Here is a 55,826-nt window from a genome sequence, read left to right on the forward strand (position 1 = left end):
GACAAGGTCTGGGGCAAGCGCCAGGGCGCGCGGGACTACCTGACCAAACCGGTGGATGAAGAAACCCTGATGAAAACCCTGAACGCGGTACTGGCCGGCTGATTGCCGGTTTGTCATGGCTGAGTCGCAAACTGCTTTCCAGTTGCTGTTCGATATCGACCAGCGCTGCCGTTCGCTTGCCGCCGATTTGCCTTCCCAGGAAGCCCGGCAGCAGGAGTGGAGCGGCATCGGCTTTCGCATGGGCGGCCGCTGCTACGTAGCGCCCATGGGCGAAATCAGTGAAATCCTGCATGAGCCACGCTACGCGGCATTGCCCGGTGTAAAGCCGTGGGTGCGTGGCATCGCCAACCTGCGCGGACGGCTGCTGCCGATCATGGACCTGTGCAGTTTCTTCGGTCACGAGTTGTCGCAAGTGCGCCGGCAGCGCCGGGTATTGGTGGTGGAACATCAGGACGTGTTCGCCGGTTTGATCGTCGACGAGGTGCTTGGCCTGCAGCATTTCAGCCAGCTGAGCCTGATGCCGCCGCAGTCGGGTGAGCTCGATAGCGTCATCGCGCCGTACATTCGCGGTCAGTTCCTGCGCGAGCAAGCCTGGCTGGTTTTCAGCCCCTGGGCGCTGGCGCAGTCTCCAGGTTTCATGGACGTGGCTTCATAGGCATCCCGGCAGGCCGGTAATCCTGGCGTCTTGTTGTGCGGATGAACAATCGCAGTTGGTCCAGGCGGGGGCCTGATTAATGAGTAAGACAGGCAGATCCTTACAAGGCGCGCGTAGTCGTTCGCAGATCATAGTGTTGTTCGTCGCGCTGATCATTTGCATCATGTTGCTGTTCGTCAATTTCGCCTACCTCAACACTCAGTCGAATTACGATAAGCAGTACATCGGGCATGCTGGCGAATTGCGCGTGCTGTCCCAGCGCATCGCCAAGAACGCCACTGAAGCCGCCGCCGGTAAAGCGGCCGCGTTCAAATTGCTCACCGACGCGCGCAACGATTTCGACATGCGCTGGGGGTTTCTGCGAAAAGGCGACAAAGCCACTGGCCTGCCGCCCGCGCCTCATGAAGTGCGCGACGAGCTGCAAGCGGTGCAAAACGACTGGGAAACCCTGCGCAAGAGCACGGATGTGATCCTTGCCAGCGAACAGACCGTGCTCTCGTTGCACCAGGTCGCCGCGACTCTGGCCGAAACCATCCCGCAATTGCAGGTCGAGTACGACAAAGTCGTCGAAATCCTCCTGCAAAGCCGCGCGCCGGCCAGCCAGATTGCGCTGGCCCAGCGCCAATCGCTGCTGGCTGAGCGGATTCTGGGCTCGGTCAACAAGGTGCTGTCCGGCGATGACACGGCAGTGCAGGCCGCCGACTCGTTTGGGCGCGATGCCAGCCAGTTTGGTCGGGTGCTGAGCGGCATGCTCGACGGCAATGTGACCTTGAAGATCACCCAGGTCGAAGACCGCGACGCCCGGACGCGACTTGCGGAAATTTCCGAGCTGTTTGAATTCGTCTCAGGCTCGGTGGATGAGATTCTCGAAACGTCGCCGGAGTTGTTTCAGGTTCGCGAGTCTTCCGGCAAGATTTTCAGCACCTCGCAAACCCTGCTGGATGAAACCTCGGTACTGGCCAACAGCCTTGAACACTTGGCCAACATGCGTTCGGCCAACACCATCGGTGGTTATGTGCTCGGCTTGCTGGCCTTGACGTCGATCATCCTGATCGGCCTGGTGATGGTCCGCGAGACCAACCGTCAGTTGCGGGAAACCGCCGAGAAGAACGAGCGCAACCAGGCCGCGATCATGCGTCTGCTCGATGAGATCGAGAATCTGGCCGATGGCGATCTGACGGTTGCCGCCACGGTGACCGAAGACTTCACCGGAGCCATCGCCGACTCCATCAATTACTCCGTCGATCAGCTGCGCGAACTGGTCGCGACCATCAACCTGACCGCCGAGCAGGTGTTCGGCGCGGTCAAGGACACCCAGACCACCGCGACCCAGCTGGCCGCCGCTTCCGAGCATCAGGCGTTGCAGATCGCGGCGGCGTCCAACGCGATCAACGACATGGCGGTTTCCATCGATCAGGTTTCTGCCAACGCGCTGGAGTCGTCATCGGTGGCCGAGCGTTCAGTGACCATCGCCAACAAAGGCAACGAAGTGGTGCACAACACCATTTACGGCATGGACACCATTCGCGAGCAGATTCAGGACACCTCCAAACGCATCAAGCGCCTGGGCGAGTCCTCCCAGGAGATCGGCGATATTGTCAGCCTGATCGATGACATTGCTGATCAAACCAATATTCTCGCCTTGAACGCCGCCATCCAGGCTTCCATGGCCGGTGACGCGGGTCGTGGTTTTGCCGTGGTTGCCGACGAAGTACAGCGCCTGGCCGAACGTTCGTCGTCGGCGACCAAGCAGATTGAAACCCTGGTGCGGGCCATTCAGAACGACACCAACGAAGCGGTCATCTCCATGGAGCAGACCACCACCGAAGTGGTGCGTGGCGCGCGTCTGGCGCAGGATGCCGGGGTTGCTCTGGAAGAAATCGAAGGCGTGTCGAAAATTCTCGCCGCATTGATCGAAAGCATCACCAAGGCTGCGCAGCAACAGGCCGTGCTGGGGCAACAGCTGTCCCAGACCATGACAGTGATCCAGCAAACCACGTCGCAAACCACTTCGGGTACAGCGGCCACGGCACGCAGCATGGGCAATCTGGCGAAAATGGCCAGCGAGATGCGTCGCTCGGTTTCCGGTTTCACCTTGCCGTCCTCGAAAGACCGCGGCTAACTAAACGAACGACTTTGCGATGAGCAATGGTTGAGGGGATTGGAGTCGTCATGGCTGATCGGCACGACTATGTGGCGCTGGAGTGGGTAAAGGGCGAAATCGCCGAAACACTCAAGCAGGCCCGCCAGGCCCTGGAACTGTTTGTCGCCGACCCGGCGCAAACAGAGGCGATGGACGCTTGTCTGGATGGCGTGCATCAGGTCCACGGCAGCCTGCAGATGATCGAGTTCTACGGCGCGGCCCTGCTCGCCGAAGAAATCGAGCAGCTGGCGCTGGCCTTGCAGCAGGATCGCGTCGGCCAGCGGGCCGAAGCCGTGCAACTGCTGACCCAGGCGTTGACTCAATTGCCGGTGTATCTGGACCGCATTCATTCGGCGCGCCGCGATCTGCCGTTGGTGGTTCTGCCACTGCTCAACGATCTGCGCAGCGCCCGTGGCGAAAGCCTGCTGTCGGAAACCAGCCTGTTCGCCCCGCAACTGGTCAGCGTGCCGCCACTGGGCGCGCAAGCCCTGGCGCAACGTGATACGCCCGAGCTGCCCGGTCTGCTGCGCAAATTGCGCCAGACCTTGCAAACCGCGTTGGTCGGCCTGTTGCGTGAGCAGGATGTACAGGTGCAGCTGGGCTACATGGGCAAGGTCTTCGCCCGCCTGGAACTGCTGTGCAACGAAGCGCCGCTGGGACCGCTGTGGCAGATTGCTTCGGCGTTGGTGGAAACCATGGTCAACGGCAACTTCACCAACAGCCCGGCCTTGCGCAGCTTGCTCAAGGATGCCGACAAGGAACTCAAGCGTCTGCTTGATCACGGCATCGAAGCCATCAATCAGCCGGCGCCGGACGAACTGCTGAAAAGCCTGCTGTTTTATATCGCCAAGTCCGACAGCCAGGCACCCCGCATGCTCGACCTGAAAGACCAATACGGCCTGGATCAGGCCTTGCCCGACACGTCGCTGGCCGATCAGCAGAGCGCCCACATCGGCGGCCCGGATCGGGATGCGATGCGCTCGGTGATCGTGGCGCTGTGCGAAGAGCTGGTGCGGGTCAAGGAGCGGCTGGACGTCTTCGTGCGTGGCGACCGCCTGCATGTCAGCGAACTCAACGGGCTGCTGCCGCCGTTGCGGCAGGTGGCCGATACCTTGGCGGTATTGGGTTTCGGACAGCCGCGCAAAGTCATCATCGATCAGCTGAGCGTCGTTCAGGGCCTGGCTCAGGGCCAGCGCGAGCCCAGTGACGCGGCGCTGATGGACGTGGCGGGCGCGCTGCTGTACGTCGAGGCCACGCTGGCCGGCATGATCGGCACCGTGGAGCAGGCCCGTCGTGAAGACAGCCGCTTGCCCACCACCGACCTGACGCAGATTCATCAACTGGTGATTCGCGAAGCCCGGGTCGGTTTGCAGCAGGCCAAGGATGTGATCATCGATTACATCGACGGCGAATGGGACCGGCAGCGACTCGAACCCTTGTCCGCGCTGCTGGTGCAAGTGCGTGGCGCGCTGGCGATGATCCCGCTGGCGCGCGCTGCCAGTCTGTTGGCGGCGTGCAACGACTACATCCTCGAACACTTGCTGGTCGACGAAAATCGCCCCGCGTGGACCCAGCTCGACAGCCTCGCCGATACCCTGACCGGCATCGAGTATTACCTGGAGCGCATGGGCGAAGACCCCGAAGCGCCGGGCGAGCAGGTGCTCGACATGGCCCAGGAAAGCCTCGCGCTGCTGGGCTATTCACCCACGCCCGATGCCATGGAAGTGCCGCTGCTGGATGAAGTCATCAGCCAGGACGAAATCCTTGAGTTGCAAGCGCGGCAGGCACTGGTCAGCCCGACGCAGACCATCGCCGACGTGCTGGGCAGTCCGGTTTCCGCCGTCAATCCACCCGCCCGCAACATGCCCGCCAGCCTGTTGCCGCCGCCCGCCGACGAAGAGGGTGTTGACGACGAGCTGCTGGAAGTTTTCCTCGAAGAAACCGAAGAAGTGCTGGCGGCGCTGCAGGAATACCTGCCGCGCTGGTTCGCCTCGCTCGATAACGGCAACGCCAATGGCGACCCCGGCAATGCGAGCGCGCTGACCGAAATACGCCGCGCGTTCCACACCCTCAAGGGCAGCGGACGCATGGTGCGGGCGCTGATTCTCGGCGAGTTGGCGTGGTCGGTGGAAAACCTGCTTAACCGGGTTCTGGAAAGCAACGTCAAACCCGATCAGCACGTGCAGCAACTGCTGACTGAGGTTCTGGCGCTACTGCCGCAAGTGATTCGCGACTTCGCCGACAATGCCCAACGCCAGCGTGACGATGTCGACCTGCTGGCTGCTCGCGCCCACGCCCTGGCCCGGGGCAAAGGGCCGCTGAGCTTCGAAGCGGACGTTGCTGAAACGGACGATGAAGCGCTGGATCCGCAACTGCTGGAGATTTTCCGTCAGGAAGCCCGCAGCCATCTGGATAACCTGCAACGCTTTCTCGATAACGCCGCCGAGGATTCGTCACCGTCTATCACCGATGAATTGCTGCGCGCCTTGCATACCCTCAAAGGCAGCGCCTCCATGGCCGGCGTGGTGCCGATTGCCGAGCTGGCCAGCCCGCTTGACCAGCTGGCCCGGGAGTTCAAGGCCAACCTCATCGCGCTGGGCCAGGCGGAGCTCGATCTGCTGCGCAGCGCCGAGCCGCTGTTTCACCAGGGTCTGGAGCAACTGGACAGCGAGCCGCTCAAGCCGATTCCGGGTGCGGACAGCCTGATCGAAGCGGCCCATGCGCTGCTCAATGAGCGCCTGGCCGCCGCACTCAGCGCGTCCAGCAACGGTTTGCGGATCAAACACAATCCGCAGTTGATCGCCACCTTTCTTGCCGAAGGCATGGACATCCTGCTCGACGCTGAAAGCCTGTTGCAGCGCTGGCGCCAGCACCCCGGCGAGCGTCAGGAACTCAGCGCCTTGCTGGAAGAGTTGACCACGCTGGGTCACGGCGCGCACCTGGCGGACCTGCCGCAAGTCGATGAACTGTGCGAAGCCTTGCTCGACCTGTACGGCGCCGTGGAAGAAAGCAGCCTAGCGGTCAGCGCGTTGTTTTTTGATGAGGCCGAACACGCGCACGAAGCGTTGATCAACATGCTCGATCAAGTCGCCGCCGGGCAGGAAGTCGAAGCGCGTCCCGAGCGTGTGCTGGCTTTGCGCGACCTGCTGGATCAGGCGCTGGACCCCGGCGCCATGGGCCTGATCAAAAGTCATGATGGCGGCGCGTCGAGCATCACCGATCTGCACGCTGCAACCGAGCAACTGAGCACCGCGCTGGCGGTTGAAGAGGGCAGCGACGCGCGCTACGACTTTTCCGGCCTGGACGAGGAAATCGTCGAGATCTTCCTCGAAGAAGCCGTGGATATTCTCGACAGCGCCGGCCAGGCCCTACAACGCTGGCTCGACGATCCCGAAAACGCCCAGCCGCTGTCTTCCCTGCAACGGGATCTGCACACCCTCAAGGGCGGCGCGCGGATGGCGGAAATCACCACCATCGGCGACCTGGCCCACGAGCTGGAAGCCTTGTATGAAGGGCTGATCGACCGCCGCTACAGTTATTCCCCGGAAATGGCCGAGTTGCTGGTCAGCAGTCACGACCAGCTGGCGTTGATGCTGGAACAACTGCAAAAGCAGCAACCTTTGGCTGATCCGGCGGCCTTGATCGAAGCCATCAGTGTCCTGCGCCTGGGCAATGTTCCGGCCCCGCCGCCAATCCCTGAGGCTCCGTCAGTGGCGGCCGCCGAAGAGCGCGATCCCGAGTTGCTGGAGATTTTCCTCGAGGAAGGTTTCGACCTCAGCGAAAGCTCTGCCGCGTCGCTGGCGCGCTGGCAGGCCGATCCCGACAACATGCTGGAAGTGGAAAACCTGCTGCGCGATCTGCACACCCTCAAAGGTGGCGCACGCATGGTGGAAATCGCCCCCATTGGCGATCTGGCCCATGAAATGGAATCGCTGTACGAGGGGCTTTCGGCAGGGCAACTGCGCCCTGACCCGTTGATCATGAGCCTGCTGCAAAGCGGTCATGATCTGCTGGCCGACATGCTCGATGCCGTGCGCGCCGATAAACCTTTGCCCAGCGCAGCGCTGCTGATCGACAGCATTCGCAAGCACGCCAACCCCGGCACCGCGCCTGAACCACTGCCTGCTCTGGTCCAGCCCGAAGCCGAATTGGTGGTCACGGCGCGAGCAGTTTCCAGTGTCGAAAGTGACACCGAGCGTTCAGCGCCGGAGATGGTCAAGGTCGCCGCTGAGGAGCTGGAAAACCTGGTGAATCTGGCCGGAGAAACTTCGATCTTTCGCGGGCGTATCGAACAGCAGGTCACCGACGCTCAAGCGGCACTGGCGGAAATGGCAACGACCATCGAACGGATGCGCGACCAGCTGCGCCGCCTGGACGTCGAAACCCAGGGCAGCCTGCTCAGCCGCGAACAGGTGCAAGCCGAGCGCCTGGGTTACGAAGATTTCGACCCGCTGGAAATGGATCGCCATTCGCAACTGCAACAACTGTCCCGGGCGCTGTTCGAGTCCGCGTCGGACTTGATGGACCTCAAGGAAACCCTCGACGCCCGTGGCACCGACGCACAAACGCTGTTGCTGCAACAGGCGCGGGTCAATACCGATTTGCAGGAAGGGCTGATGCGTACGCGCATGGTGCCTTTCGAGCGACTGATGCCACGGCTCAAACGCATCGTTCGCCAGGTCTCCGGCGAGCTGCACAAGAAAGTCCGCTTCGACGTGGGCGATGCCGAAGGCGAAATGGACCGCAGCGTGCTCGAACGCATGGTCGCGCCCCTGGAACACATGCTGCGCAATGCCATCGACCATGGCCTGGAAACCACCGAAAAGCGCCTGGCCGATGGCAAGCCGGAATACGGCACCATCAGCCTGAGCCTGAATCATGAAGGCGGCGATATCGTCATCCAGATGCATGACGATGGCGCCGGTATTGACCTCGACGCTGTGCGGCGCAAGGCCCGCAAACGCGGCCTGATCGCTGCCGACGCACAGCCCGGCGACTACGAAACCCTGCAGTTCATCCTCCAGCCGGGGTTTTCCACGGCCGAGACCATCACCCAGATTTCCGGACGCGGCGTCGGCATGGATGTGGTTCACGCCGAGGTCAGGCAACTGGGCGGCACCATGTCGATTCAGTCGACGTCCGGGCAAGGCACCCAGTTCAGCATCCGCCTGCCATTCTCGGTGTCGGTCAACCGCGCGCTGATGGTGCAATGCGGCGAAGAGCTATACGCGGTACCGCTCAATACCGTCGAAGGCATCGTGCGCGTCATGCCCGGCGAGCTGGAAGCGTGTTACCAGTCGATCCCGCCGCGTTACCAATACGGCGAGCGCGTCTACGAGTTGCGTTATCTCGGCGAACTGCTCAATAACGGCCAGCCGCCCAAACTCGTTGGCCAGACCCAACCGCTGCCGGTGCTGCTGGTGCATGTGCATGACCAATGGGTTGCGGTGCAAGTCGATGCACTGGCCGGCTCGCGGGAAATCGTCGTGAAAAGCCTCGGCGCGCAATTCGCCGGCGTACAGGGCATTTCCGGCGCGACCATTCTTGGCGATGGCAGCGTAGTGCTGATTCTCGACCTGCTGGCGCATATTCGCGCCTTGCATGGCCGTTTGCAGTCCCGGCTCAACTCCGGCCTGAGCACCCCGGCCTACAGCGAAATCGAGCCCGCGCGACGTTTGCTGGTGATGGTGGTGGATGACTCGGTTACCGTGCGCAAGGTCACCAGCCGGCTGCTGGAGCGCAACGGCATGACCGTGCTGACCGCCAAGGACGGGGTCGACGCCATGGCGCTGCTCAAGGAACACACGCCGGACATCATGCTGCTGGATATCGAAATGCCGCGCATGGATGGCTTCGAAGTGGCGATCAATATCCGCAACGACGAGCGCCTCAAGGACCTGCCGATCATCATGATCACCTCACGCTCCGGCCAGAAACACCGGGACCGCGCCATGGCCAGCGGCGTCAACGACTACCTGAGCAAGCCTTATCAGGAATCGGTGCTGCTCGACAGCATCGCCCACTGGAGTCAGATCAATGCCTAGCGCCGCCGCCAACTCCAGCCATCTGGCAACCCTGACCGGCTTGATCCTGCCTCTGAGCGACCGCAACCTGGTCCTGCCCAACGTCGCCGTGGCCGAGTTGATCGATTATCAGGACAGCTCCGCCGACCTCGATGCACCCGAATGGTATCTGGGGCCGATCAGTTGGCGTCAGCGCACGTTGCCGTTGCTCAGCTTCGAAGCCGCCTGTGGAGGCCGCACCCGCGTCGGCGGCCGCGCGCGCATCGTCGTGCTCAACGCCCTGGGCAATCACGACGACCTCAAATTCATTGCCCTGCTGATCCAGGGCATTCCCCGCTCCTGCAAACTCGACAGCCAACTCAGCTACGTCGACGTACCGCTGGCCGAACTTGAACTGGCCGCCGTGCAAGTCGGCGAAACCCTGGCACGGATTCCCGATCTGGTGGGGCTGGAGCAGTGGGTGGTGGAGGCGGGGTTGGTTTAATCCGCTCCTACTTCCGGTCGCCGTGCCCGTTTTCTGCCAGCCGGAATGCGGCTGCCATCTCGCTCTGTTCCTGCTGCCCCAACCCAATCGCTCCCGCCACATTGCGCCATTGCGAAACGACATCTCGACAGTCATCAATGATTTCGTTTGCCTGGGCCAGTGACAGTCGGAAATACCTACAGACCGAACGGGCAAGATCCAGATCCAGTGCGTTGTCATGCTCGCTGACATTGAGTTTTAGCCCCGTGCCGTAACTCATCGGGTTCATGTCATAAGCGTCGGACAGCTTCCAGCCTTTGCCCGGCACCAGGAGAAAACCATGGTTGCGCAGGTGATCGTCTGTATTGGAAATCAGCATATTGAAAACGATGCGAGTCCAGAGCTCTTTCACGTCAGCATTTGGCTGAGCACCTTGACTCATCAGGGTCTCGGCGATCTCGAGATAGCTGACGCCGGTTGAGGCATCATCCCCGTCGGTGTGTCCGGTCAGCGTCATGGCCGACGCAAAGTGAATACGTTTGCCTGCGGGTGTCCGGTCGAAACGTTTGATGAGGAACGTATGCTCACGACTGGCATAGCGCCCGTGCTGTGCCTCGGGAACGCGAATGCCGCAGGCTTGAGCCAAGGCATGGACCACTGACTCCCATGCGCCAACGTCATAGCCATCCCTGGCGCTGGGGAATTTTGCGATCCAGAACTGGCCGTCTGGATCAACCACTGTGGCCTTGGGCCGGGCACCGCCCAATGAACCTCCTGGTGCGAGTAGCATGCGAAGCCAGTCATCCACCAGCGGCGCCGTATTGCTCTCATCCGTTTCCAGCGCCCGGCTGGCCTGCTCAAGGGCTCTCAACATCACCAGCGGTGGCGCGGCTTGCCCATGGTTGTCATCAAGAAACGCCCCCGTGTCATCTACTCTCAGTCGCAATGCGCCTACCCGAAACAAATCGTGTACCCCGAGTAGAAAATCGGACTCGTACAATCGGTCATTCGAGTCAGCCAGTCCGCTACGTTTTTCTCGATCCAGTCTTCGCTTCATAAGCAATCGACCCCAGTGATCCGGACTCGAATCAGCAAATAGCCCGAAAGCGTCCTGCCCCTGCTGAGGGTATTGCGGTCCTGAATATGGGCTCAGCGCCGGATCCAACTGGATATTTCGCATCCAGGGTGCTGTCAGTGCCGATGGGTCATATTCGAACTCGAATATTTCTCGCTGGTTGCTGCGGCGCACATGCAGAATGCCGAGTTTTGCCGGAAACTCCAGTCCTTCCCAGTCTGCATATGCCGCGATTGTCTGGTTCATCGATCCGTCTCGTCATCAGGTTTCTTGCTGCGTTTAACGATAAATCTCTGCAGCTCGTTTGCATGGGTGGTCGGGCTGGATACATCGCTTTTATCCGAAAACGGCTCAGCTTGCCGCAGGTCTGGAGTGGTCCCCATGTTTGGGGAAACACTTGAATCTTTCACTGCAACCGCCCTGCGTGAATTTGCTTTGGGCAACAAGTCGGCGTCCTGGAGCTGACGACCGAGAACATCGTCCGCTGCAACAAGGTCAAGATCCTTTTCAAGACCGAGGACCCGCATCACCGATAGATAGGCGCCAATGGTGACACCCGCGCCGCCTTCCTCAACATTACGCAGGGTCATTGCCGACATGCCTGCACGCTCTGCGACCTGTTTGGCGGTCAATTTTCGACGCAGTCGTGCCGTCTTCAAACGCCCACCCAGCTGGTGAAGACGCGATTCGGAAACGGGGAGGAGGGGGGCGGTTTTTCTGGCCATAGTGAAAGAATTCCATATGTTTAAAGATTTAAATACTAGAATTCTTACACTTTATCAAGGGTGGCGCAGGCCAGATTAATACGTTTGGCTGGCCGGGTTGATATAAATATTTATTCGTTGGTGCGCCGTGTGGAACGCCGCAGACGCGGTTTGTTGGAGATTCTATGGCCGTAGTACCTGGCCGCGTGGTGGCGAGCCTTGATGGAAAATAGCCTAATGCTGGACTGTGCTTCTGATTCATTGCCAGGAACGACGCATTCGCGGGCAAGCCTTGCTCCAACGAATCTGATTCGTGGTGCTGGCGCGAGCCGAATAATAGCCATATTCGGCTCACCAAATGAGCCGAATACGACTATTATTCGGCTCATCCCCACAGGAACTGTCGATGAGCGAATTACCTTACTGGATCTGGCAGCAACCGGACTGGCCGAATTTTCACTGGCAGGGAGATCGCCTGGCCGGGTTGTTACGCGCGTGTTCGCAAGCGCAAGGCCAGCTGCTGGGCATGCTGGGCGCAGTGGGTGCTGACGCCAGCGCGCAGACAGAACTCGATGCGCTGCTGCAAAACATCATCACCTCGTCGGCAATCGAAGGTGAGCAGCTCAACGTAGGCTCGGTGCGCTCATCGCTCGCCAAACGCCTCGGTCTTGAAGACGGTCAGAAGGTCAGCCCGCGCAGTGAGGGCCTGGCAGAACTGATGCTGGACGCTACGCAGCACCACCAGACAAAGCTCACGCTTGAACGGGTATTGCATTGGCATACGTTGCTGTTTCCGGCGCAGGAAACCTTTCAATCCCAGCACATTCAGGTAGGCGCCTTGCGTGGTGCTGAGCCGATGCAAGTGGTCTCCGGCCGTATTGATCGGCCGACAGTGCATTTCGAAGCGCCGCCGCGCGAGGGACTGGAAGCCCGGCTGGACGCGTTCTTCGACTGGTTCAATCGCAGCCAAGCGGATGCCAGCCTCGACCCACTCTTGCGTGCCGGCCTTGCGCACTTCTGGTTCGTGACCCTGCACCCATTCGACGACGGGAACGGTCGGCTGACCCGTGTCATCACTGACCTGACGTTGGCTCAGGCAGAAAACCAGGCCATTCGTTTTTACGCCATGTCCGCCAGCATCCTGGCCGCTCGCCCGGACTATTACCGGATTCTGGAAGTCAGCCAAAAGGATGGCCTGGACGTCACGCCTTGGCTTGAGTGGTTTCTTCAGACGTTGCTGGACTCGCTGCAACTGGCGATCCAACGGATCGATCGGGTCCTGGCCAAAGCGCGTTTCTGGCAGCAACATCGGGCCAAAGCGCTATCGCCCGAACAGGTCAAAGTGCTCAATCGTCTGTTGGACGGCAGTCTGCCGGGTGATAAACCGGGCTCCGAAGGCGGGATCAGTGCCGCGCAGTATCAAGCAGTCGCCAAAGTCAGCAAGGCCACGGCAACCCGGCATCTTGCCGACTTGCTTGATAAGGGCTGCCTGCAGAAACTGCCGGGCGGAGGCAGAAGCACCCGCTATCAAGTCTCACTGTAATCGACGGCCACGCTGCCGCTATTTCGGACAGGTTTAAATACACAACTGCGTCATCGCAACCGGGCCTTCCACTTAGCTTTCACGATTTCCAGGTCAGTAAGGCGTCCCGCTTCTACATCGGCGATTCCTTCGTCGATTTCACGCAGGTAGCGCAGCTTCGCTTCGAGATAGCGCTCTAACACAAGCAGCAGGCGGTATCGGCTGGCTTGCAAGGAAGTTTCGGCGCTTGATTGCGGCATGGGTTCGGGTCTTTGAGAAAACTGACGGTATCGAAATCTATCAACGCTCACGTGCGTTGGGACGTATCTATTTACCACCTGGACGAGGTTACAGCGCCCCGCTAGCAAGACACTTCCCTTCCCCTTGAGTGAAATTTCCGAATTTTCTCCGACTGCTTGTGCCCCGAGTTTTGGATCACTACCCTCCCGCCGTCGCTGCAAAATCAGCGATCAGGTTTGGTAGACCTGAGGTAAACAAGCGCAACGCGCCATCTCTTGATGCGCGTTTGCGGCCTGCTTTTATGGTGGCCGTGCGCATGGCGTCTTCGGACGAGCCGGTTTGCCTGTTTACCGGTTCTACCAACTTGCGTACGGCCGCCACCAATATTGGTAGAGATGGATCGCGGCTCCTTTAAGCAAACAGGAGTACCTAATGATCAATGTCACCCCCGAAATTTCCTCAATTCCCTTCATCGCCAACCAGGCCCTGTCTCAGGAACAAGCCCTGATCCACGCCTCCGATCTTCTGCGCTGTGCCATGGCCGCCGCCTATGAATGTGGCGACAGTCTTTCCGGCGCCAAGCGTGATCTTGCGTTCTCCGTCGTGCATCTGGTTGAAATGGCCAATGTGATGGTCGAGCGCTCGTTGCGCTAAAGCCGCTGCCAGGCGTGGTTTACCGTAGGGGCGAACGTGTTCGCGAGGCGGTGTCTCAACTTGCCGTGACCTTGCCCGGCACCAACGTTTCGCCAGCGGGTTCACTCCTGCTATTCCCAATCATTAGCCTCACCGTAACGATTCCACCTTCTGCTTGATTGATGCCCGACACCCTTCGCTTCTAAGGTGACCCACGACAGCGAATTCGTGGAGTGACCATGACAACAATAACGAACCCCGACGCGCGCTGGTCGCGTCGTCGCAGTGAAAAACAGCGGCGGCTCGAACAGGTGCGGCATCTTGCCGATGGTGTGGTGTTGCCGACCGATCAGATCGTCGCGGCGCTGGAAGCCTTGATGATGCCCGGCGACCGCGTGGTGCTGGAGGGCAACAATCAGAAGCAGGCGGATTTCCTTTCCCGTTCGCTGGCCAAGGTTGACCCGGCCAGGCTGCACGACTTGCACATGATCATGCCCAGCGTCGGCCGTTCCGAGCATCTGGATCTGTTCGAACGGGGCATTGCCCGCAAGCTCGATTTCTCTTTCGCCGGCACGCAAAGCCTGCGCATCAGCCAGTTGCTGGAAGACGGCCTGCTGGAAATCGGCGCGATTCATACCTACATCGAGCTGTATTCGCGGCTGGTGGTCGACCTCATTCCCAATGTCGTGTTGTCTGCCGGTTTCATGGCCGACCGCGCGGGCAATATCTACACCGGGCCGAGCACCGAAGACACGCCTGCGCTGATTGAACCCGCCGCGTTCAGCGACGGCATCGTCATTGTGCAGGTCAATCAGTTGGTGGATGACGTCAGCGAGCTGCCTCGGGTTGATATTCCCGGCTCCTGGGTCGACTTTGTGGTGGTGGCCGACAAGCCGTTCTACATCGAGCCTTTATTCACCCGCGACCCGCGCCATATCAAGCCGGTGCATGTGCTGATGGCGATGATGGCGATTCGCGGCATCTACGAGAAACACAACGTACAGTCGCTGAACCACGGCATTGGTTTCAACACCGCCGCCATCGAGCTGATTCTGCCGACCTACGGCGAATCCCTCGGCCTGAAGGGCAAGATCTGCCGCAACTGGACCCTCAATCCGCACCCGACGCTGATCCCCGCCATCGAAAGCGGCTGGGTGGAAAGCGTGCATTGTTTCGGCACTGAGCTGGGCATGGAAAATTACATTGCCGCGCGACCGGATGTGTTCTTCACCGGCCGCGACGGCTCGCTGCGTTCCAACCGCATGATGTGTCAGCTGGCCGGGCAGTACGCAGTGGATCTGTTCATTGGCGCGACGTTGCAGGTCGATGGCGACGGGCATTCTTCCACTGTGACGCGGGGACGTCTCGCCGGCTTCGGGGGTGCGCCAAACATGGGCCACGATCCCCACGGTCGCCGCCATCCGACGCCCGCCTGGCTGGACATGCGCCAGCAGAGCGGCGACGGCCCCGAAGCGTATCTTGAACGCGGCAAAAAGCTCGTCGTGCAGATGGTCGAAACCTTCCAGGAGGGCGGCAAACCCACCTTCGTCGAAACCCTCGATGCCGTGGAAGTGGCGAAGAAAAGCGGCATGCCGCTGGCGCCGATCATGATCTACGGCGATGACGTCACCCACCTGCTCACCGAAGAAGGCATCGCCTATCTGTACAAGGCGCGCAGCCTGGAAGAGCGCCAGGCGATGATCGCTGCCGTCGCGGGCGTCACCGTCATCGGCCTGCGCCACAACCCCAAAGACACCGCCCGCATGCGCCGCGAAGGCTTGATTGCCTTGCCCGAAGACCTGGGCATTCGCCGCACCGACGCCAGCCGCGAACTGCTCGCGGCCAAAAGCATCGGCGATCTGGTCCAGTGGTCAGGCGGTTTGTACAACCCGCCCGCCAAATTCAGGAGCTGGTAATGAGCGCCCTCGCACGCAATACCGAATCTGAAACTCTCTCGCTCGCCGATCATCTGGCGGATCTCGCCGTGGAAGCGTTGATCGATGAGGCGGACCTGTCACCCAAACCCGCGCTGGTGGATCGACGCGGCAGCGGCGCTCACAGCGACTTGCATCTGGGTCTGATGCACGCCTCGGCGTTGTCGCTGTGGCCCGCGTTCAAGGAAATGGCTGAAGCCGCCATGACCTTTGGTGTCATTGGCCAACCCCTGCGCGAAGCCTTGGGGCGCATTGGCCGCGAAGGCGAAGCCGCCATGTTGCACACCACCGAAGGCGTGAACGCGCATCGCGGTGCAATCTGGGCCTTGGGTTTGTTGGTGACCGCAGCGGCACTCGATCCGCAGGATTGCAGCGCCGCGAGCCTCAGCCTGCGCGCCGCCAAGCTGGCGCTGATCGATGATCGCCATGTCATTGCCCAAGCCAGCCACGGCCAACAAGTGGCCCGTCGTTACGGCGCCATGGGCGCGAAAGAGCAGGCGCAACTGGGCTTTCCGGCGGTCATGCAATTCGGTTTGCCGCAACTGCAACGCAGCCGCGCCACCGGTCATGGCGAGCAGAACGCACGTCTCGATGCCTTGCTGGCGATCATGACCACCTTGAGCGATACCTGCGTGCTGTATCGAGCGGGCACCGCCGGGCTGAACGCCATGCAGCATGGCGCGCAACGGGTGCTGGACGCCGGTGGCAGTGCGAGCCTCAGCGGTCGGCGCTGCCTGCACGAACTGGATCAGCAATTGTTGCAGCTCAATGCATCGCCGGGCGGCGCCGCCGATTTGCTCGCCGCCTGCCTGTTCATCGATAGCCTGGAGCCCGCGCTCGGCCGTCCATCGAGGAGTGTTTGAACATGGAAACCTTGTCTTTTGAATTCCCCGCCGGCCAGCCGCCCATGAGCCGCGCGCTGGTGGGTTGTGTTGGTTCGGGTGATCTGGAAGTGCTGCTGGAACCCGGTGTGCCGGGCAAGTTGTCGATCAATGTGGTGACCTCGGTGAATGGTGCTTCGGCCCGCTGGCAGCATCTTTTTCAGCGCATGTTCGACGGCCAGACGCCGCCGGCGATGACCATCGATATTCACGATTTCGGCGCTACGCCGGGTGTGGTGCGCCTGCGTCTGGAGCAGGGTTTCGAGGAGGTCGGTCATGACTGATGTCGCGCGTTTGTTGAGTCAACACAGCTTCATCGAACTCGGCGCTCGGCAGCGGGCGCAGGCCTTGCTCGATCCGGGCAGCTTCCGCGAACTGGTCGGCCCGTTCGAGCGCCTGATGTCGCCCTGGCTGATCAAGCAAGGCATCGTTGCCCAGGCCGATGATGGCGTGATCGTCGCCAAAGGCACCGTCGCCGGTTTGCCAGTGGTGATTGCCGCCATTGAAGGCGCGTTTCAGGGCGGCAGCATGGGCGAAGTCGGCGGCGCGAAAATGGCTGGCGCTTTGGAACTGGCCGCTGAAGACAACCGCAACGGCATCCCGACCGCAGCGATCTTGCTGCTGGAAACCGGTGGTGTGCGTTTGCAGGAAGCCAATCTCGGGCTGGCCGCGATTGCCGAGATTCACGCGGCGATTGTCGACCTGCGCCAGTACCAACCGGTGGTTGGCGTGGTGGCCGGCAGTGTGGGCTGTTTTGGCGGCATGTCCATCGCCGCAGGTCTGTGCAGCTATCTGCTGGTCACTCAGGAAGCACGACTGGGCCTGAACGGCCCGCAAGTAATCGAGCAAGAAGCCGGGATCGAAGAATACGACTCTCGCGACCGGCCATTTATCTGGAGCCTGACCGGTGGCGAGCAGCGTTTTGCCAGTCATCTGGTAGACGGGTTCGCCGCCGATGACGTGCAGGACATTCGTGGCCAAGTGACGGCCTGGATCAAGCATGGCGTGCCAACTGAAAACCGCAGCGGCCAGCACGAGCTGTTTTTGCAGCGACTGGCGCGGCTCGACACTCAAGCGCAGATCGACCCGTTGACGGTGCGCGATCTGTATCAAGGAGCCCAATCATGAGCGCTTCCTCACGTGGTTTGAACTGGTTCAAGGCGCTCAGCGCCAACGCCGCCGAAGTGGTGGGCTTGCCGCATTCGGTCAAGGCCGCCGATGGTGTGTTGGGTGATCAATCGGTGCGTTTTCTGGCGGTGGTGGCCGACGTTGATAACCGTTTCCCTCGGGCGCGCAACGGCGAAGTCGGTCTGCTGGAAGGTTGGGGCCTGGCCAAAGCCGTGGATTCCGCTATCGAGCTGGACCGTGACAATGAACACAAACGCGCGCTGATCGCCATCGTCGATGTGCCGAGCCAGGCTTATGGTCGGCGCGAAGAAGCGCTGGGCATTCATCAGGCGTTGGCGGGCGCAGTCGACAGTTATGCCCGCGCGCGTCTGGCCGGGCATCCGGTGATCGCCCTGTTGGTGGGTAAAGCGATGTCGGGTGCGTTTCTGGCCCATGGCTATCAGGCCAACCGGCTGATTGCCCTGCGCGATCCTGGCGTCATGGTGCATGCCATGGGCAAGGAATCCGCTGCGCGCGTCACTTTGCGCAGCGTCGAAGAGCTGGAAAAACTTGCCGCCAGCATTCCGCCCATGGCCTACGACATCGAGAACTTCGCCAGCCTCGGTCTGCTCTGGGAAACCTTGTCTGTAAGCCAGATCGAACAGCCCACCGCGCAGGATCTGACCCAGGTTCAGGACGTGCTGAGCAGCGCCATCAAAGACGTGCAAGCCGCCGGCAGCGACTTGCGCAGCCGCCTCGGTGCGAGCAATCGCCAGGCGTCGAGCCAGGTCCGCGAACTGCTGCGGGCGCAGTGGTAAATGAACGCTGAACGGACGGTGCTGGCCCATGATTTGTTGTGGGGCATGCCCGTGTCTGCACTGCCGGACGACGCGCCGGATTGGGTGATCGACGCTGTGCGCCTTGATCATCCCGTTGTGGTGCGCCGGGCATTGGCGCCGGTCGGGCAAGTTGCCGTCGGCGTGCGCGGGCCGCGTCGCGAGCAGCGTTATGCAACGTTCATGGCGCTGGCCGATGTGCAGCGCTGCGTGTGTCCCGAGCAATTGACGCAGGTCGTCGGCGAAAACGATTGGCCCGCGTTGCAAGCCTTGGCGCAAATCCGGCAAGTGATGAATGCATCGGGCTTGATCTGGGGCGTCAGCGGCAGTGCAGGATTTGAACTGGCCAGCGGCATTGCTGCGCTGCATCAGCACAGCGATCTGGACTTGATCCTGCGCACCCCGGATTTCGTCAGCCGTGGTTGGGCTGCGCAGTTGCTGCAGCGGCTGGATGGCGCGGCATGCCACATCGACGTGCAGTTGCAAACGCCATGCGGGGCAATCGCCTTGTGCGAATGGGCGGGCGCCTCGCGTCAGGTGTTGCGCAAAAGCGCGAGCGGCGCCGAATTGGTGACTCAGCCTTGGCCGCTGCAAGAGGTGTGCGCATGAGCAGCCTTTGGGTGTTCCCCGGTCAGGGCGCGCAACAAACCGGCATGTTGCAGCAATTGCCCGACGAGCAATCCGTACAGCGTTGTTTGAGCGAAGCCAGCGCCGCACTGGATGAAGACGTTCTGCTGTTCGACTCGGAACTGGCGTTGCAATCGACCCGCGCCGTTCAGCTGTGCCTGTTGATCGCTGGCGTGGCCTACGCCCGGTTGTTGCAGGCGCAGGGCTGCGAGCCCGATTACCTGGCCGGTTTGTCCATCGGTGCTTATCCTGCAGCGGTGATAGCGGGCTCGTTGGCGTTCGATGATGCCGTGCGGCTGGTCGCCTTGCGCGGGCAGTTGATGCAGGACGCGTATCCCGAAGGCTACGGCATGACTGCGATCATCGGCCTGGATCAAGCCACTGTCGAAGCATTGCTCGCCGAGATCCACAGCGCTGCGACGCCGGTTTATCTGGCCAATCTCAATGCCGACAATCAGTTTGTGATTGCCGGCAGCGTCGAGGCCATGACCTCGGTGGCGCAGCGGGCCAAGGCCGGCGGCGCGGCAGCGGCCAAGCGCCTGGCGGTGAGCGTGCCGTCCCACTGCGCGCTGCTCGAACAACCGGCACAAACCCTGGCGGCAGCGTTGGCTGACGTTACGGTCGACGCGCCGCGCATTCGTTATCTCAGCGGTACGACTGCGCGGCCGATCCTGAGCGCCGACAAGCTACGTGATGATCTGGCCTTCAACATGTGCCGGGTCATCGACTGGCGCAGCACCGTACAGACCGCCTACGAGCGCAGCGTACGCCTGCACATCGAATTACCGCCGGGCACCGTGTTGACGGGGCTGGCGCGCAAAGTGTTCGAACAAGGCACGGCAATCGCCTTTCAAGGCGCTCGCCTGGACAGTCTGGTCGCGCTGTCGCGTGAGGAGGGTCGCCGCAACCCATAGACCGCAGTGCTGCTTCGAAGGACAAAAACAACAACTTCGTCAGGCAAACATAGAGGAATAACAATAATGATTATCTACGGTGTGGCATTGCTGGCTATCTGCACGCTCGCAGGGGTGATTTTCGGTGACCTGCTCGGCGTGCTGCTGGGCGTCAAATCCAACGTGGGCGGCGTCGGGATCGCCATGATCCTGCTGATCTTCGCGCGTCTGTATATGCAAAAACGTGGCGGCATGACCAAGGAATGCGAACTCGGCGTCGGCTTCTGGGGCGCGATGTACATTCCGGTGGTGGTGGCGATGGCGGCGCAACAGAACGTCGTCACGGCGCTGAAAGGTGGCCCGGTTGCGGTATTGGCCGCCGTGGCGTCGGTGGTGATCTGCGGTTGCACGATTGCCGTGATCAGCCGCACCAACAAGGGCGAGCCGCTGCCCGCTGAAGAGCCACCGATTATTCCGGGCATTACCCCAACTCCAACTCCAGTCGGGGGTCGTTGATATGTGGGAAATCATTGATAAAGGTTTGATCAATAACGGGCTGGTCACGGCGTTCGCGTTCGTCGGCGCGGTGATGTGGATTTCCGTGGTGATCTCCAAGCGCCTGACCTTCGGCCGTATCCACGGCTCGGCCATCGCCATCGTCATCGGGCTGATTCTCGCCTGGGTCGGCGGCACCATGACTGGCGGCCAGAAAGGCCTGGCGGACATCACGCTGTTCTCCGGTATCGGCCTGATGGGCGGGGCGATGCTGCGAGATTTCGCCATCGTCGCCACGGCATTCGAAGTGCAGGCCACCGAAGCGCGCAAGGCCGGCATGATCGGGGTGATTGCCTTGTTGCTGGGCACGATCCTGCCGTTCATTGTTGGCGCGAGCATCGCCTGGGCGTTCGGCTATCGCGACGCCATCAGCATGACCACGATTGGCGCGGGCGCAGTGACGTACATCGTCGGCCCGGTCACGGGTGCGGCGCTGGGCGCAACCTCGGATGTCGTCGCGCTGTCCATCGCGACCGGCTTGATCAAGGCCATTCTGGTGATGGTCGGCACACCAATGGCCGCGCGCTGGATGGGCCTGGATAACCCGCGTTCGGCGATGGTCTTCGGCGGCCTGGCTGGCACGGTCAGCGGCGTAACCGCCGGCCTGGCGGCAACCGATCGACGCCTGGTGCCTTACGGCGCACTGACCGCGACCTTTCACACCGGGTTGGGCTGCCTGCTCGGGCCTTCGTTGTTGTACTTCATCGTGAGGGCGATTGTGGGGTAGCTATCGCGCACACAGCGGCTCCGTAGGACCGGCTTCAGCCGGGAGGGCGAGAGGTTTGACGACGCAGATGCTTTGGATGTGCAGGCTTGCTCCCGGCTGAAGCCGGTCCTACGATTCGTTGCGTACCTACACGGTCTTGAGCCGATTGCTGTACATCCGGCATTCCGCGAGCAACGCCAGCAGGTTCGGGTCGCGCTCGCGGGATTTGAGGAACACCAGGCCGATGTGCTGCTGCATGTGATAGCGCGACTGCAGCGGGATCAGGCGTACGCGGTTTTCGTAGACGGCCGCGATACGCCCCGGCAGCAAGGCATAGCCCACGCCTGAGCTGACCATGCTCAGCAGGGTGAAGATGTCGTTCACCTGCATCGCCACTTTTGGTTCGAACCCCGCCCGCTGGAACACCCGTGCCCCGTCGCGGTGGGTGGCGAAGCCTTGGGTGAGGGTAATGAAGGTCGCTTCGCGCAGGTCGCTGAGGTCGACTTCGCTGTGCTGCGAAAATGGCGAGTCGGCAGGCGCAGCCAGGAAAATATCATCGGAAAACAGCGGCAGGTGCTCGCAATCCGGGTCGTTGACGCTTTCGTCCAGCGACACCAGGATAGCGTCGACTTCCATGTTTTTGAGTTTGTAGAACAGGTCGATATTCGAGCCCAGAATCAAGTCAATATTCAGCTCGCTGCGGCGGATTTTCAGACCCATGATCAATTGCGGCACGGTCTTGACCGTCAACGAATACAGCGCTCCCAGCTTGAAACGCGCCGCCGAGAAACCGGCCGCCTGCCGGGTCAGTTCGACAGTGGCGAGCACGTCCTGGATCAGCTTCTGCGCGCGCTCTTCCAGCACATAGGCGCTTTCCAGCGGCGTCAGGTTGCGCCCTTCGTGTTTGAACAGCGGGCAGCGCAAGGCACTTTCCAGAGAATGAATCGCCCGGTGCACGCTGACGTTGCTGGTCTGCAACTCGGCGGCCGCTCGGGCGAGGTTGCCCGTGCGCATGAAGGCCAGGAATATTTCCAGCTTCTTGAGGGTCAACTCATCGTCGATTTGCATGGCTTAGGTTTCTTGTTCGAATGCTAGCGATTGTGCCCAAGTCCTGAGCCACTGGCTGCACTAAATTCCTGGTCGGCTCAGGCACGGGTTGCACTGCGAGTGTTTAACCTAGAGCCTTGCGCAGCGATTCTGGTCAGCGAGGTAGTGTGCGGATGTATTACGGAGAAAAATTCAACGCCTGGTCGCATCTGGTCGGCGCCGTGCTGGCGTTGGTCGGCGCGGTCTGGCTGCTGGTGTATGCGAGCTTGTACGGCGATGTGTGGAAAGTCGTCAGCATGGCGATTTATGGCGTGACGCTGGTGACTTTGTACAGCGCATCCACCGTGTACCACAGCGTTCGCGGGCGGGCGAAACAGATCATGCAAAAGGTTGATCACTTTTCGATCTATCTGCTGATTGCCGGCAGCTACACGCCATTTTGCCTGGTCACCCTGCGCGGCGCGTGGGGCTGGACGCTGTTCGGCATTGTCTGGGGCCTGGCGATCATCGGCATCCTGCAGGAAATCAAGCCGCGCTCCGAAGCGCGAATCATGTCCATCGTTATCTACGCGGTGATGGGCTGGATCGTGCTGGTGGCGGTCAAACCGTTGCTGGCAGCATTGGGCACAGCGGGTTTTACCTTCCTCGCAGCCGGCGGCGCGCTGTACACCATCGGCATCATCTTCTTTGCCTACGACACCCGCTTCCGGCACTGGCACGGCATCTGGCATCTGTTCGTCATCGCCGGAAGCCTGCTGCACTTTGTGGCGATTTGTTTTTATGTGCTTTGAATAACGTAACCGTGGGAGCGGCTTCAGCCGGGAGAATGCCCTCCCGGCTGAAGCCAGTCCTACGGTTGGCTGCCGGACGATATTTTAAAAATCCCCCCACAACTGCTGCGCCACGCTCAGTGCTACGACTGGCGCGGTTTCGGTGCGCAGCACGCGTGGGCCGAGGCGGGCGGCGTGGAAGCCGGCGTCCTGGGCTTGAGCAACTTCAGCGTCATTAAGGCCGCCTTCCGGGCCGATCAGGAACGCCAGGGAGTTCGGCTTGCTATGGCTGGTCAGCGGTTCGGCGACCGGATGCAGTACCAGTTTCAAGTCGGCTTCGGTACGTTTGAGCCAGTCGGCCAGCGCCATCGGCGGGTGAATCACTGGCACCACCGAACGGCCGCATTGCTCGCAGGCGCTGATTGCAATTTGTTGCCAATGCAGCTGACGCTTTTCCGCGCGGTCGTCCTTGAGGCGTACTTCACAGCGTTCGCTGACAATCGGCGTGATCTGCGTGACGCCCAGTTCGGTGGCTTTCTGAATCGCCCAGTCCATGCGTTCGCCACGCGACAAACCCTGGCCCAGATGAATCAGCAGCGGGGATTCGGTCTGGCCGGCGAAGGTTTCGTTGAGCTGCACGCGCACGCGTTTCTTGCCGACTTCCAGCAGCGTGCCGCGAAACTCCTGGCCCGAGCCGTCGAACAGCTGCAGCGCATCGCCCTCAGCCATGCGCAACACGCGCCCGATGTAATGCGCCTGCGCTTCAGGCAATTCGTGTTCGCCGAGGCTCAGGGGGGCTTCGATGAAAAAGCGTGACAGTCTCATGGGGGATCTCTGAAGTTCTGGAATGCTGCGTGGTTCTTTGCGGTGGAATTTATCGTAGGGGCGAATTCATTCGCGCAGCAAGCCGTGAAGATTGCGCTGACTGTACCGGCCCTTTCGGGGATAAATCCCCTCCTACAACGCATTCCATCCGCAGATCTGAATTCGGCCTAACCCGGATCACGAAAATCCGGATGAAAGTTCTCACGCACCGCAACGCTGATGCTGCTGCGCGTCGCGATGTCGATGCCTTCGGTGGCCACTTCGGCGAGGAAGTCGATCTGTTCCGGGGTGATCACATACGGCGGCAGGAAATACACCACGCTGCCCAGCGGCCGCAACAGCGCACCGCGCTCCAGGGCGTGCTGGAAAACCTTCAAGCCGCGGCGCTCTTGCCACGGATACGCGGTTTTGGTGGCCTTGTCCTGCACCATTTCGATGGCCACGGCCATGCCGGTCTGGCGCACTTCGGCCACGTTCGGGTGGTCCGCCAGATGCGCCGTGGCGGTTTTCATGCGCTGGGCCAGGGCTTTGTTGTTCTCGATGACGTTGTCCTGCTCGAAGATATCCAGCGTAGCCAACGCCGCCGCACACGCCAGTGGATTGCCGGTGTAGCTGTGGGAATGCAGAAAGGCCCGCAAGGTTGGATAGTCGTCGTAGAACGCGTCGTACACGTCATCGGTGGTGATGCAGGCTGCCAACGGCAGGTAACCGCCGGTCAACGCCTTGGACAGGCACAGAAAATCCGGACGGATGCCGGCCTGTTCACAGGCAAACATGGTGCCGGTACGGCCAAAACCCACGGCGATTTCATCGTGAATCAGGTGCACGCCATAACGGTCGCAGGCATCGCGCAGCAATTTGAGGTAGATCGGGTCGTACATGCGCATGCCGCCCGCGCCTTGAATCAACGGCTCGACGATGACCGCTGCAACCGTGTCGTGGTGCTCGGCAAGGGTTTGTTCCATGGCCGCGAACATGTTGCGCGAGTGTTCTTCCCAGCTCATGCCGTCGGGACGGTGATAACAGTCGGGGCTCGGCACCTTGATGGTGTCCAGCAGCAGCGCCTTGTAGGTTTCGGTGAACAGCGGCACGTCGCCCACCGACATCGCGGCCATGGTTTCGCCGTGATAGCTGTTGGTCAGGGTGACGAATCGCTTCTTGTCCGGTTTGCCGCGATTGAGCCAGTAATGAAAGCTCATCTTCAAGGCGACTTCGATGCAGGACGAACCGTTATCGGCGTAGAAGCAGCGAGTCAGGCCCTCCGGCGTCATCTTGATCAGGCGCTCGGACAGCTCGATCACCGGCTGGTGGCTGAAACCCGCCAGAATCACGTGCTCCAGCTGGTCGACCTGATCCTTGATGCGCTGATTGATGCGCGGGTTGGCGTGGCCGAATACGTTGACCCACCAGGAACTCACGGCGTCCAGGTAACGCTTGCCTTCAAAGTCCTCCAGCCAGACGCCTTCGCCGCGCTTGATCGGGATCAGCGGCAGGTTTTCGTGATCTTTCATCTGGGTGCAGGGGTGCCACAGGACCGCGAGGTCGCGTTGCATCCACTGATTATTCAAGCCCATTGGTTATCTCCGAGTGACGGCTCGCATGGCGCGAGGACGAACAATCGCGCAAGCCTATGCAATGCCCGGCTGCGGGACAACCTCTTGTGCGTAATGGCATCGTGCTTAGAGCGCTGGCAGGCCCGCAATGGCTGGCGTATCCTTCGCGGCTCTTCGACGTCTCGGGCTTGGTTTTCCGAAACTTCCTACGTTTTATTTCGGAGTTCGCTGAATGCTTTCTGGTTGGCTGCGCGCCTGTGCGCTAGTGGTAGTTGGGCTGGTCAGCGTTTCGGCGCTCGCTATTGAAAAACAACATACAGCGATCGTCGTCGGTGGCGGACTGGCGGGCCTGACGGCGGCCTACGAGCTGCAAGGCAAAGGCTGGCAAGTCACGCTGCTGGAAGCCAAACCCAACCTGGGCGGCCGCTCCGGCCTGGCAACCAGCGAGTGGATCGGCAACAGCAAGGCTCAGCCGGTGCTGAACCAGTACCTGAATCAATTCAAACTCAGCAGCGTGCCCGCGCCTGAATTTGTGCGCACGCCAAGTTATCTGATCGACGGCGTTTATTTCACCAAGGCCGAACTGGCCCTCAAGCAACCGGCCACCGCCGAAGCGATGAAGCGTTACGAGGAAACCCTCGATAACCTCGCGCGCTCGATCAGCGATCCGGAAAATCCAGCCGCCAACAGCACGTTGTTTGCCCTGGACCAGATCAACGTGGCGAACTGGCTGGATCGTCTTTCCCTGCCCGCCACTGCGCGTCAGCTGATCAATCAGCAGATTCGTACCCGTTATGACGAACCTTCGCGCCTGTCGCTGCTGTATTTCGCACAACAGTCTCGGGTTAATCGCGACATTGAAGACCGCGATTTCCGCGCCGCTCGCCTGCCTGGTGGCAGCGCGGTGCTGGTCGAGTCGTTCGTAAAGCAGATCAAGGCGATCAAAACCAATTCGCCCGTTTCCGCGATCATCCAGGAAAAGGATGGCGTGACGGTCAAGGTTGGCGCAGTCGGCTACAGCGCTGATTACGTGGTGGTTGCCGTGCCGTTGCGCGCGCTGAACAAAATTCAGATGACCCCGGCGCTGGACGCTCAGCACATGGGCGCGATCAAGAGCACCAACTACGGCTGGCGCGACCAGATCATGCTCAAGTTCAAGACGCCGGTCTGGGACAGCAAGGCGCGCTTGTCGGGCGAGATCTACAGCAACACCGGCCTGGGCATGCTCTGGATCGAGCCTGCACTTAAAGGTGGCGCCAACGTGGTGATCAACCTGTCCGGCGACAACGCCCGGATCATGCAGTCGTTTGGCGACAAACAACTGGTGGACCAGGTGCTGATTCGTCTGCATGCGTTCTATCCGCAGGCGCGTGGCGCCTACACCGGTTACGAAATCCGTCGCTACAGCGTCGATCCTTCGACTGGCGGCGCTTACCTGGCATTTGGTCCGGGGCAGATCAGCAAGTACTGGCGTCTGTGGGAAAAGCCTGTTCAGCGTGTAGCTTTCGCTGGCGAACACACCGACACCATGTTCCCGGGTACGCTGGAAGGTGCCTTGCGCACGGGTCAGCGTGCCGCCAGCCAGGTGCAGGATCTGGCGGCTGGCAAGTCGTTCGAACCGGTCAAGGTGGTTCCGGCGGCAGCTCCGGCACCGAAAGCGTCCGGCGGCAACTTCTTCAGCAACCTGTTTGGCGGTTCGTCCGACAAGGCTGAAGCGAAGAAACCAGAACCGGCCAAACCTGCCGACGCCGCCAAGCCGCAAGAGAAGAAGGGCTTCTTCTCCCGTCTGTTCGGTTCCGACGAGCCGGCCGCCCAGCCTGTGGAGAAAGCGCCAGAGCCGGCACCTGCTCCAGTACCGGTAGCGCCAGTGGTTGCTCCGGTAGTTGAACCGGCCAAGCCTGAGCCAGCGAAGGTGGAACCGGCGAAGAAAGCGCCAGTGAAGAAGACGCCGGCCAAAGAGCCTGCGAAAAAAACACCGGCCAAGCCTGTGACACACAAGGCTCCGGCCAAGGCAGAGCCAGCCAAAAAAGCTCCGGTCAAAGCCAAGACCGAAGCAGCACCGGCGCCAGCGGCGGCTCCGAGCAACTGATCCTGCTGGTTTATAGACCGCGCCCTTTTTTTTTGTGTTTTTTGCGTGGAACTGGCGTTAGCCGGAAGACGGCCAGTACATCTGCCCTATTTGCTTCGTCCGCAACGAAGCCCTCCCGGCTAAAGCCGCTCCTACGGCTTGAATTGCACCATCATTTGGTTCCGGTGGTGACGAAGCTTTTATGCCCTTCGGTACGCCGCGCTTCTTTCAACATCCACTGCGGCTCGGCTCGGCATTTGTATTTCACGCCCTTGCGACGCGCCATGGCGCTGACTGTTTCCATACATTCTTGTTTCGACGCATAAGCCTCGCCAGGCCTACGTTCATCCACACAACCTTCCATTCCACTGCACATTGTCATAACGACAAAATAAACAGTCATCATCGCGGTGTTGCTCCATTGATCGCTGCGATCTAAACGTCCTGCGCCGGTCCTCGTTAACTGTCTGAGGCACTGATAGCAGTGATTGATTTGGCACGTGAAGGGCGGTTACAGGCACTTCCCTTTGCAGGCCTGGAGGAATGCTGAGCCTTATCCAGTGGCCGGACAATGGCCTAAGGCTTCCATCCGTCGGAATAACGTCACTATTATTGCTTTTGCTGGACAGCGTCATTTTGGCGTTACAGTTTTCCGCCATAAAATTGGCTTTCTGCCTGTTTGTTACAGGTGCAGCCTGTTTGGCGGGCTTGGTGTGGCGTGCGAGCGCCGGGGTAAATCAGGCGCGCGCTGCCGCTCATCTGGGCCGATTGGCCGATGGTCATGGCGCGGTTTTGTTGAATCAGATTTATCAGGATGCTGTCGGTGCTTTGTAACAACATTGAACGGATCAAGCGGTTTGCAGACAAGGAAGACTGGAGAGCAAGCTCGGAAACGAAAGTGCGAATCACGTAACAATCGTATTTCTCGATATTTCAGAGCGAAATTTTGCGCTTTCATTCGATAGATAAAAAGTTAGTCTGGTATCACTTCCTACAAGGTAATGGCAATGCAGCTACGCAACTCTTCCTCTCGCTACGGTCTGGTCAGCATGGCGCTCCACTGGGGTGTGGCTGTCGCGGTGTTTGGTTTGTTTGCGCTGGGGCTGTGGATGGTCGGGCTCGATTATTACGACAGTTGGCGCAAGGCGGGTCCTGATCTGCACAAGAGCATTGGCATCACGTTGTTCGCTGTCATGTTGAGCCGCATCGTGTGGCGCTTGCTCAGCCCACCACCGCCGCCGCTGGCCAGTTATGGCAAGTGGACACGGATCGGCGCGACATTCGGTCATTTGTTTCTGTACGTCGGTCTGTTTGCCGTGATGTTCGCCGGTTACCTCATTTCCACCGCCGACGGCGTGGGGATTCCGGTGTTTGGCTTGTTCGAGGTCCCTGCTTTGATCAGCAGCCTGCCCGATCAGGCGGACAACGCGGGCACGGTTCATTTGTATCTGGCCTGGGTGCTCGTGATTTTCGCGGGGCTTCATGGTCTTGCTGCGCTGAAACACCACTTTATCGATCGCGATGTGACCCTCAAACGTATGTTGGGCCGCACCTGATTTTTCAACCAAAAAGGGAATACAGCATGTTGAAGAAGACTCTCGCCGCTCTGGCTCTGGGTACCGCACTCTTGTCCGCCGGGCAGGCGATGGCCGCTGATTACACTATCGACAAAGAGCAGCAACACGCTTTCGTCGATTTCAAGATCAGCCACTTGGGCTATAGCTTCATCCACGGTACGTTCAAGGACTGGAGCGGTACATTCAGCTTCGACGCCGCCAAGCCTGAAGCCAGCAAAATCAATGTTGATCTGAAGACCGCCAGCTTGTTCACCAACCACGCTGAGCGCGACAAGCACATCAGCAGCAAGGACTTCCTCGACGTTGCCAAATACCCGGACGCGAAGTTCGTTTCCACCGCGGTTAAATCCACCGGCGAGAAAACAGCTGACGTGACTGGCGACCTGACACTGCACGGCGTTACCAAGCCGATCGTGATCAAGGCGACGTTCAACGGCGAAGGCAAAGACCCATGGGGCGGCTACCGTGCCGGCTTCAACGGCACTTCCACGCTTAACCTGAACGATTTCGGCATCAAAGGCCCAGGTCCAACTTCGCAGACCCTGGATCTGGACATCAGCTTCGAAGGCGTCCAGGCCAAGTAATTACTGGCTGCTAGAAAAAACGCCGACCCTTGGGTCGGCGTTTTTTTTGATGCGCGTTGGGCAGTATCAACGAGGTACTCATCCAGGATTCGCCAAGCCGCTGTAGGAGCCAACTTGTTGGCGAAGCATTGCACCTGCGTACTCGGAAATATCGCTTCGCGAACAAGTTCGCTCCTACAACCTTGAATCGACACGATCCTGTAGGACCGGATTTATCCGGGAGGACGTCGGTTTTGCCGAGGAGGATCTTCAGGATTTCCTCGGCTTCTTCGGGGATAAATCCCCTTCCACAATCCTGCTGCTCGCTCGCTAGATCACCGCCACCGCTTGAAGATCAACGAGGTGTTCACCCCGCCAAACGCGAAGTTGTTGTTCATCACGTATTCATGGCTCATGACCCGGGGTTCGCCGCGCAGGTAGTCGAGTTCGCCGCATTGGGGGTCGATCTGGTCGAGGTTCATGGTGTGGATGTAGCGATCACGGTTGAGCATTTCGATGCAGAACCAGGATTCCAGCGCGCCGCAGGCGCCGAGGGTGTGACCGAGGAAGCTTTTCTGCGAGCTGATCGGCATGCGTGGGCCGAACAGGCTGCTGGTGGCCAGGGTTTCGGCGATGTCGCCTTGTTCGGTCGCGGTGCCGTGGCCGTTGACGTAGCCGATGGCTTCGGGCGGCAGGTTGGCGTCTTCCAGGGCCAGCTCCATGGCGCGGCGCATGGTGAGTTGCTCTGGCCGGGTGCTGTGGGCGCCGTCGGCGTTGCTGCCGAAGCCGACCAGTTCGGCGTGGATATGCGCCCCGCGCGCCAACGCATGTTCCAGTTCCTCGAGGACCAGCATGCCGGCGCCTTCGCCGATCACCAGGCCGTCACGGCTGGCGTCGTAAGGGCGCGGGCTGGTCTGCGGCGCGTCGTTTTTCAGGCTGGTGGCGTACAGCGCGTCGAAGACCATGGCCTCGGTCGGACACAGCTCTTCAGCACCGCCCGCCAGCATCAACGGCAAACGGCCGAACTTGATCGATTCATAGGCGTAACCGATGCCCTGGCTGCCGCTGGTGCAGGCGCTCGACGTCGGGATCAAACGCCCGGTCAGGCCGAAGAAGATGCTGATATTCGCCGCCGTGGTGTGCGGCATCATGCGCACGTAGGAATTGGCGTTCAAACCTTCGGCGACCGAGTTGAGCAGCATATTGCCGAACGCCTTGATCTCGTCGGTGCTGCCGGTGGACGAACCGCACGCGGTGCCCATGCGCCCGTCACGAATGATCGGGTCGTTCAACAGCCCGGCGCCGATCAATGCCTGTTCCGACGCGCCCACGGCAAGCCGTGAAACCCGGCCCATGCTGCGCAGTTGCTTGCGGGTCCAGTGCGTCGGCACCACGAAGTCATCGATGGGCCCGGCAAGGCGAGTGTTGAGTTCGGTGAAACGGTCCCACTCGTTCATGCGCCGAATGCCGCTGCGATTGGCGTTGAAGTGGGCTTCGATGCTGGCCCAGTCGCTGCCCAGGGAAGTGATGCCGGCCATGCCGGTGACGACGACGCGTTTCATCAGCACAGGCCTCCATTGACGGCCAATACCTGGCGAGTGATGTACGACGCTTCGGCCGACATCAGGAAATTCACGGCACCGGCGACTTCTTCCGGGGTGCCCATACGCTGGGCCGGGATCATCTTCATCAGTTCATCCACTGGCACGTTTTCGTCGAGCATGGCGGTGTCGATCAAACCCGGCGCGACGCAATTGACGGTGATCTTGCGCTTGCCCAGTTCGATGGCCAGCGCTTTGGCGGCCCCGATGATGCCGGCCTTGGACGCGCTGTAATTGACCTGGCCGCGATTGCCGATCAACCCCGACACCGAGGTAATGCACACAATACGCCCAGCTGCGCGACGGCGGATCATCGGCATCATCACCGGATGCAGAACGTTATAGAAACCATCCAGATTGGTGCGCAGCACTTGGTCCCAATCGTCATCGGTCAGCGCCGGGAATGCGCCGTCGCGGGTCAGGCCTGCATTGAGCACCACGCCGTAGTACGCGCCGTGGGTTTCCACGTCGGCTTCAAGAAGGGCTTTGCAGCTGGCGCGGTCGGACACATCGAATTGCAGGATGCGCGCCTGACGCCCCAGCGCAAGGATTTCGGCCTGCACCGCTTCGGCTTCGCTGCGCCCGTTGCGGCAATGCAGGATCAGGTCGAAACCCGCTTGGGCCAGACGCAAGGCGATGGCGCGGCCGATGCCACGGCTGGAGCCGGTGACCAGTATCGAGTCAGTCATGTTGCGGCTCCTTCAGCCAGGTACTTCGTAGGTTGCGGCGGGCAATACACGTTCAGGCGGGCGAACGCTTCGATGTCCGGGCCGGTCATGCGGCATTCGAAAATACCCATGCCGCTCTCGTCCTGCAGGGAGCGCAGGGCGTGGATGATCAGTTCGCTGCCAGCGGGAAAGCAATCAACGTTGCACTCGAATTTGCGGCTGCCAAGCAGGAAGCCGAGTTCGACGTTTTCGCCTCGGGTTCGCGCGCGATAGCCCGCGTAAGCCGCGACACTTTGCGCCATCAGTTCGATGCCGACCCATGCCGGAATGCTGCCGTCTTCGCGGTTGAACAGGCCACCGGGGCGCACGGTGAGGCGCGTCTGAATCTGTTCCTCATCAAAACTGAGGATTTCGTCGATAAGAATCATGTCGCCAGCATGGGGGATCAGCTCGGCGAGGGGCCATTGCTTCAAGGGGCATCTCCGATAATCAGGCTGATATTGTTGCCGCCGAAGGCGAACGAATTGCTCATCAGGCAGCGCCGGTTACTGAGCGCCAGGCGTGCGCCGGGTGCGGTCCAGCGCAGCGCCGGCAATTGCGAATCGGCTTCGCCATCCCATAATTGTGGCGGCACGGCATGCTCGCTGTTCTCGGGCGCCAGGCTCAACCAGCAGAACGCCGCTTCCAGTGCGCCCGCTGCGCCCAGCGTATGGCCGGTGAGCGGTTTGGTCGAGGAGCACGGCACGCCTTCGGGAAAAATCGCGTTAACCGCGAGGCTTTCCATGGCGTCATTGAGCGGCGTCGCGGTGCCGTGCAGATTCAGGTAGTCGATGTCCTGCGCCTTGAGCCCGGCGTTATCCAGCGCTTGCTGCATGGCCTGGCGAGCGCCGCGCCCGGTGGGTTCCGGTGCGGAAATATGATGCGCATCGCAACTGGCCCCGGCGCCGAGCAGGGCGATGGCATGTTCGCCGTTGCTTTCGCGGGTCATCAGAAACAACACAGCGGCTTCGCCAATGTTGATCCCGTCGCGATTGCGCGAGAACGGGTTGCAGCGCTGGGTCGACATCGCTTCCAGGGCCGAAAACCCGTTCAGGGTCAGCTTGCACAGGCTGTCCACGCCGCCACACAGAACCGCATCGCACAGGCCTTGATCCAACGCGCGGCGGGCACTGAGCAGGGCGCGGGCGCTGGACGTGCAGGCGGTGGAAATCACGTAGGCCGGACCGCTCAATTGCAGCCATTCGGCAAGAAAGTTGGCCGGGGCGCTGAGCTCCTGTTGTTGATAGTCGTAGCTGGCGGGGAATTGCCGGTCGCGCAGCCAGGCGGCAATGCTGGCGCTGGCTTCGTCGATACCCGAGGTGCTGGTGCCGAGAATCACGCCGATACGTTCGGGGCCGTGACTCTCGATAGCCTGGCGAATCTCGCCTTCGATTTGCAGCGCGGCCGCCAGTAACAATTGGTTATTTCGACTGCTGTGCGAGGCCAGATGCGCGGGAATCGTCGGCAACCCGGATTTGACCGCGCCCACCGGTAGCACGCGCTCGGGCACCCAGCCGCTTTCGCTGCGCATGCCGCTGGCGTCCCCGGCAAACAGCCGACGGGCGACTTCTTCGCGGTCGTTGCCCAGGGCGCAAATCAGGCCCAGTGCGTTGAGGTAGGCAGTCATGGAGCGGTCTCGGTGTTCAACGGGCTAATGCGGAAGACCAGCGTGCTTTGGTCATTAGTCTCGGAGCCAGACCTCAGCCCAAGGGTAAAGACGTCAGCCGTGCGGTATTCGACACCCCAGCGGTCATCGAGGCTGCGCCGCAAACCCTGACGTCGCGCCGTCGGGTACGCGTCGCGCAATTCGGTGTCGGGGGTCAGGGCAAACAGCAAGGCGGCGAACAGCTCCCGGGCTTCAGCGTTGGGTGGCAACAAGCCATCGGCCTGCCATTGGCCGTCGATCAACAATTGCCGCGCCAGCGGAATGCCCAGCGGGTCCATCAACGACCAGCGCAGCCCGGCCGATTCCTGCTGAATCACCAGCAACCAGTCCTGACGCTGCTCGCCCTGCTGACGCTGCACGTGCAATTGTATCGGCAACTGCAGATGCGGCATGGCCTTCGGCAGCGGCGTCTGGCTGGCGCAAGCACTCAGCAGCAGGACGCAGGCAAACAACAGCGCGCGGATCATTGGGGTGCACCGTTCAAAGGTTTGCGGGCCACCACATTGACCAGGGTTTCTTCGCGCTGGCCAACCGGAGCGGGCTGGCGCAGCTTCAGGCGTTCGAGCAGGCCGAAATCCTTGGCGCGGCTCCACCACAAATAAGGGTACGACACATTCTGCGCGCCGAACTCGAAGCCCTGATCGCGCAGCATCTGCAAATATTGCCCGGCACTTTTCTGCACGTGCATCGGGTGGCGGAACAGCCAGCGAATCACCCAGGTATCGATATAGGCTTCGGTGGACTCGGCAAACAGCAGATACCCACCCGGTTTCAATACGCGATAGAACTCGGCGAGGGCTTGTTCCTGCTCCACCAGATGGTGAAAAGTCTGGTGACAGAACAACAGGTCAACGCTGGCGTCCGGCACTTGCAACGCGGCGCAGTCGCTGCCGATCAACTCGATATTGATGCCCAGTTGCCGGGCTTCGGCGCGGCTGGTGGTCAGGCTTTGCGGATCGGCGTCCACGGCCAACAGGCGCGACGGCGCGAAAGTCCGGCACAGATGTTCGAACGACTTGCCCTGGCCGCAACCGGCATCCAGCAACACCGGCTGACTCGGCGGCGCGCTGTCGAACAGGCCGCGCAGATCGTCGATGGCCACCCGCAATACGCGGTGTTGCCAGGTGTAGCTGCGCAGAAACCACAGGCCGAAGCGGGTTTCCTCCACGTAGCTATCACTCAGGAACGGCCCGCTCATGGCTCCATGCCGCCGCAGACTTCAGCCAGCATGCGCAGACGCCGCTTGGGTTCGGTGACGAACGGGTTGCGCTCGTCCCAGGCATAACCGGCGAGGATCGAGCAGATCATGCGGCGGATTTCCGGGGTGCCGCCTGCGTAAAAAATCACGTCCTGAAATATGCCGGTGTACCAGCCTTCGACATACGCCCGGAACGCGTCGACGCCGCGTTTGAGCGGCACGGCGAATTCGGCTTCCCAGTCCACCGTTTCGCCTTGCAACTGGCGATGCAGCGAGGCGGCCGCCATGCTTGCCGAGCGCATGGCGATGGTCACGCCGGACGAAAACACCGGGTCGAGGAATTCCGCGGCATTGCCCAGCAGCGCGAAACCGGGCCCGTGCAGGGTTTTGACGTTGGCCGAATAACCGCCGATGGTCCGCGCCGGGGTATCCCACACGGCATCCTTGAACAGGCCTTTGAGGTTCGGGGTTTCGTCAATGAACGCCCGCAGGCAGGCGTCGAGATCCTTGGGTTTGTCGGCGAAACGCTCGGCCGCCGCGACCACGCCCACCGAGCAGCGGCCGTTGCTGAACGGGATCGACCAGAACCACACGTCGCGGTGCTCGGGGTGAATGCTGACGAGGATTTTTTCCCGGTCAAAGCGCGTGCTGTCGATGTGATCTTCCACATGGGTGAACACCGCCTGGCGCACCGGGAAGTTCGACGGCGCTTCAAGGTCAAGCAAGCGCGGCAAGACGCGGCCATACCCGCTGGCATCGAGGACGAATTTTGCTTGCACGCTGTATTCGCTGCCGTCTTCGCGACGGGCGCGCAGGATCGGTTCGGCGTTGCTGAAATCAGCAGCGATGATTTCCTGCTGATAGCGGATCTCGACGCCTTGCAGTTCGGCCTGATCAGCCAGCAGCTTGTCGAAATCGCCGCGCAGCACCTGGAAGGTCGATGGCTTGCCGTTGCCGAAGGTTTCGCTGAAATCAAAGGCGCTGTAACGCTCGCCCCAGGCAAACGCCGCGCCGTTCTTCTTCTGGAAGCCCGCCGCCTGCACCGCCTCGAGCATGCCCGCTTCCTCGACGAAATCCAGGCAATGGGCAAGCAGGCTTTCGCCAATGGAAAAACGCGGAAACTGCTGGCGTTCGATAATCAGCACATCGTGTCCATTGCGCTTGAGCAATGCCGCAGCGATAGCTCCGGAAGGGCCCGCGCCGATGACGACGACCGTGCGACGTTCCATATCAGTTATTGGCACAAGATTTCCTTACTTGTTCAGCAGTATTCAAGGGGGTTCGCAACGGCACACGACCCATGCCAGCCAGAGCGGGCAGCAAGGTTGCGATCAGGCCCATCACCATCAGCGCGAAGTACAGCGCCGGACTGATGAGCTGTTGTTGCAGCAGCAGATTGAGGAAAACGATTTCACTCAAACCGCGAATATTCAGCAGCAGGCTTTCCCGCCAACGGCTGGCACCGGCAAACGAGACCGGCGCCCAACGCAGCCCCAGCCAGTTGCCCAGCAGTTTGCTGGCGATGGGCAGCAGGATCAGCGCGCCCAGTTGCAGCCAGCTCAGGCTGGACATGGCGCTGTGGACATTGATCTGCACGATGCCGAACGTCAGGATCAACGGAATGGCCAGATTGTTTTGCAGACGCTTGAACAGTTGCGGATCAAGCGGCGGCACCCAGGCCTGTTTGAGCCGCGCCATGCACAGCAAGTAGCCGATGCCGAAAATCAGCGCGTTGAGCTTGTAGTGTTCAGCCACCACCAGCAGGGCAAAGAACGTCACGCTGTAAATCAGCGGCTGGCGCAGTTGCAGCAGGCGCAACAGCAGCGGCACGCAGGCGCCGAGCAACGGCAGCAGCAGGCTGGTCAAATTCAGGCTGCCCTGGGCGAGGGCGAACAGGCTCCAGCAGGTCAGATCGATCAAAATCGCGGTTTGCACCAGACGCCGGGTCGCGGCGGGCGGGTAGTCGATGTGCCGCAGATACAGGTACAGCACCGGAATCGCCGTAATGGCGAACACCAGGCCGATGGCCAGCGAACTGAGCCAGGCTTGTTCCGGCAGCAACCAGACCGCGCAGGCCAGCCCGGCAATAAACGGCACACCGAAACTCGGCAGGGCGATTTTCAGGCTCTGGCGATCCATCTTTAATTCGATCACGTCGCTGAGGATATGCCCCAGCACCATGGCGAAACTCAGGCCGTACAGGGTTTTCAGCCAGACCGGCGCCACCAGTTGCGCGCCGCTCAACTGCCAGGCCGGCTCGATCCAGAACAGCATCAACAGCGGCAGACCGAAAGTGGCCAGCAGCAACTGGCTGACGATGGGAATCAGGCCAAACTGTCGACCCAGGCGCGTCGCCAGCGCGAACAGGATCAAGGCCATCAGCCAGAACAACAGGATCATCATGAGGCCGACTCGGTTGCGCTGGCCGCAGGCGCGTGCCCGGCGCGGTTCGCGGCCCATGGTGCGAGCATGAAGCTGAACGCCAGGCCGAGGCTGACCGACAAACCAAAGTTGCTGATGGCCGGCGTGCCGGACACCGCCAGCAGGCCAAACGACAGCCAGGTCGTGACCGCTGCAAGCAAGGTGCCCAACAGACTGACCGCCGCGCCGCCGATCTGCTCGCGCATCAGAATCGCGTAGTCGACGCTGATCGCCGTCACCAGCAACAGGCCGAACAGGCTGAACAGCGTCAATGGCTGACCGAGCCAGCCAAGGCTCGCCAGACTGCACAGCGCCGCCAGCAGCGGCAACGCGACAATGCGCAACGCGCCGCCGAGCCCGAAAGGCAGGATCAGCAACAAGACGATCAATACGCAGGACAGCAGTTTGAGTTCGGCGGCGCTGATTTGTGTCGCGGCAAACACAGTATTCAGTTCGCCCAGGCGATCCACCAGTTGCACGCCTTCAAGATCCTGCGCCTGCACGCGCAGCAGCGCCGGATTATTCAAGCCTTGCAGGCTGACCAGCCCGGCGACGCCATCGTCGGTTGCACCCAGCCAAAGGGTGCGCCAGGGTTCGCCGAGTGGTCCGGCCAATACCGTTTCGATATCGGCATTGGGCAGCGCTTGCAGGCGCGTCAATTCGGTCTGCAAGGCCGCAGCCGGTACGCCAAGATCAACCAGCGGCTGCCACTGGCTGGCCAGTTGACCCAGCGCGCGGCGGGTTGCGTCCTGATCGGAAGGTGCTGCGACCAGTTGATTGAGCGACATATAGCCTTGCAGTTTTTCCATGCTCACCAGTTGATCAAGCCGCTGACTCAGCGCCGTCTGGCGTTCGAGCAATTGCTGCTGATCCTTGCCGCGCACCAGGAAAAACTGGCTGGTGGGCTGGAAACCGGTGATGCGCGCGATGGCCTGGGCTTCGTCGGTTAATGATTGCGGAGCGGCAACCCATTGGCGAATGTCGTTCTTGGTGGTCAATTGCCACAGCCCGCCCGCGCAGAAGGCCAGCAGCAGCGCCAGGAGAACTGGCGTGCAAACCCGTCGCAGCAACGCTTCGCGGCAGGCCAGCATGTGTTCTGCCAGGTGCAGCGGCCATTGCGCCGGGCGCAACTCGACGTTGTTGAGCAAGGCGGGCAGCAGGCAAACGGCGGTCAGGTACGCGCCGATCAAGCCCGCCGCCGAGAACACGGCGATCTGGGTCAGCGCCGGGAATGGCGTCCAGGCCAGCGCCAGATAGCCGATGCAACTGGTGGCCAGACTCAACGTCAGGCCCGGCAGCGTCAGGCGCAACGCCGGCCAGCTGCGCCAAGGCTTGAGGCTCCAGCTTTTCGACAGGTAATGCAGCGGGTAATCCACGGCCACGCCGATCAGGCTGGAGCCGAGCACCAGCGTCATGACATGCATGTGGCCGAACAGCGCCACGCAGGCCACGGCACCGAACAGCATGCCGACCAGCACCGGGACGAACGCCAGCAACACGCGCCAGCGGCGGAATGCCAGTAACAGCAGCAACAGAATCCCCACCGTCGCGCCGCCGCCGACCCAAGTGATCTCGCGGCTGGCCTGACGCTGACCATCGGCGGCATACAGCAAACCGCTGGCGGCAAGTAACTGGCCGTTGGCCTGCGCCGCCTGTTGCCGGGCGTTGCTGACCAGATCGGCGACTTGCAGCGGCAACTGCATGTCGAAGGCGTTGCCTTGGGTCCGGGCGCGCAATAACACCCAGCTTTGGCCGTCGGCGGTCGCAATCAATGCGCCGCTGCCAATGTCGGGCTGCACCGAGCCGTGTTGCGGCATGCCGTTCTGAATGCGACCGGTCAGCCCCAGCCAGTCAGCCTGGCTCGGCACCAGACTGAAGCCGGTGAACGGATCAAACAGGCTTTGCACGCGCTGCTGAATGAACGCCTGGGGGTGCTCGATCAATTGCGCACGTTCCAGCGCGGGCAGCATGGCCAGTCGGCCTTGCAGCAATTGCGTGCGCAACGCGGGCAGGTCGGCTTGCAGGCTCCATTGCACCTTTTCGAACAGGCCGCTGGCTTGCCATTGCTCGCTCAGGCGTTTCGCCAGTTCGATGGCTTGCTGGCGATCAGCATGGCCGACCAGCACCAGCATTTCCCGATTGAGCGGTTCCTGCATGCGCTGTTCGGCGCACAGTTCCAGGGCATCCGGACTGGTGCCCGGCACCAGTTCCATGAGGTTGGCGGACAACGGCGCACCGTCGCGCCATTGCCAGCCCGCCAGGGCCAGAACCGCCAGCAGGATGATCAGGAAAAACCGGGGCAACAAGCGTTCAGTCGGCAAAGTCGTGACGCTCCGCATCGCTCAAGGCTGGCACGCTCTGGCTGTCGAGCATCTTCAACAGGGTGCTGTCACCCTGGGTTTCCAGCAGTTCGATGCGCTGCACCAACGGGCCGCCGTCGATATTGATCTGCTTGAACACTTGCTGGAGCAACAGCGAACGCGGGATCAGGGTCAATTGCCATGCACTTGCATCGCCCTTGAGTTGCAGCTCGAAATCGCGCTGCAAACCGCTGCTGTCGCCCTGTAAAACGGCGAGGAACAAGCGATTCTGTTCAGCGCCGGCGCTCTTGGTTGGAAGCATTTGCCAGCCGGTAGTGCTACCGGTTTCACGTCGGGCAATGCCCGCCGGGGTGATCCGGTAATCCTGCTTGAGCGGCGTATCCAGCAGCCACAGCAGGCCGAACTCCTTGGCCAGCACGAACTTGCCCTTGCTCACCAACGGCTGGGGCAGCGCGCGCAGGTGTTTTTCCTGAATGAAACCGCCGCGCACCACCACCGGTTTGGCCAGTTGCTCGCTCAGCTGTTGCAGGTCGAAGGCGTTCGCCAGGGGCGACAGGCAGAGCAGGGCCAGCATGCTGAATACCGTGGGAGCGAGCTTGCTCGCGAAGAGGCCAGTGAGGCTGGTCCATCGCTTTCGCGAGCAAGCTCGCTCCCACAAGTAATATGGCTGCTGACTTTTCATGACAAAACCCTTTCAACAGCATCGGTAAACACTTTCGGCGAAGCCAGCTGCATCTCGCGGCTTTCGATATGCACGGCGACCTGAATAGAACTGGCGCGGGTCATGCGTTCGCCGGTTTCGGCGTCGCTGATCAGGTAATTGATCTTCAAGCGGCTTTCCCATTCCACGAGGCTGGCGCGCACGATCAGCCGCTGGCCGAAGGTTGCGCCGCGCACGTAGCGCAATTGCAGATCGATCACCGGCCAGCCGTAGCCCGAAGCGAGCATCTGCGTGTAGTTGTGGCCGATGTGGTCGAGCAACGCACAGCGCGCCACTTCCAGGTATTTCACGTAATGGCCGTGCCAGACGACGTTCATCATGTCGATGTCGAAAAACGGCACGACGAACTCGGTGTCCGCATGAATGACGCCTTTACTGCGCATGCAACCTCCAGTGGCAATCAGCGATACGTTGCAGGCACAGACGCAGTTCGCCTTCCAGCGCGCGGTCTTCGATGACCGGCGGGAAATCTTGCGCCAACTGTTCGTGCATGGCGGCCAACGCGGGTGGCAGCGGGCGGGCATCGGCGGCCTTGCTGCGCAGCCAGACGCCCTGATTGGCGGCGATCAAGGTGGCGGCGGCGACTTGTTCGGTCAATTCCAGCACACGAATCGCGTCACGGGCGGCGATGGTGCCCATGCTCACTTTGTCCTGGTTGTGGCATTCGGTGGAGCGGGAAAACACGCTGGCCGGCATGGTGTTTTTCAGAGCTTCCGCAGTCCAGGCGCTGGTGCCGATCTGCACCGCCTTGAAGCCGTGATTGAGCATCGCCCGCTCGGCAGTCGCGCCGGACAGGTTGCTTGGCAAGCCGTGGTTGTAGCGTTCGTCGACCAACAGCGCGAGCTGGCGATCCAGCAGATCTGCAACGTTGGCGACCAGATTTTTCAGGCTGTCCATGGCGAAAGCGATGTGCCCGCCGTAGAAATGCCCGCCGTGCAGCACGCGCTCGGCTTCGGCGTCGATGATCGGGTTGTCGTTGGCACTGTTGAGTTCGATCTCGATGAACGAGCGCAGCCAGTTCAGGCTGTCAGCCAGAACGCCCAATACATGGGGCGCGCAACGCAGGGAATAGCGATCCTGCAGACGATGCAACGGCGCAGTGGGTGCGTCGATGGCCAGGTCCTTGCGCAACCAGGCGGCGACTTGCATCTGCCCCGGATGCGGTTTGGCGGCAAACAAACGCTCGTCGAAATGCTCGGGATTGCCCTGCAACGCCACGACGTTCAGCGCGGTAATCCGGGTTGCCAGTTGCAGCAGGTAATCGGCGCGGGCGAAGGCCAGGCAAGCCAGACCGGTCATGACCGCCGTGCCGTTCATCAGCGCCAGGGCTTCCTTGGGGCGCAGCACCAAAGGCTCCCAACCCAACTCGCGATGCACGTCGCTGGCCTGGCGGCGCTCGCCACGGAACATGACTTCGCGCTCGCCGGACAGCGTCGCGGCGACATACGACAGCGGCGTCAGATCACCACTGGCGCCCACCGAACCTTCTTCCGGAATCAGCGGCAGCACGTCCTGATCGAGAAACGCCTGCAAGCGTTCCAGCAACTCGACACGCACCCCGGAAACCCCCTGACACAACGATTGCAAACGCGCCGCAAGTACCGCGCGAGTGGCTTGCGCATCCAGCAGTTTGCCCAGGCCGCAGCCATGAAAGGTGTACAGATGACGCGGCAAGGCTTCCACATGATGCAGCGGCACGGCCACCACGCAGGAATCGCCATAACCGGTGGTCACGCCGTAAATCACGCCTTCCTTGTCCAGCAGCGAATCGAGAAACTGCGCGCCCTTGGCGATGCGCTGGCGAAAGGCGCTGTCACTTTGCAGGGTGGTGGGCACTTGGCGATTGGCCAGGGCCAGCACGTCTTCAATCTGCAATGCACGTTCGCCGAAGGTAACCGGCTCAGGAACTTGATTCGTCATCGGACTTCCAGAAAGGATAGAAATTGAACCATTGTTGCGGGGCTTGCAGGCAATAGTGGCTGAGGCGGTCGGCGTAACGCTGCGCCCATTGGCCGATCACTTGCTGGCGATCGCTGCGCCGCCATTCGATGGCATCGGCGAACGGTTCGAGAATCACCCGATAGCCGTTCGCGCCCTTGAGGCAGAAAATCAGATGGATCGGGCATTTCAGCAGCCCGGCCAGCAGCCATGGGCCTTGAGGAAACGCAGCGGTGCCGCCGAGGAAATCCACCTTGGCATTACGCCCGCCATGCAGCGCGACGCGATCACCGGCAATCGCCAGCCATTCGCCGCGATCCAGACGCTCGCTCAATTGGAGCATGATCATCGGGTTCAGCTCGCTGACCTGAATCAGCCGCAAGTGAGTGGCCCCGGCTTCGCCCAGCAAGCGATTGAAACGTTCGGCGTGCTTGGTGTGGACCAACACGTTCATGGTGACTTTTTCGCCCAGCTCGGCCAGCGCGCGGCAGACTTCAAGGTTGCCCAGGTGCGCGCCCACCAGCATCTGCCCGCGCTGACCGCGCAATTGGGTGCGTAAACCGGCGGGGTCGACGATATCGATCTGTTCCAGGCGCAACTTGCCGTTCCACACGTCGAGCTTGTCCAGCAACGAGTCGGCAAACGCCATGAACTGGCCGAACACCCGGCGTTGGGTCGGCAGCAATTCCGGTCGCGCGCTCCATTGGGCCAGCCGCCGCTGGTATTCCCAGGCGCTTTTGCGCGCCTGACGACCAAACAGAAAAAAGTACAGGACAATGCCGTACAGCAACGGGCTCAATACCCGTCGACCCAGACGCTTGGCGGCCCAGGCGGTGAGCTGCATGAGCATGAAACTGCCGCGTTCTTCGTGATCGGCCCAGTGTTTATCCGACTGCTGATTGCTCATGGCAGCCACCGTCGCCAGAGAATCAACGGGAAACGCGCGAGCATGCCAAAGAACAATCGGGTGTGCATTTTCGTGATCAGCACATTGTCGTGAAACATGCGGAAGTGCGACACGCCGTCCTGTGGGTAATGCACGTTGACGGGCAACCACTGCATCGGCAGATTGCGCCACGCCAGACGCACCAGAATGTCCGAGTCGAAATCCATGCGTTTGCCGATCTGCACCGTATCGATCAGCTGCACCACGGGCTGCAGCGGGTAAATCCGGAAGCCGCACATGGAATCCTTGATCTGCAGTGAAAGCGTGTTCACCCAGACCCAGAAGTGCGTCAGGTAACGGGCGTACAGCCGGCCTTTGGGCACGCTGGCATCGTATTGCGGGTAGCCGCAGATCACTGCATTCGGCTGTTGCCGGGAATGTTCGATGAACAGCGCGATGTCGCTTAGATCGTGCTGGCCGTCGGCATCGACTTGCAGTGCGTGGCTGAAACCCCTGCGCTGGGCCTCGCGAAACCCCGCCATCACCGCGCCACCTTTGCCTTGATTGGCGGGCAGCGTGAGCAGGTGGACGTTCTCGCCTTGCGCCAGCGTGCGTAACACCGCCGCACAAGCGGGGCTGCTGGCGTCATCCACCAACACACACGGCAACCCCGCTGCCAACACCGCTGCTACCACGGCCGACACGGCGTGTTCATGGTCGAACACCGGAATGATTGCGCAGGGGTTATGCATGAGGTGAACAGCCTGTTGGAGCGAGGCTTGCCCGCGAAGACAATATTCCTGATCCAGATAATGCTTCGGATGTACCGGCCAATTCGCGGGCAAGCTCGCTGCCACAGGTTTTGTTGCGCTTAAACATCCGCCACCTCCAGCAATATCCGCCCGCTGGAGCACGCGGCTTCGCTGTTGCGATAGGTGAAGTAGAGTTTGCCGCGTTCGGCGTCGAAGCGCAGGGTCAGGCTGATTTCATCGCCTGGGCGGACCAGTTGCTGGAACTTGAGCACTTCCATGCCGGCGAATTTCGGCGGCAGATCCAGCAAACGCTGGCCCAGCGCCATTGCCCAGTCCACCTGAACCACGCCAGGCAGCACCGGCGCAGATGGGAAATGGCCGCTGAAATAGGCAAGGTCCGCCGGAACATGCAGGTCCAGATGCAGTACGCCGTCGATCATCTGCTGATTCATCACCTCCGGTTGACGCACTCGCGGTGCCAACAGCAGCGCCTGCACCTCCGCCTGAGGCAATTTGCCCTGCGCGTTGAGCGGCAATTGCCGCAGCAGACGCCAGCGTCGGGGCAGGGCGATGGCTTCGCAGTGCGGGCGCAAATGCTCGCGCAAGGTTTGGGTCAGGCTGCGTCGGCCCTGATTGCGCAATGCGTTCAACCCTGCGGCATTGAGCACCACCAAGGCGCCCAGCGACGCGCGTTTCTCCTGAATGACCCCCAAGCGCGCCTCGTTCACCCAGGCATGGCAGGTCAGCGCCTGTTCCAGCAGCGGCAGGGAAATGCGCTTTTCTTCGAGTTTGACGATGCGGTCCAGACGACCCAGCAATTCGAAGCGGCCGTCCTCGCTCATGCGCACGGCATCGGCGCTGTGTTCGATGTGGCCCGGTGGCATATAGGTTGAACTGATCAGCAGCGCACCATCGCCATCCTGCTCCAGCCGCACGCCGTCGAACGCCTGCCAGTGGTTTTCGCCCTGACGCCAGGCAATGCCACCGGTTTCCGAGCTGCCGAGAATTTCCGTCGGCCATTGCCCGAGCCGTGCATGCAGGCTCGCGGCGGCTTCGCCGGGCAATGCGCCGCCCGAGGAAAACACCCGGCGCACCGCGCTCAAGGCCGGCCAGTCGAGGTTGTCGCCCATGCGTTTGAGCAGCGCGGGGCTGGCAACCCAGGCAAAAGCCGGGTGTTCGCGACTGGCGCGCTGCAAGTCTTCCGGAAAAGGCAATTGTTTGCGTACGAAACTGCGCCCGGCACTCAGCGGCCACAACACGCGAAACAGCAGGCCGTAAATATGCTGACTCGCCACGCTGCCGATGATGCAGGCCTGACCCAGTTCCGCGCCCCACAGGGATTCCAGCGCCTGAATCTCGTTGGCCAGCTGCCGCAGGCGCTTTTCAATCAGCTTGGGTTCGCCGCTGGAGCCGGAGGTACACAGGCTCAGGCGGCATTGGTCCAGATCCAGCAAGGCGGGCGGCAGGGGATCGGCGTGCAGCTCGCGCAAATGGAGGTCGCCGGGCTGATCGGTCAGCCAGCCATCGACGTGGTCGGCCCAGCGTTCGCGGGTCTGCGCTTGCAGGTCGGCGGGCAGCAGCACGCTGACGCCGGCCCGCCAGGCACCGAACAAGGCGACGGCCAGTTCCCCGGCATCTTCCAGGTGCAGCGCCAGACGCTCGATGCCCCGGGCTTGCAATGCAGCGGCGAGGCTCAAGGCCTGGGTGCAGAATTGCGCGTGGTTCAGCGCGGGTGCCTGGGTCAGTTCGCGGTCGGCCTGGGGTTCGAGCAACAGTTGCTCAGGCTTGATCCAGTTGAGGGCGATCGGATTCATGGGGTTCAAGTGTTCCATTTGAGTTCGCCGCTGCGCACGCGCCGGCGGACTATCCATTCGCCTGCAAACAGCAAGGCCATCAACCCGTAGGAAATCAGCCCGGTGTACAGCGTCCACCACGACAGCGGCGCCCACAGGGTCAGGGCCGCAGCCATCAGGCCGTTGCCGAGGAAGAACCAGCACCAGACTTCAGTGACCTTGCGCGTGTAGCGCACCGCGACGACGGGCAGATCCGCTTCACGCATGCGCGCCAGACGCTCGACCATCGGTGGGCCATAAATCAGGCTCAAGCCAAACAGGCCCAGCATCGAGGCGCTGATCAGCACCGGATACCAGCGCAGCAACAGCGGGCTGTTGAACGCGCCCAGAAGCAGGCAAAAACCAAGGGCGACCAGCGGCGTGATCAGGCTGCCGGGGCGCTTTTCGGAGGTCAGCGCACGCCCTAGCCACAGGCTGCCGAGCAGTAAGGCGAACTGCCACGGGGCGAAGTGTTCGGTGCCGTAATAAACGGCAAATGGATACACCGCGCCCGCCAGCAGCAGCCCTGCGCCGATCAGCCGCTTCATGCGGCGGCGTTGACCAGACGGTAAACCGCCTCGACCACGTCGTTGACGGTGCGTACGGCCTTGAATTCTTCGGCGGCAATTTTCTTGCCGGTCTTGCGCTTGATGTGATCGATCAGGTCCACGGCATCGATGCTGTCGATTTCCAGGTCCTGATAGAGATTGGCTTGCAGACTGACTCGCTCAGGCTCAAGTTCGAACAGCTCAACCAGCGCCTCGCGCAGGATTTCGAAGATGTCTTCACGGGTTTGCATGTTCAGTCCTCAGGCCACTTGCCGGGCGATGACAAACGCCGCAAGGCTGTCCACGCTGGTGAAATGATCGCGGGTGTCCTTGGCGTCGGCGTCGATCTTGATGCCGTAGCGCTTCTGGATGGCCAGGCCCAGTTCCAGTGCGTCAACGGAGTCCAGTCCCAGGCCTTCGCCGAACAGGATCTGATCGTTGCCGATGTCGTGGGTGCTGATGTCTTCCAGGCCCAGGGCGTCGATGATCAGCTGTTTGATGTCACGGTGCAGATCGCTCATCTGAGGCGAGCTCCTTGATGAAATAGTGATGCAGGTAATCGTTGAGCTTGCGCGAGGCGACGGGCGCCGGGCCAAGGGCAGCAAAGGCTTGTGGATCTATATCGGGTCCGACGCACAGGCTGAAATGCACGCGACGCTGGGGGATGCGGTACCAGGGCTCGGCCTTGGTCAATGTTGTCGGGCTGACCTTGATCACCACGGGCGTGATCACGCTGGCACCGCGCAGGGCAATCGACGCCGCGCCACGGTGGAATTCCGGTGCCTGACCCGGCTGGGTGCGGGTGCCTTCCGGGAAAATGATCAGCGTCTGCCCAGTGCGCAGGGCGTCTGCGGCGTTGTCCAGCATGTCGACATTGCCATCGTTGCTGATGTACTCGGTGGCACACACCGGCCCGCAGGTGAACGGATTTTTCCACAGGCTGCGCTTGACCACGCAATTGGCGTCGCGCACCAGCCCGATCAAGAACACCACATCGATCAGCGAGGGATGGTTGGCGATGATCATCTGACCTGGCCGGCCCAGTCTTTCGGCGCCTTGCACGTCATACGTCAGCACGCCGAGCCGGGCCATGATGCGAATGAACAGCCAGAATAACCAGCCGATGGTGCGCCTGGCCCGTTGTCTGTGGGTCAGCGCATCGCCCGGCAACCAGCCGAGCACCGGGAAAACCACCAGGCGCAGGCACAATCCGCCCACCCCGAACAGGGCAAAGGACATCGCGGTCGCCAGCAGACGCCAATAATAGGCGTCGCGGCCTCTATTCAGCGGTTGCGTTGCCAATTCCATAACCGGTTCTTCCAGGGATGTTGGCAAGCGGTCTGCGCGCTGTTGAGGGCGCACAACAGATTCAGTGCATGTGGCCAAGGGCTTCGCCCCAGCGCTTGGGTATTGGTCTGCAACGACAGCTGCCAGTCGTCGCCGGGCGTCAGTAGCAGGCCCACGGCATAAGGAAACGGCACGTCGTCGATCCAGTCGGCATAGGCCTCGGGAGGCTGCTCTTCGGTAATCACCAGCAATACCGCAGGCGCGCCTTCGGCCAGCAAGGCGGCGGCTTCGAATGCGCCGTGTTCCAGGCCATCGCCGGTGGCGGCCAGGGCGGTCATTTCGCTGGTTTCGCCGCGCATGATCGACCACAGGCCAATCACTGAGTTGTGTACGGACAAGCTGAATTGGGTGGGTGACAGCGGCTGCTCGGTGGCGACATCGCAGAGTATTTCGAAGGTGCGAGGCGTTTCACCATGGCGCGAAACGAACACCAGCGGCAGGCGCTCATGCCCTTCGGCCAATGGCCAGCCCACGGCAAAGGCCATGCGCGCCATACGCCCGAGGCGGCGACGCTGCATGGCGGGCAGAAATGACACGTCCGGCGCCTCATCGCTGCTTTTCAATAGCGTCGGTTGTTGGCTCCACTGCTGCCACTTTTCGACGTCCGCGAGGCCAGGGGCCCAGGCGCGCCATTGTGCGATGTTGAAGGTGATCAAAAATTCTCTTCCCGCCCCTGCGGGCTACTTCTCGCTGCGTTACTGCCAGGGATATTGCCGACCAGCGTGCGACATCGGCCGAATGGCTGGCATTATCCCGGTGGGGGTGATGAGTAGCAATTTGTTAAGTAAGAAATATCCATTTGAAGTGTAGGTTTCGTCGAGTTTCTGCGTCTGATTTGGTGAAGCGCTCGCCCTTGTCACACGCTTTGCATAGACTCGTTCCATTCATCGGTTTTCTTCAACCTACCAGGAGGTCCGTCCATGCGTCGGGTGGTATTCAATCAGAAAGGCGGGGTTGGCAAATCCAGCATTGCCTGCAACCTGGCTGCGGTCAGCGCCCAACAAGGCTATCGGACGCTTTTGGTCGATCTTGATGCCCAGGCGAATTCGACCCAGTACCTGACTGGCCTGACCGGCAACGATATCCCTATGGGCATCGCTGATTTTTTCAAGAACACCCTGTCTTCCGGGCCTTTCGCCAAGAAAAACCATGTCGATATCTACGAGACGCCGTTCGACAACCTGCATGTCATCACTGCCACTGCCGAGTTGGCTGACCTGCAACCCAAGCTGGAAGCGAAGCACAAGATCAACAAGCTCCGGAAGTTGCTCGACGAGCTGGATGACGATTACGAACGTATCTATCTGGATACGCCGCCAGCGCTTAACTTCTACGCAGTTTCGGCACTGATCGCGGCGGATCGCGTCCTGATTCCCTTCGATTGCGACAGTTTTTCCCGCCAGGCGCTGTATGGCCTGATCAAGGAAATCGACGAATTGAAAGAGGATCACAATGAAGCGCTGCAAGTGGAGGGGATTATCGTCAATCAGTTCCAGCCGCGAGCGAGCCTGCCGCAGCAGATTCTCGATGAGCTGATTGCCGAAGGATTGCCGGTGTTGCCGGTGTATCTAAATGCTTCGGTAAAAATGCGTGAATCCCATCAAGCGAGTACCCCGCTGATTTATCTCGATGCACGGCATAAATTGACCCAGCAGTTTGTGGAGTTGCATACGCTGCTTGAGGCGTGAAATCGGTAGGAAAGAGGGACCTGTCCCCGAAACGGCCGGTGCCAACGTTGAAGATCTTCCCCGGCAGAACCGCCGCCTTCCCGGACGAGTCCGGTCCTACCGGGTAATACACAACCCGGTAGGAGGGGACTTGTCCCAGGTGCGCCTAAATGACATCCGGAAGTGGCGCAAACAACTTGCAGCGGATGGTTCCGTCCTTGATTGAGCGGTTGATCCGCTTGGCGTTCGCTTTCGCCTGCTCGGCCAGATCGGCAGGAATGGCAATGGCGGCGTCCATATCAGCCTTGATGACTTCCTGGGTCGCGATGAGTGTGTTGGATCCGGGCTTGCAGCCGCACTTGACGAGATGCCCGTGGGTGGCGACGGCGACGAATTCATCAATATAGGTTGGGTTGCCTTCGGCGATGTAGCCGACACGTTCGCAGGCTGAACACCAGGTCGGATCGCCCATGCGGGCAAACCGTCGCAGTTCCATCAACTCCGTGGCGGATGCGCTCAGGACAAAACCGCCGCTGGTGGTTGGATCGCCTTCCCTGACTACATATGACATGGCTTGTACTTCTCTCGACGTTGGCTGGAATGCAAATGCTAGGTCGAAAAAGCCGTGTCAGGGGCGTCCGGATTACGTTTAGGACAAGTCCTACGGCAAATTCAGCAATCCATCACAAGCAGGTTTGGCGCAGTCCTTCATTACAGGCTCAAATCCCTTGGCTTTTCAGCCAGGCGAGCAACTGCTGCAACGGGAACGCGCCGCTTTGTCGGGCGACTTCCTTGCCGTTCCTGAACAGGATCAGGCTGGGAATCGAGCGGATACCCAGCTGTGCGGAAAGTTGCTGATTGGCTTCACTGTCCAGCTTGGCCAGCCGACAACGCCCGGCCAACTCGGCGGCCGCCTGCTCGAAGACCGGCGCAAACGACTTGCACGGCCCGCACCATTCAGCCCAGACGTCCACCAGCAGCGGCAGGTCGCCCTTGATCTGACTGGCGTAGTCGCCTTCAGTCAAATTGAATGGTTTGCCCAGTAGCACCGGTTGCTTGCAGCGCCCGCATTTGGGCTGATCGCCCAGGCGCTCGGCGGGAATACGGTTCAGCCCGTTGCAGTGCGGGCAGGGGATCATCATCGATTCGGACATGACGGCTCCAGACATTGAGTGGCAGTACGCGGATTGTACCGTCCGTTGTCGCTGAGGAGCGTGTGAATGCAGTGCGTTGGAGCGCGGCTTGCCCGCGAACCTGCCGTAGGAGCGACTGTAGGAGCGACTTCAGTCGCGAGCCGCCCATCAACTGCCCTCCCGGCTAGCCGGTCCTACAACAACCCTCGCCAATAGGGCCACGTTCGGCCTTAATACCTGCTCCATTAGAAATGGGTGGTCGAGAGTTACTTAGTTGTATTCTTGTAGGACCTCTCTTACTGCGGTTAGGTACTTATCTGAAAATCCACCATTGTTAGTCAGCGTTCACCCTGTAAATTCAGGGCGTTGCCAAAAACCTATCCTTTCGAGTAGTTGTCAGTTCTTTTTAAAGTGGGTACCGTTTTTTCATTGTTATTTGACAGGTACTCAGAGATGAAAAATAAAAATGTATTGAGGTTATGTGGTGGTGTCGTTGCTTTGGTTGTGGCGGGTTATGCTCAGGCAGGGCCCGAGGTGACGATTACGTTCAAGAATAACAGCGATTCGAAATCAACTTATGATGTGGTGGGTAGCAGCGCCTATAGTTATGCCGAGGCTAACCCAAAACCGATGCCTGAAGTTCAGGCTCATGAGTCTGATGTCTATCGCGTCAGGGGCGCGCAATCTCCTGATGTCACAACAGTCGTATTTCAGTACAAAATGGGCGCTAAAACCTGCAAGTTTAAAACCAGCTATATCAAGTTGCCGAGTCGCAGCGGGACTGTACCGAAGTGGAACAAAAGCGAACAATCCTCGGGTGGCGCGCGCTGCGAAGCAAGGATCACCGGGACTGATTTCGCCACTCACGATTGGGCAGTCGAATTCTCAATGAAATAAGCCTTGCGTCATGCAGTCTGAATAGCCGCAGCCGCCATGGAAAATACCTGTTCATGCCGGCGGGCTATTCGGACTTCTTACCCTGTCCCTTGTAAAGGCCTGCTCATGATAAATAATATTCCTGGCAGCACCCGCGTTATAAATACCTCAACCTCACAAGTTACTCCTGTTGCCGCTGTCGCTTCCAGTAAAACAGGGTTGATTGCACCTGCTCAATCCGAGGGAGCTCCAATGCTGTCCACCCTGTCTCGTCAGTTGGCAGCAAGTGCCGAGCGCGCCGAGGCGCGGGACAAGACGCTGGACCGGCGGCAACTCGGAGTTGAGGCGCGCCGGCTGCGCGGTCAGATTTCGAGCGATGACCCTGTGCATAACAGCGAAGTTCCCGATACGGATGATCAGGACTTATTGAAAAGGGCGAGAGAGGCCACCGATTATGTGACGCGCTTTCATCTGCATGGTCGCAGCCTCAAAAACCCTTTTGCAGAGTTGTCGAGGGAGCAGCTGAATTTGATCGTCCATGACGAACATGGACCCTATACGATCAACGAAAGGCACGCTGCCTACTATGAAATCGTTGGCCTTGAATCTAAATGGAACAAAACTTTATGGGGGCCTGCCGATATCGAGTCTGCAATGAATGATGGCCGAACTCCAGGGTTCTACACCGAAGTGCTAAACCACTATAAAACCCTTCCTCTTATCGAGCAGGCCGACTATCCCGAGGAGTACGAAACGCGTCTGCTGGCCAGAATCAAGGAGGAGAGCGACCCCAGCGCCGAGAAATCGAAAGACTTCAAACTCCTGACCCTGTTCGAAGTTCTGGCCAAACTTAAAACGTTTGGCAATCAGGAGGCGGCTGGCGACGTCGGTGCAAACGCTGTTGCAGCTTCGGTTAAGGAATCCGGTAACTAGTTATAAAACTTGCTAAGAGGTGCGCATATGGTCATTCAAATTCAAGGTTCAGCTGCGTCCGTTGTTCCTAAAGCTCCATCTGCAGTAGAAAGCTCGTCCCCGGTTAACAAGTCAATAAAACCGATAAAAGTCCCCGATGAACACTCAGGCAAAGCCAGCATGTCTGCTCTTTCTCGCCAACTGGGAGAAAGTGCGGTTCGCGCAGAAACCCGGGATAAAACACTCAACCGCAGTGAGCTGGGTACAGAGGCGGACAGGATATTGGTAGCGCTGGTGGATAATTACGAGGCGAAGAAAGACGTCCACAATCGCGAAGTGCCCAAGAGTGACGATCCTGACCTGCTCAATCGGGCTCAACAGGCCACAGCGTTTCTAGCCAAGAGATTCGCGGGTGACGAGGGCGGCAAAAGTCCTTTCTCCGGCTTGTCGAGGGAACAGCTGGTGCTGATCGCCTATGACGATAAAGGGCCGTATACCGTGAATGAGAGGCGCGTGGCGTGGGGTGATGCGCAAAAGATCGAATCCGACTGGAGGTTCAAGACCGTAGCTCAAGGAAGCTTAGATGCCAGTGTTACCGGGAGGTATCCCAAGTTCCTGACTGAGGTCTTGGAGCATTACCGAGCCCTGCCCGCCATCGAGCAGGCCCAATACGACGAGGGTTATGAAACCCGCTTGTTGGACAACATCAAAAACGACGGCGGTCTCCCCAAACAGGACGACCACCTGCCCAATCTGTTCGAAATCCTCGCCGGACTTCAGCGGCCGGAGAAGAAGCCTGAGCAGCCGCCAGTCAGGGACGTCGGCGATACAGTCGAGGCACCAGCCAAAGCCAGAACCAAGGCCGACACGCCAGTCGCTGCCGCCCCTGAAACATCGGCCGTCAAGACGAGCAACTTATCTCCAGATGCTTCCCCCACTCCGGCGGGCGTTCCGCGTAGTTAGCCATGCCGGGTTGTTCGGTGAAGGGGTTGCACAGCACTTGGTGCAAGCGGCGGACTTCTTCGTAGTTGCCGTCTTCGGCGGCATCGATGGCTTTTTGTGCCAGGTAGTTGCGCAGGATGTACAGCGGGTTGACCGCGTGCATCCGGGTCTGGCGTTGTTGCTCGGTGCCGTTGTCTTCTCGCGAAATACGCGCCGCGTACTCCTCGCCCCAGGCGTCGAAGCCTTTGATATCGACGAAGTCGTCGCGCAGTGAGGCCAGGGCTTGAGCGGCAGGATCGTTGCCCAGGCGGCGGAAGAACAGGCTGTAATCCACACCGCTGTTCTGCATCAGCTTGAGCAGTTTAGCGATCAGTTGTTCGTCAGCCTCTTCGGCGCTGGTCAGGCCCAGACGGCGGCGCATCAGGTCCAGGTAGTGCGCCTGGTACAGCGGCAGGAACAAACCGAGGGTCTCGCGCAAGGCTTCGACGCTGATGAACGGCGTCAAGGCCTGGGCCAGCGCGCTGAGGTTCCATTGGCCGATGGGCACCTGATTGCTGAAGGAGTAGCGGCCTTCGTGGTCGGAGTGGTTGCAGATGAAATTCTGGTCGAAGTCATCAAGAAACGCGAACGGCCCGAAGTCGAAGGTGATGCCCAGAATGGACATGTTGTCGGTGTTCATCACGCCATGACAGAAACCATAAGCCTGCCACTTGGCGATCAACTCGGCATTGCGCTCGACGATTTCCCGGAACATTGCCAGATAGGGTTCGGCCTGTTCAAGGCACTGCGGGAAGTGCATGGCCAGCACGTGCTCGCCCAGTTCCTTGAGCTGTTCCGGCTGCTTGGTGTAATAAAAATATTCGAAGCTGCCAAAGCGGATATGACTCGGCGCCAGACGCAGCACCATCGCTGCACGTTCCTGTTTTTCCCGCCAGACCGGCGTGCTGGAGCCGATCACGCAGGCGGCGCGGCTGCTGGGAATGCCCAGCGCGTGCAGCGCTTCGGAGGCAAGAAATTCGCGGATCGAGGAGCGCAGCACCGCGCGACCATCGCCCATGCGCGAATACGGCGTCTGGCCCGCGCCCTTGAGGTGCAAGTCCCAATGCTCGCCAGCGTCGTTATAGACCTCGCCCAGCAGCAGGCCGCGACCGTCGCCCAGGCGCGGGTTGTAGGAGCCGAACTGATGCCCCGAATACACCATCGCCCGAGGATCAGCGTCGGCCCAGAGCTTGTGGCCGCTGAAGATTTCGGCGAACACCTGCTGTTCGGCTTGTGCGGGATCGAGATCGAGCAAGGCCAATGCCGCAGCGCTGGCAACCACCAGGCGCGGGTCGGCGATGGGCTCGGGGAGCACCGAAGTGGAGAACGCATCGCCCAGACGGGCAAAGCGGTTATCGAAGGTCAGTTCGTCGAGGGCTTTCAAGGGCCATCTCCAGCAGAATGTCCGACTAGTTTGCTAGGTTATTCGTCATGAGTCCAGTTGCGAGGTTACCCGTGGCACCGGCTCGTAGGAGTGGCTCGTAGGAGCGGCTTTAGCCGCGAGAGCATCAGCCGCGAGCGTGTGCTCCCGGCTGAAGCCGGTCCTACGGGGATTGTTTTGTAAAACGCCTTTTCAGTCCAGGCGCAGTTCCGGTGGCTCCGGCGCGTCTTTAGGCGCCGGTTTTATCGGGGTGGTCGTCTTCACAGGCGCGTCGGCAGAACCTTCATCGAGCTTGAGCGGCCCGCCTGGATTCGACGGCTCGTCCTCGACCGGTACCAGTTTGTATTCCTGGCCGTGCAGGTTCTTCAGGTACACCTCCATCTGGCGGAACGAGATGTTGATGTGCTGCTTCTTGAACTCGCTGTTGATGAAACGGTTGATCTCGTCGAGTACCGGGTTACGGTCGCCCAGGTCGCGCACGTGCATGCGCAACTCGTGATCCAGCGTGCTTTCGCCGAAATTCAGGAAGTACACGATAGGCGCCGGGTCTTTCAGCACGCGCGGATTGTCCTGCGCAGCCTTGAGCAGCAGGCGGCGCACCAGCTCCAGATCGGAGCCGTAATCGACGCCGAGCTTGAGGGTGACCCGGGTCACGGTGTCGGTCAGTGACCAGTTGATCAGCTGCCCGGTGATGAACGTCTTGTTCGGGACGATGATGTCTTTGCGATCAAAATCGGTAATGGTCGTGGCGCGGATGCGAATCTTGCTGACCGTGCCCGACAGGTTGCCGATGGTGATGGTGTCGCCGATACGCACCGGGCGTTCGAACAGGATCATGATGCCGGAGATGAAGTTGGCGAAGATTTCCTGCATGCCGAAACCCAGGCCCACCGACAGCGCCGCCACCAGCCATTGCAGCTTGTCCCAGCTCACGCCGAGTGCCGACAAGGTCGAGACGAAACCGATACCGGCGATGGCGTAGGACAGCAGCGTCGTGGTGGCATAAGCACTGCCCTGAGCCAGGCTCAGGCGTGACAACACCAATACTTCCAGCAAACCGGGCAAGTTGCTGGCCAGCACGAAGGTGATAACGATGATCACCAGTGCGCCAATCATGTCGCCGAGGCTGATCGGCACCATGCTCATGGTCGCGCCGGTGCCGCTGGTGTATTCGTAGAGGGTGATGTTGTCCAGATACGAGAACACCGAGATCAAGTCCGACCACACCCAGTACAAGGCGCCGATGAAACCGGCCAGCAGGGCCAGGCGAATCAGGCGCAGGGATTGCTGGTTGACCTGCTCGATGTCCAGCGTCGGTTCTTCAACCACCATATCGCCATCGCCGCTTTCCTTGGCGGCCTGCCGTTTGGCGAGAGCCCGCTGATACGCCAGGCGTCGCGCCGCAACCCCGAGACCGCGCACGAACGCCGCCTCGACCACCAGCCAGAACATCAGCAGATACAGCGTGTTGATCAGGCGATCACTGAGTTTCAGCGCGGTGTAGTAATAGCCGAAACAGACGGCGATAAACAGCGCGA

General features: G+C 60.6%; 56 protein-coding genes (2 of these 56 only partly in view). 25 read left to right on the forward strand and 31 right to left on the reverse strand.

The window, feature by feature from the left end; translation table 11 throughout:
- The 5 genes from pilH to CFII64_RS15840 form a co-directional block, all read left to right on the forward strand.
- On the forward strand, nt 1–102 hold the end of the coding sequence (gene pilH / locus CFII64_RS15820; protein WP_020291808.1) for a twitching motility response regulator PilH. It extends 264 nt beyond the left edge of the window; only the last 102 of its 366 coding nucleotides appear in the window; its start codon lies beyond the left edge, outside the window; its stop codon occupies nt 100–102.
- Nucleotides 103–115: 13 nt separating this feature from the next.
- Nucleotides 116–655: a chemotaxis protein CheW gene (locus CFII64_RS15825; protein ID WP_020291809.1), complete on the forward strand. Its 540-nt coding sequence runs from the start codon at nt 116–118 to the stop codon at nt 653–655.
- Between the two features lie 79 nt (nt 656–734).
- Nucleotides 735–2,777, forward strand: a complete 2,043-nt coding sequence (locus CFII64_RS15830; RefSeq protein WP_044901425.1) for a methyl-accepting chemotaxis protein — start codon at nt 735–737, stop codon at nt 2,775–2,777.
- A 50-nt stretch (nt 2,778–2,827) separates the two neighbouring features.
- Nucleotides 2,828–8,842, forward strand: coding sequence for an Hpt domain-containing protein (locus CFII64_RS15835; protein ID WP_020291811.1), 6,015 nt, complete (start codon nt 2,828–2,830; stop codon nt 8,840–8,842).
- Complete coding sequence (locus CFII64_RS15840) at nt 8,835–9,305, forward strand: chemotaxis protein CheW (protein ID WP_020291812.1); 471 nt, start codon at nt 8,835–8,837, stop codon at nt 9,303–9,305. The genes CFII64_RS15835 and CFII64_RS15840 overlap by 8 nt, the downstream gene beginning before the upstream one ends.
- Nucleotides 9,306–9,312: 7 nt before the next feature.
- On the opposite strand, the gene CFII64_RS15845 is transcribed toward CFII64_RS15840, so the two are convergent.
- Both CFII64_RS15845 and CFII64_RS15850 read right to left on the reverse strand, forming a co-directional pair.
- Nucleotides 9,313–10,605, reverse strand: a complete 1,293-nt coding sequence (locus tag CFII64_RS15845) for a type II toxin-antitoxin system HipA family toxin (protein WP_020291813.1) — start codon at nt 10,603–10,605, stop codon at nt 9,313–9,315.
- The gene (locus CFII64_RS15850; RefSeq protein WP_020291814.1) at nt 10,602–11,084 is read right to left on the reverse strand and encodes a helix-turn-helix domain-containing protein; all 483 of its coding nucleotides are present in this window, start codon (nt 11,082–11,084) and stop codon (nt 10,602–10,604) included. Before CFII64_RS15850 ends, CFII64_RS15845 begins: the two co-directional genes overlap by 4 nt.
- A gap of 385 nt (nt 11,085–11,469) precedes the next feature.
- On the opposite strand from CFII64_RS15850, the gene CFII64_RS15855 reads away from it, so the two are divergent.
- Nucleotides 11,470–12,606 carry a Fic family protein gene (locus CFII64_RS15855; RefSeq protein WP_020291815.1) on the forward strand — a complete coding sequence of 379 codons (1,137 nt, stop codon included), beginning with the start codon at nt 11,470–11,472 and terminating at the stop codon, nt 12,604–12,606.
- Between the two features lie 50 nt (nt 12,607–12,656).
- Here CFII64_RS15855 and CFII64_RS15860 read toward each other — a convergent pair whose 3' ends face one another.
- Nucleotides 12,657–12,845, reverse strand: coding sequence for a hypothetical protein (locus tag CFII64_RS15860; RefSeq protein ID WP_020291816.1), 189 nt, complete (start codon nt 12,843–12,845; stop codon nt 12,657–12,659).
- A 412-nt stretch (nt 12,846–13,257) separates the two neighbouring features.
- Here CFII64_RS15860 and CFII64_RS15865 point away from each other — a divergent pair, with 412 nt between their 5' ends.
- The 10 genes from CFII64_RS15865 to madM all read left to right on the forward strand — a co-directional run bounded on the left by CFII64_RS15865 (nt 13,258) and on the right by madM (nt 21,018).
- Nucleotides 13,258–13,479 (forward strand): DUF6124 family protein, encoded by a 222-nt coding sequence (locus CFII64_RS15865; RefSeq protein WP_020291817.1) that lies wholly within the window; start codon nt 13,258–13,260, stop codon nt 13,477–13,479.
- A gap of 218 nt (nt 13,480–13,697) precedes the next feature.
- Nucleotides 13,698–15,374 carry a malonate decarboxylase subunit alpha gene (gene mdcA, locus CFII64_RS15870; protein WP_020291818.1) on the forward strand — a complete coding sequence of 559 codons (1,677 nt, stop codon included), beginning with the start codon at nt 13,698–13,700 and terminating at the stop codon, nt 15,372–15,374.
- The gene (locus CFII64_RS15875) at nt 15,374–16,255 is read left to right on the forward strand and encodes a triphosphoribosyl-dephospho-CoA synthase (protein ID WP_020291819.1); all 882 of its coding nucleotides are present in this window, start codon (nt 15,374–15,376) and stop codon (nt 16,253–16,255) included. Before mdcA ends, CFII64_RS15875 begins: the two co-directional genes overlap by 1 nt.
- 2 nt (nt 16,256–16,257) lie before the next feature.
- A complete protein-coding gene (locus tag CFII64_RS15880; RefSeq protein ID WP_020291820.1) occupies nt 16,258–16,557 on the forward strand; it encodes a malonate decarboxylase subunit delta in 300 nt (99 codons plus the stop codon).
- Complete coding sequence (locus tag CFII64_RS15885; RefSeq protein ID WP_020291821.1) at nt 16,550–17,401, forward strand: biotin-independent malonate decarboxylase subunit beta; 852 nt, start codon at nt 16,550–16,552, stop codon at nt 17,399–17,401. The genes CFII64_RS15880 and CFII64_RS15885 overlap by 8 nt, the downstream gene beginning before the upstream one ends.
- Nucleotides 17,398–18,198 (forward strand): biotin-independent malonate decarboxylase subunit gamma, encoded by an 801-nt coding sequence (mdcE, locus tag CFII64_RS15890; RefSeq protein WP_020291822.1) that lies wholly within the window; start codon nt 17,398–17,400, stop codon nt 18,196–18,198. Before CFII64_RS15885 ends, mdcE begins: the two co-directional genes overlap by 4 nt.
- Nucleotides 18,199–18,825 (forward strand): malonate decarboxylase holo-ACP synthase, encoded by a 627-nt coding sequence (locus CFII64_RS15895; RefSeq protein WP_020291823.1) that lies wholly within the window; start codon nt 18,199–18,201, stop codon nt 18,823–18,825.
- On the forward strand, nt 18,822–19,757 hold the full coding sequence (mdcH, locus tag CFII64_RS15900; protein WP_020291824.1) for a malonate decarboxylase subunit epsilon: 936 nt from the start codon (nt 18,822–18,824) through the stop codon (nt 19,755–19,757). The genes CFII64_RS15895 and mdcH overlap by 4 nt, the downstream gene beginning before the upstream one ends.
- A 66-nt stretch (nt 19,758–19,823) precedes the next feature.
- Complete coding sequence (madL, locus tag CFII64_RS15905) at nt 19,824–20,252, forward strand: malonate transporter subunit MadL (protein WP_020291825.1); 429 nt, start codon at nt 19,824–19,826, stop codon at nt 20,250–20,252.
- Between the two features lies 1 nt (nt 20,253).
- On the forward strand, nt 20,254–21,018 hold the full coding sequence (madM, locus tag CFII64_RS15910) for a malonate transporter subunit MadM (protein ID WP_020291826.1): 765 nt from the start codon (nt 20,254–20,256) through the stop codon (nt 21,016–21,018).
- 126 nt (nt 21,019–21,144) lie between these two features.
- Here the strand turns inward: madM and CFII64_RS15915 are convergent, their stop codons facing one another.
- Nucleotides 21,145–22,065: a LysR substrate-binding domain-containing protein gene (locus tag CFII64_RS15915; protein WP_020291827.1), complete on the reverse strand. Its 921-nt coding sequence runs from the start codon at nt 22,063–22,065 to the stop codon at nt 21,145–21,147.
- Between the two features lie 152 nt (nt 22,066–22,217).
- Between CFII64_RS15915 and CFII64_RS15920 the strand changes: the two genes are divergently transcribed.
- Nucleotides 22,218–22,835 carry a hemolysin III family protein gene (locus tag CFII64_RS15920; RefSeq protein ID WP_020291828.1) on the forward strand — a complete coding sequence of 206 codons (618 nt, stop codon included), beginning with the start codon at nt 22,218–22,220 and terminating at the stop codon, nt 22,833–22,835.
- 84 nt (nt 22,836–22,919) lie between these two features.
- Here the strand turns inward: CFII64_RS15920 and CFII64_RS15925 are convergent, their stop codons facing one another.
- Entirely contained in the window at nt 22,920–23,639 is a 720-nt protein-coding gene (locus CFII64_RS15925) for a 16S rRNA (uracil(1498)-N(3))-methyltransferase (RefSeq protein ID WP_020291829.1), read from the reverse strand.
- Nucleotides 23,640–23,806: 167 nt separating this feature from the next.
- On the reverse strand, nt 23,807–25,213 hold the full coding sequence (locus tag CFII64_RS15930) for an adenosylmethionine--8-amino-7-oxononanoate transaminase (protein ID WP_020291830.1): 1,407 nt from the start codon (nt 25,211–25,213) through the stop codon (nt 23,807–23,809).
- A 211-nt stretch (nt 25,214–25,424) separates the two neighbouring features.
- On the opposite strand from CFII64_RS15930, the gene CFII64_RS15935 reads away from it, so the two are divergent.
- Nucleotides 25,425–27,281 (forward strand): flavin monoamine oxidase family protein, encoded by a 1,857-nt coding sequence (locus CFII64_RS15935; protein WP_020291831.1) that lies wholly within the window; start codon nt 25,425–25,427, stop codon nt 27,279–27,281.
- 151 nt (nt 27,282–27,432) lie between these two features.
- Here CFII64_RS15935 and CFII64_RS29800 read toward each other — a convergent pair whose 3' ends face one another.
- Nucleotides 27,433–27,666, reverse strand: a complete 234-nt coding sequence (locus CFII64_RS29800) for a hypothetical protein (protein WP_154232552.1) — start codon at nt 27,664–27,666, stop codon at nt 27,433–27,435.
- A gap of 137 nt (nt 27,667–27,803) precedes the next feature.
- Here CFII64_RS29800 and CFII64_RS29805 point away from each other — a divergent pair, with 137 nt between their 5' ends.
- From CFII64_RS29805 to CFII64_RS15950, 3 genes are all read left to right on the forward strand, one after another.
- On the forward strand, nt 27,804–28,094 hold the full coding sequence (locus CFII64_RS29805; protein ID WP_156883198.1) for a hypothetical protein: 291 nt from the start codon (nt 27,804–27,806) through the stop codon (nt 28,092–28,094).
- 173 nt (nt 28,095–28,267) lie between these two features.
- Entirely contained in the window at nt 28,268–28,816 is a 549-nt protein-coding gene (locus CFII64_RS15945) for a cytochrome b (protein WP_020291834.1), read from the forward strand.
- A gap of 26 nt (nt 28,817–28,842) precedes the next feature.
- Nucleotides 28,843–29,421 (forward strand): YceI family protein, encoded by a 579-nt coding sequence (locus tag CFII64_RS15950; RefSeq protein WP_020291835.1) that lies wholly within the window; start codon nt 28,843–28,845, stop codon nt 29,419–29,421.
- A gap of 314 nt (nt 29,422–29,735) precedes the next feature.
- Here CFII64_RS15950 and CFII64_RS15955 read toward each other — a convergent pair whose 3' ends face one another.
- The 20 genes from CFII64_RS15955 to CFII64_RS16050 form a co-directional block, all read right to left on the reverse strand.
- On the reverse strand, nt 29,736–30,962 hold the full coding sequence (locus tag CFII64_RS15955) for a beta-ketoacyl-ACP synthase (RefSeq protein ID WP_020291836.1): 1,227 nt from the start codon (nt 30,960–30,962) through the stop codon (nt 29,736–29,738).
- Nucleotides 30,962–31,690 carry a 3-oxoacyl-ACP reductase FabG gene (gene fabG, locus CFII64_RS15960; protein ID WP_020291837.1) on the reverse strand — a complete coding sequence of 243 codons (729 nt, stop codon included), beginning with the start codon at nt 31,688–31,690 and terminating at the stop codon, nt 30,962–30,964. Before fabG ends, CFII64_RS15955 begins: the two co-directional genes overlap by 1 nt.
- Nucleotides 31,687–32,142, reverse strand: a complete 456-nt coding sequence (locus CFII64_RS15965; protein WP_020291838.1) for a hotdog family protein — start codon at nt 32,140–32,142, stop codon at nt 31,687–31,689. The genes fabG and CFII64_RS15965 overlap by 4 nt, the downstream gene beginning before the upstream one ends.
- Nucleotides 32,139–33,335, reverse strand: coding sequence for a beta-ketoacyl-[acyl-carrier-protein] synthase family protein (locus CFII64_RS15970; RefSeq protein ID WP_020291839.1), 1,197 nt, complete (start codon nt 33,333–33,335; stop codon nt 32,139–32,141). Before CFII64_RS15970 ends, CFII64_RS15965 begins: the two co-directional genes overlap by 4 nt.
- Complete coding sequence (locus CFII64_RS15975) at nt 33,332–33,841, reverse strand: DUF3261 domain-containing protein (RefSeq protein ID WP_020291840.1); 510 nt, start codon at nt 33,839–33,841, stop codon at nt 33,332–33,334. Before CFII64_RS15975 ends, CFII64_RS15970 begins: the two co-directional genes overlap by 4 nt.
- On the reverse strand, nt 33,838–34,572 hold the full coding sequence (locus tag CFII64_RS15980) for a class I SAM-dependent methyltransferase (protein WP_020291841.1): 735 nt from the start codon (nt 34,570–34,572) through the stop codon (nt 33,838–33,840). The genes CFII64_RS15975 and CFII64_RS15980 overlap by 4 nt, the downstream gene beginning before the upstream one ends.
- Nucleotides 34,569–35,816 (reverse strand): NAD(P)/FAD-dependent oxidoreductase, encoded by a 1,248-nt coding sequence (locus CFII64_RS15985; protein ID WP_044901426.1) that lies wholly within the window; start codon nt 35,814–35,816, stop codon nt 34,569–34,571. Before CFII64_RS15985 ends, CFII64_RS15980 begins: the two co-directional genes overlap by 4 nt.
- A complete protein-coding gene (locus CFII64_RS15990; protein WP_044901436.1) occupies nt 35,803–36,975 on the reverse strand; it encodes a hypothetical protein in 1,173 nt (390 codons plus the stop codon). Before CFII64_RS15990 ends, CFII64_RS15985 begins: the two co-directional genes overlap by 14 nt.
- Nucleotides 36,972–39,332: an MMPL family transporter gene (locus CFII64_RS15995; RefSeq protein WP_044901427.1), complete on the reverse strand. Its 2,361-nt coding sequence runs from the start codon at nt 39,330–39,332 to the stop codon at nt 36,972–36,974. The genes CFII64_RS15990 and CFII64_RS15995 overlap by 4 nt, the downstream gene beginning before the upstream one ends.
- Entirely contained in the window at nt 39,304–39,888 is a 585-nt protein-coding gene (locus tag CFII64_RS16000; protein WP_020291845.1) for an outer membrane lipoprotein carrier protein LolA, read from the reverse strand. Before CFII64_RS16000 ends, CFII64_RS15995 begins: the two co-directional genes overlap by 29 nt.
- 104 nt (nt 39,889–39,992) lie before the next feature.
- A complete protein-coding gene (locus CFII64_RS16005) occupies nt 39,993–40,418 on the reverse strand; it encodes a thioesterase family protein (RefSeq protein ID WP_020291846.1) in 426 nt (141 codons plus the stop codon).
- Nucleotides 40,408–41,955 carry a histidine ammonia-lyase gene (hutH, locus tag CFII64_RS16010; protein WP_020291847.1) on the reverse strand — a complete coding sequence of 516 codons (1,548 nt, stop codon included), beginning with the start codon at nt 41,953–41,955 and terminating at the stop codon, nt 40,408–40,410. Before hutH ends, CFII64_RS16005 begins: the two co-directional genes overlap by 11 nt.
- Nucleotides 41,936–42,880: a hypothetical protein gene (locus tag CFII64_RS16015; RefSeq protein ID WP_020291848.1), complete on the reverse strand. Its 945-nt coding sequence runs from the start codon at nt 42,878–42,880 to the stop codon at nt 41,936–41,938. The genes hutH and CFII64_RS16015 overlap by 20 nt, the downstream gene beginning before the upstream one ends.
- On the reverse strand, nt 42,877–43,611 hold the full coding sequence (locus CFII64_RS16020; RefSeq protein WP_020291849.1) for a glycosyltransferase family 2 protein: 735 nt from the start codon (nt 43,609–43,611) through the stop codon (nt 42,877–42,879). The genes CFII64_RS16015 and CFII64_RS16020 overlap by 4 nt, the downstream gene beginning before the upstream one ends.
- Nucleotides 43,612–43,730: 119 nt before the next feature.
- A complete protein-coding gene (locus CFII64_RS16025) occupies nt 43,731–45,425 on the reverse strand; it encodes an acyl-CoA synthetase family protein (protein WP_020291850.1) in 1,695 nt (564 codons plus the stop codon).
- A 5-nt stretch (nt 45,426–45,430) separates the two neighbouring features.
- On the reverse strand, nt 45,431–45,991 hold the full coding sequence (locus tag CFII64_RS16030; protein ID WP_020291851.1) for a hypothetical protein: 561 nt from the start codon (nt 45,989–45,991) through the stop codon (nt 45,431–45,433).
- A complete protein-coding gene (locus tag CFII64_RS16035) occupies nt 45,988–46,242 on the reverse strand; it encodes an acyl carrier protein (protein ID WP_020291852.1) in 255 nt (84 codons plus the stop codon). The genes CFII64_RS16030 and CFII64_RS16035 overlap by 4 nt, the downstream gene beginning before the upstream one ends.
- Before the next feature lie 9 nt (nt 46,243–46,251).
- Nucleotides 46,252–46,512: a phosphopantetheine-binding protein gene (locus CFII64_RS16040; protein ID WP_020291853.1), complete on the reverse strand. Its 261-nt coding sequence runs from the start codon at nt 46,510–46,512 to the stop codon at nt 46,252–46,254.
- On the reverse strand, nt 46,493–47,299 hold the full coding sequence (locus tag CFII64_RS16045; RefSeq protein WP_020291854.1) for a 1-acyl-sn-glycerol-3-phosphate acyltransferase: 807 nt from the start codon (nt 47,297–47,299) through the stop codon (nt 46,493–46,495). The genes CFII64_RS16040 and CFII64_RS16045 overlap by 20 nt, the downstream gene beginning before the upstream one ends.
- Nucleotides 47,275–47,994, reverse strand: coding sequence for a beta-ketoacyl synthase chain length factor (locus tag CFII64_RS16050; protein WP_020291855.1), 720 nt, complete (start codon nt 47,992–47,994; stop codon nt 47,275–47,277). The genes CFII64_RS16045 and CFII64_RS16050 overlap by 25 nt, the downstream gene beginning before the upstream one ends.
- Before the next feature lie 264 nt (nt 47,995–48,258).
- Here CFII64_RS16050 and CFII64_RS16055 point away from each other — a divergent pair, with 264 nt between their 5' ends.
- Nucleotides 48,259–49,026, forward strand: coding sequence for a ParA family protein (locus CFII64_RS16055; RefSeq protein WP_020291856.1), 768 nt, complete (start codon nt 48,259–48,261; stop codon nt 49,024–49,026).
- 145 nt (nt 49,027–49,171) lie between these two features.
- Here the strand turns inward: CFII64_RS16055 and CFII64_RS16060 are convergent, their stop codons facing one another.
- Both CFII64_RS16060 and trxC read right to left on the reverse strand, forming a co-directional pair.
- Nucleotides 49,172–49,576, reverse strand: a complete 405-nt coding sequence (locus CFII64_RS16060) for a PAAR domain-containing protein (protein WP_020291857.1) — start codon at nt 49,574–49,576, stop codon at nt 49,172–49,174.
- 148 nt (nt 49,577–49,724) lie between these two features.
- Nucleotides 49,725–50,159: a thioredoxin TrxC gene (gene trxC / locus CFII64_RS16065; protein WP_020291858.1), complete on the reverse strand. Its 435-nt coding sequence runs from the start codon at nt 50,157–50,159 to the stop codon at nt 49,725–49,727.
- 432 nt (nt 50,160–50,591) lie between these two features.
- Between trxC and CFII64_RS16070 the strand changes: the two genes are divergently transcribed.
- The 3 genes from CFII64_RS16070 (at nt 50,592) to CFII64_RS29045 (ending at nt 52,889) form a co-directional block, all read left to right on the forward strand.
- Nucleotides 50,592–51,035, forward strand: a complete 444-nt coding sequence (locus CFII64_RS16070) for a hypothetical protein (protein ID WP_020291859.1) — start codon at nt 50,592–50,594, stop codon at nt 51,033–51,035.
- 105 nt (nt 51,036–51,140) lie between these two features.
- Complete coding sequence (locus CFII64_RS16075) at nt 51,141–51,947, forward strand: hypothetical protein (RefSeq protein ID WP_156883200.1); 807 nt, start codon at nt 51,141–51,143, stop codon at nt 51,945–51,947.
- A gap of 27 nt (nt 51,948–51,974) precedes the next feature.
- Entirely contained in the window at nt 51,975–52,889 is a 915-nt protein-coding gene (locus tag CFII64_RS29045) for a hypothetical protein (protein WP_156883202.1), read from the forward strand.
- Here CFII64_RS29045 and selO read toward each other — a convergent pair.
- Together selO and mscK are read right to left on the reverse strand one after the other, a co-directional pair.
- The gene (gene selO / locus CFII64_RS16085; RefSeq protein ID WP_020291862.1) at nt 52,828–54,291 is read right to left on the reverse strand and encodes a protein adenylyltransferase SelO; all 1,464 of its coding nucleotides are present in this window, start codon (nt 54,289–54,291) and stop codon (nt 52,828–52,830) included. The two genes, CFII64_RS29045 and selO, sit on opposite strands and share 62 nt — an antisense overlap.
- A gap of 189 nt (nt 54,292–54,480) precedes the next feature.
- Nucleotides 54,481–55,826: the 3' portion of a mechanosensitive channel MscK gene (mscK, locus tag CFII64_RS16090; RefSeq protein ID WP_020291863.1), read on the reverse strand. It continues 2,062 nt past the right edge of the window; only the last 1,346 of its 3,408 coding nucleotides appear in the window; its start codon lies off the right edge, out of view — the gene reads right to left on this strand; the stop codon is at nt 54,481–54,483.

It is taken from the genome of Pseudomonas sp. CFII64, from assembly GCF_000416235.1.
Lineage (GTDB): Bacteria > Pseudomonadota > Gammaproteobacteria > Pseudomonadales > Pseudomonadaceae > Aquipseudomonas.

Bases quoted from the DNA above. Each gene is read 5' to 3' on its own strand.
- CFII64_RS15825 (WP_020291809.1), top strand. From the start codon at position 116: ATGGCTGAGTCGCAAACTGCTTTCCAGTTGCTGTTCGATATCGACCAG.
- CFII64_RS15830 (WP_044901425.1), top strand. From the start codon at position 735: ATGAGTAAGACAGGCAGATCCTTACAAGGCGCGCGTAGTCGTTCGCAG.
- CFII64_RS15835 (WP_020291811.1), top strand. From the start codon at position 2,828: ATGGCTGATCGGCACGACTATGTGGCGCTGGAGTGGGTAAAGGGCGAA.
- CFII64_RS15840 (WP_020291812.1), top strand. From the start codon at position 8,835: ATGCCTAGCGCCGCCGCCAACTCCAGCCATCTGGCAACCCTGACCGGC.
- CFII64_RS15845 (WP_020291813.1), bottom strand. From the start codon at position 10,605: ATGAACCAGACAATCGCGGCATATGCAGACTGGGAAGGACTGGAGTTT.
- CFII64_RS15850 (WP_020291814.1), bottom strand. From the start codon at position 11,084: ATGGCCAGAAAAACCGCCCCCCTCCTCCCCGTTTCCGAATCGCGTCTT.
- CFII64_RS15855 (WP_020291815.1), top strand. From the start codon at position 11,470: ATGAGCGAATTACCTTACTGGATCTGGCAGCAACCGGACTGGCCGAAT.
- CFII64_RS15860 (WP_020291816.1), bottom strand. From the start codon at position 12,845: ATGCCGCAATCAAGCGCCGAAACTTCCTTGCAAGCCAGCCGATACCGC.
- CFII64_RS15865 (WP_020291817.1), top strand. From the start codon at position 13,258: ATGATCAATGTCACCCCCGAAATTTCCTCAATTCCCTTCATCGCCAAC.
- mdcA (WP_020291818.1), top strand. From the start codon at position 13,698: ATGACAACAATAACGAACCCCGACGCGCGCTGGTCGCGTCGTCGCAGT.
- CFII64_RS15875 (WP_020291819.1), top strand. From the start codon at position 15,374: ATGAGCGCCCTCGCACGCAATACCGAATCTGAAACTCTCTCGCTCGCC.
- CFII64_RS15880 (WP_020291820.1), top strand. From the start codon at position 16,258: ATGGAAACCTTGTCTTTTGAATTCCCCGCCGGCCAGCCGCCCATGAGC.
- CFII64_RS15885 (WP_020291821.1), top strand. From the start codon at position 16,550: ATGACTGATGTCGCGCGTTTGTTGAGTCAACACAGCTTCATCGAACTC.
- mdcE (WP_020291822.1), top strand. From the start codon at position 17,398: ATGAGCGCTTCCTCACGTGGTTTGAACTGGTTCAAGGCGCTCAGCGCC.
- CFII64_RS15895 (WP_020291823.1), top strand. From the start codon at position 18,199: ATGAACGCTGAACGGACGGTGCTGGCCCATGATTTGTTGTGGGGCATG.
- mdcH (WP_020291824.1), top strand. From the start codon at position 18,822: ATGAGCAGCCTTTGGGTGTTCCCCGGTCAGGGCGCGCAACAAACCGGC.
- madL (WP_020291825.1), top strand. From the start codon at position 19,824: ATGATTATCTACGGTGTGGCATTGCTGGCTATCTGCACGCTCGCAGGG.
- madM (WP_020291826.1), top strand. From the start codon at position 20,254: ATGTGGGAAATCATTGATAAAGGTTTGATCAATAACGGGCTGGTCACG.
- CFII64_RS15915 (WP_020291827.1), bottom strand. From the start codon at position 22,065: ATGCAAATCGACGATGAGTTGACCCTCAAGAAGCTGGAAATATTCCTG.
- CFII64_RS15920 (WP_020291828.1), top strand. From the start codon at position 22,218: ATGTATTACGGAGAAAAATTCAACGCCTGGTCGCATCTGGTCGGCGCC.
- CFII64_RS15925 (WP_020291829.1), bottom strand. From the start codon at position 23,639: ATGAGACTGTCACGCTTTTTCATCGAAGCCCCCCTGAGCCTCGGCGAA.
- CFII64_RS15930 (WP_020291830.1), bottom strand. From the start codon at position 25,213: ATGGGCTTGAATAATCAGTGGATGCAACGCGACCTCGCGGTCCTGTGG.
- CFII64_RS15935 (WP_020291831.1), top strand. From the start codon at position 25,425: ATGCTTTCTGGTTGGCTGCGCGCCTGTGCGCTAGTGGTAGTTGGGCTG.
- CFII64_RS29800 (WP_154232552.1), bottom strand. From the start codon at position 27,666: ATGATGACTGTTTATTTTGTCGTTATGACAATGTGCAGTGGAATGGAA.
- CFII64_RS29805 (WP_156883198.1), top strand. From the start codon at position 27,804: ATGCTGAGCCTTATCCAGTGGCCGGACAATGGCCTAAGGCTTCCATCC.
- CFII64_RS15945 (WP_020291834.1), top strand. From the start codon at position 28,268: ATGCAGCTACGCAACTCTTCCTCTCGCTACGGTCTGGTCAGCATGGCG.
- CFII64_RS15950 (WP_020291835.1), top strand. From the start codon at position 28,843: ATGTTGAAGAAGACTCTCGCCGCTCTGGCTCTGGGTACCGCACTCTTG.
- CFII64_RS15955 (WP_020291836.1), bottom strand. From the start codon at position 30,962: ATGAAACGCGTCGTCGTCACCGGCATGGCCGGCATCACTTCCCTGGGC.
- fabG (WP_020291837.1), bottom strand. From the start codon at position 31,690: ATGACTGACTCGATACTGGTCACCGGCTCCAGCCGTGGCATCGGCCGC.
- CFII64_RS15970 (WP_020291839.1), bottom strand. From the start codon at position 33,335: ATGACTGCCTACCTCAACGCACTGGGCCTGATTTGCGCCCTGGGCAAC.
- CFII64_RS15975 (WP_020291840.1), bottom strand. From the start codon at position 33,841: ATGATCCGCGCGCTGTTGTTTGCCTGCGTCCTGCTGCTGAGTGCTTGC.
- CFII64_RS15980 (WP_020291841.1), bottom strand. From the start codon at position 34,572: ATGAGCGGGCCGTTCCTGAGTGATAGCTACGTGGAGGAAACCCGCTTC.
- CFII64_RS15990 (WP_044901436.1), bottom strand. From the start codon at position 36,975: ATGATGATCCTGTTGTTCTGGCTGATGGCCTTGATCCTGTTCGCGCTG.
- CFII64_RS15995 (WP_044901427.1), bottom strand. From the start codon at position 39,332: ATGCGGAGCGTCACGACTTTGCCGACTGAACGCTTGTTGCCCCGGTTT.
- CFII64_RS16000 (WP_020291845.1), bottom strand. From the start codon at position 39,888: ATGCTGGCCCTGCTCTGCCTGTCGCCCCTGGCGAACGCCTTCGACCTG.
- CFII64_RS16005 (WP_020291846.1), bottom strand. From the start codon at position 40,418: ATGCGCAGTAAAGGCGTCATTCATGCGGACACCGAGTTCGTCGTGCCG.
- hutH (WP_020291847.1), bottom strand. From the start codon at position 41,955: ATGACGAATCAAGTTCCTGAGCCGGTTACCTTCGGCGAACGTGCATTG.
- CFII64_RS16015 (WP_020291848.1), bottom strand. From the start codon at position 42,880: ATGAGCAATCAGCAGTCGGATAAACACTGGGCCGATCACGAAGAACGC.
- CFII64_RS16020 (WP_020291849.1), bottom strand. From the start codon at position 43,611: ATGCATAACCCCTGCGCAATCATTCCGGTGTTCGACCATGAACACGCC.
- CFII64_RS16025 (WP_020291850.1), bottom strand. From the start codon at position 45,425: ATGAATCCGATCGCCCTCAACTGGATCAAGCCTGAGCAACTGTTGCTC.
- CFII64_RS16030 (WP_020291851.1), bottom strand. From the start codon at position 45,991: ATGAAGCGGCTGATCGGCGCAGGGCTGCTGCTGGCGGGCGCGGTGTAT.
- CFII64_RS16035 (WP_020291852.1), bottom strand. From the start codon at position 46,242: ATGCAAACCCGTGAAGACATCTTCGAAATCCTGCGCGAGGCGCTGGTT.
- CFII64_RS16040 (WP_020291853.1), bottom strand. From the start codon at position 46,512: ATGAGCGATCTGCACCGTGACATCAAACAGCTGATCATCGACGCCCTG.
- CFII64_RS16045 (WP_020291854.1), bottom strand. From the start codon at position 47,299: ATGGAATTGGCAACGCAACCGCTGAATAGAGGCCGCGACGCCTATTAT.
- CFII64_RS16055 (WP_020291856.1), top strand. From the start codon at position 48,259: ATGCGTCGGGTGGTATTCAATCAGAAAGGCGGGGTTGGCAAATCCAGC.
- CFII64_RS16060 (WP_020291857.1), bottom strand. From the start codon at position 49,576: ATGTCATATGTAGTCAGGGAAGGCGATCCAACCACCAGCGGCGGTTTT.
- trxC (WP_020291858.1), bottom strand. From the start codon at position 50,159: ATGTCCGAATCGATGATGATCCCCTGCCCGCACTGCAACGGGCTGAAC.
- CFII64_RS16070 (WP_020291859.1), top strand. From the start codon at position 50,592: ATGAAAAATAAAAATGTATTGAGGTTATGTGGTGGTGTCGTTGCTTTG.
- CFII64_RS16075 (WP_156883200.1), top strand. From the start codon at position 51,141: ATGATAAATAATATTCCTGGCAGCACCCGCGTTATAAATACCTCAACC.
- CFII64_RS29045 (WP_156883202.1), top strand. From the start codon at position 51,975: ATGGTCATTCAAATTCAAGGTTCAGCTGCGTCCGTTGTTCCTAAAGCT.